Origin of the sequence: Nakamurella sp. UYEF19 (assembly GCF_040546275.1) — a bacterium.
In the GTDB taxonomy this organism is placed as follows: Bacteria; Actinomycetota; Actinomycetes; order Mycobacteriales; family Nakamurellaceae; genus Nakamurella.
On sequence record NZ_JBEPNO010000025.1, the window covers coordinates 1 to 57,103 of the forward strand.

Annotated in this window: 52 protein-coding genes and 2 pseudogenes (1 of these 54 cut by a window edge); 20 read left to right on the top strand and 34 right to left on the bottom strand. The window is 67.3% G+C overall.

All coding sequences use genetic code 11. From position 1 onward, the window contains the following. The coding region (locus ABIB25_RS23775; RefSeq protein ID WP_354531014.1) for a beta strand repeat-containing protein at positions 1-4,357 on the bottom strand (4,357 nt) is incomplete at its 3' end. A 679-nt stretch (positions 4,358-5,036) separates the two neighbouring features. Between ABIB25_RS23775 and ABIB25_RS23780 the strand changes: the two genes are divergently transcribed. The 3 genes and pseudogenes from ABIB25_RS23780 to ABIB25_RS23790 form a co-directional block, all read left to right on the top strand. Further along, positions 5,037-5,363 (top strand): alpha/beta hydrolase, encoded by a 327-nt coding sequence (locus ABIB25_RS23780; protein ID WP_354531015.1) that lies wholly within the window; start codon positions 5,037-5,039, stop codon positions 5,361-5,363. Positions 5,364-5,412: 49 nt separating this feature from the next. Next, positions 5,413-5,754, top strand: coding sequence for a TraR/DksA family transcriptional regulator (locus ABIB25_RS23785; protein WP_354531016.1), 342 nt, complete (start codon positions 5,413-5,415; stop codon positions 5,752-5,754). Between the two features lie 43 nt (positions 5,755-5,797). Then, positions 5,798-6,329 (top strand): annotated as a pseudogene (locus ABIB25_RS23790) (response regulator); the annotation flags it as partial. 34 nt (positions 6,330-6,363) lie between these two features. On the opposite strand, the gene ABIB25_RS23795 reads toward ABIB25_RS23790, so the two are convergent. Beyond that, complete coding sequence (locus tag ABIB25_RS23795; RefSeq protein ID WP_354531017.1) at positions 6,364-12,561, bottom strand: alpha-2-macroglobulin family protein; 6,198 nt, start codon at positions 12,559-12,561, stop codon at positions 6,364-6,366. A 524-nt stretch (positions 12,562-13,085) separates the two neighbouring features. Here ABIB25_RS23795 and ABIB25_RS23800 point away from each other — a divergent pair. Beyond that, positions 13,086-15,482, top strand: coding sequence for a right-handed parallel beta-helix repeat-containing protein (locus tag ABIB25_RS23800; protein ID WP_354531018.1), 2,397 nt, complete (start codon positions 13,086-13,088; stop codon positions 15,480-15,482). Between the two features lie 43 nt (positions 15,483-15,525). On the opposite strand, the gene ABIB25_RS23805 is transcribed toward ABIB25_RS23800, so the two are convergent. The 13 genes from ABIB25_RS23805 to ABIB25_RS23865 form a co-directional block, all read right to left on the bottom strand. After that, complete coding sequence (locus ABIB25_RS23805) at positions 15,526-16,800, bottom strand: FAD-dependent oxidoreductase (RefSeq protein WP_354531019.1); 1,275 nt, start codon at positions 16,798-16,800, stop codon at positions 15,526-15,528. A gap of 53 nt (positions 16,801-16,853) precedes the next feature. Beyond that, entirely contained in the window at positions 16,854-17,666 is an 813-nt protein-coding gene (locus ABIB25_RS23810) for an FAD binding domain-containing protein (RefSeq protein WP_354531020.1), read from the bottom strand. Beyond that, the gene (locus ABIB25_RS23815) at positions 17,663-18,121 is read right to left on the bottom strand and encodes a (2Fe-2S)-binding protein (protein ID WP_354531021.1); all 459 of its coding nucleotides are present in this window, start codon (positions 18,119-18,121) and stop codon (positions 17,663-17,665) included. Before ABIB25_RS23815 ends, ABIB25_RS23810 begins: the two co-directional genes overlap by 4 nt. Beyond that, complete coding sequence (locus tag ABIB25_RS23820; protein ID WP_354531022.1) at positions 18,118-20,418, bottom strand: xanthine dehydrogenase family protein molybdopterin-binding subunit; 2,301 nt, start codon at positions 20,416-20,418, stop codon at positions 18,118-18,120. The genes ABIB25_RS23815 and ABIB25_RS23820 overlap by 4 nt, the downstream gene beginning before the upstream one ends. A gap of 126 nt (positions 20,419-20,544) precedes the next feature. Further along, entirely contained in the window at positions 20,545-21,315 is a 771-nt protein-coding gene (locus ABIB25_RS23825; RefSeq protein WP_354531023.1) for an NAD(P)-dependent oxidoreductase, read from the bottom strand. Between the two features lie 218 nt (positions 21,316-21,533). Then, positions 21,534-21,926, bottom strand: coding sequence for an Rv0313 family protein (locus ABIB25_RS23830; RefSeq protein WP_502919894.1), 393 nt, complete (start codon positions 21,924-21,926; stop codon positions 21,534-21,536). Between the two features lie 210 nt (positions 21,927-22,136). Then, entirely contained in the window at positions 22,137-23,024 is an 888-nt protein-coding gene (locus ABIB25_RS23835; RefSeq protein ID WP_354531025.1) for a fumarylacetoacetate hydrolase family protein, read from the bottom strand. Positions 23,025-23,030: 6 nt separating this feature from the next. Further along, positions 23,031-23,441: a VOC family protein gene (locus ABIB25_RS23840; RefSeq protein WP_354531026.1), complete on the bottom strand. Its 411-nt coding sequence runs from the start codon at positions 23,439-23,441 to the stop codon at positions 23,031-23,033. Between the two features lie 10 nt (positions 23,442-23,451). Further along, complete coding sequence (locus ABIB25_RS23845) at positions 23,452-23,895, bottom strand: helix-turn-helix transcriptional regulator (RefSeq protein ID WP_354531027.1); 444 nt, start codon at positions 23,893-23,895, stop codon at positions 23,452-23,454. Between the two features lie 157 nt (positions 23,896-24,052). Further along, positions 24,053-24,454, bottom strand: a complete 402-nt coding sequence (locus ABIB25_RS23850) for a type II toxin-antitoxin system VapC family toxin (RefSeq protein ID WP_354531028.1) — start codon at positions 24,452-24,454, stop codon at positions 24,053-24,055. Beyond that, on the bottom strand, positions 24,451-24,615 hold the full coding sequence (locus ABIB25_RS23855; RefSeq protein ID WP_354531029.1) for a hypothetical protein: 165 nt from the start codon (positions 24,613-24,615) through the stop codon (positions 24,451-24,453). Before ABIB25_RS23855 ends, ABIB25_RS23850 begins: the two co-directional genes overlap by 4 nt. A gap of 33 nt (positions 24,616-24,648) precedes the next feature. Continuing rightward, the gene (locus ABIB25_RS23860; protein ID WP_354531030.1) at positions 24,649-27,030 is read right to left on the bottom strand and encodes an ATP-binding cassette domain-containing protein; all 2,382 of its coding nucleotides are present in this window, start codon (positions 27,028-27,030) and stop codon (positions 24,649-24,651) included. 117 nt (positions 27,031-27,147) lie between these two features. Continuing rightward, on the bottom strand, positions 27,148-27,501 hold the full coding sequence (locus ABIB25_RS23865) for a VOC family protein (protein WP_354531031.1): 354 nt from the start codon (positions 27,499-27,501) through the stop codon (positions 27,148-27,150). Positions 27,502-27,650: 149 nt separating this feature from the next. On the opposite strand from ABIB25_RS23865, the gene ABIB25_RS23870 reads away from it, so the two are divergent. Further along, positions 27,651-28,391 carry an alpha/beta hydrolase gene (locus ABIB25_RS23870; protein ID WP_354531032.1) on the top strand — a complete coding sequence of 247 codons (741 nt, stop codon included), beginning with the start codon at positions 27,651-27,653 and terminating at the stop codon, positions 28,389-28,391. A gap of 352 nt (positions 28,392-28,743) precedes the next feature. Here the strand turns inward: ABIB25_RS23870 and ABIB25_RS23875 are convergent, their stop codons facing one another. Both ABIB25_RS23875 and ABIB25_RS23880 read right to left on the bottom strand, forming a co-directional pair. After that, a complete protein-coding gene (locus ABIB25_RS23875) occupies positions 28,744-29,439 on the bottom strand; it encodes a hypothetical protein (RefSeq protein WP_354531033.1) in 696 nt (231 codons plus the stop codon). Positions 29,440-29,441: 2 nt separating this feature from the next. After that, a complete protein-coding gene (locus tag ABIB25_RS23880) occupies positions 29,442-30,701 on the bottom strand; it encodes a DUF222 domain-containing protein (protein ID WP_354531034.1) in 1,260 nt (419 codons plus the stop codon). A gap of 128 nt (positions 30,702-30,829) precedes the next feature. Between ABIB25_RS23880 and ABIB25_RS23885 the strand changes: the two genes are divergently transcribed. Beyond that, positions 30,830-31,270: a GNAT family N-acetyltransferase gene (locus ABIB25_RS23885; RefSeq protein ID WP_354531035.1), complete on the top strand. Its 441-nt coding sequence runs from the start codon at positions 30,830-30,832 to the stop codon at positions 31,268-31,270. Here the strand turns inward: ABIB25_RS23885 and ABIB25_RS23890 are convergent. Next, on the bottom strand, positions 31,255-31,680 hold the full coding sequence (locus ABIB25_RS23890) for a VOC family protein (RefSeq protein WP_354531036.1): 426 nt from the start codon (positions 31,678-31,680) through the stop codon (positions 31,255-31,257). The two genes, ABIB25_RS23885 and ABIB25_RS23890, sit on opposite strands and share 16 nt — an antisense overlap. 89 nt (positions 31,681-31,769) lie before the next feature. On the opposite strand from ABIB25_RS23890, the gene ABIB25_RS23895 reads away from it, so the two are divergent. Continuing rightward, positions 31,770-32,798, top strand: coding sequence for a helix-turn-helix transcriptional regulator (locus ABIB25_RS23895; RefSeq protein WP_354531103.1), 1,029 nt, complete (start codon positions 31,770-31,772; stop codon positions 32,796-32,798). Here the strand turns inward: ABIB25_RS23895 and ABIB25_RS23900 are convergent. Beyond that, positions 32,782-33,678, bottom strand: a complete 897-nt coding sequence (locus ABIB25_RS23900; protein ID WP_354531037.1) for a helix-turn-helix transcriptional regulator — start codon at positions 33,676-33,678, stop codon at positions 32,782-32,784. The two genes, ABIB25_RS23895 and ABIB25_RS23900, sit on opposite strands and share 17 nt — an antisense overlap. A 101-nt stretch (positions 33,679-33,779) precedes the next feature. Between ABIB25_RS23900 and ABIB25_RS23905 the strand changes: the two genes are divergently transcribed. Next, complete coding sequence (locus tag ABIB25_RS23905) at positions 33,780-34,472, top strand: SDR family NAD(P)-dependent oxidoreductase (RefSeq protein ID WP_354531038.1); 693 nt, start codon at positions 33,780-33,782, stop codon at positions 34,470-34,472. A 29-nt stretch (positions 34,473-34,501) separates the two neighbouring features. Here the strand turns inward: ABIB25_RS23905 and ABIB25_RS23910 are convergent, their stop codons facing one another. Together ABIB25_RS23910 and ABIB25_RS23915 are read right to left on the bottom strand one after the other, a co-directional pair. Further along, positions 34,502-35,305, bottom strand: coding sequence for a DinB family protein (locus ABIB25_RS23910; RefSeq protein ID WP_354531039.1), 804 nt, complete (start codon positions 35,303-35,305; stop codon positions 34,502-34,504). Between the two features lie 83 nt (positions 35,306-35,388). Next, positions 35,389-36,447, bottom strand: a complete 1,059-nt coding sequence (locus ABIB25_RS23915; RefSeq protein ID WP_354531104.1) for a magnesium and cobalt transport protein CorA — start codon at positions 36,445-36,447, stop codon at positions 35,389-35,391. A gap of 172 nt (positions 36,448-36,619) precedes the next feature. Between ABIB25_RS23915 and ABIB25_RS23920 the strand changes: the two genes are divergently transcribed. Further along, positions 36,620-37,357, top strand: a complete 738-nt coding sequence (locus tag ABIB25_RS23920; RefSeq protein WP_354531040.1) for a VC0807 family protein — start codon at positions 36,620-36,622, stop codon at positions 37,355-37,357. 102 nt (positions 37,358-37,459) lie between these two features. Here the strand turns inward: ABIB25_RS23920 and ABIB25_RS23925 are convergent. Then, positions 37,460-37,654 (bottom strand): annotated as a pseudogene (locus tag ABIB25_RS23925) (SRPBCC family protein); the annotation flags it as partial. An 87-nt stretch (positions 37,655-37,741) separates the two neighbouring features. Here ABIB25_RS23925 and ABIB25_RS23930 point away from each other — a divergent pair. Further along, positions 37,742-38,359 carry a hypothetical protein gene (locus ABIB25_RS23930; RefSeq protein ID WP_354531041.1) on the top strand — a complete coding sequence of 206 codons (618 nt, stop codon included), beginning with the start codon at positions 37,742-37,744 and terminating at the stop codon, positions 38,357-38,359. Between the two features lie 8 nt (positions 38,360-38,367). Here ABIB25_RS23930 and ABIB25_RS23935 read toward each other — a convergent pair whose 3' ends face one another. The 3 genes from ABIB25_RS23935 to ABIB25_RS23945 all read right to left on the bottom strand — a co-directional run bounded on the left by ABIB25_RS23935 (position 38,368) and on the right by ABIB25_RS23945 (position 41,146). Then, positions 38,368-39,237 (bottom strand): SDR family oxidoreductase, encoded by an 870-nt coding sequence (locus ABIB25_RS23935; protein ID WP_354531042.1) that lies wholly within the window; start codon positions 39,235-39,237, stop codon positions 38,368-38,370. A gap of 38 nt (positions 39,238-39,275) precedes the next feature. Next, positions 39,276-39,635: a hypothetical protein gene (locus tag ABIB25_RS23940; RefSeq protein ID WP_354531043.1), complete on the bottom strand. Its 360-nt coding sequence runs from the start codon at positions 39,633-39,635 to the stop codon at positions 39,276-39,278. Positions 39,636-39,790: 155 nt separating this feature from the next. After that, on the bottom strand, positions 39,791-41,146 hold the full coding sequence (locus ABIB25_RS23945; protein WP_354531044.1) for a DHA2 family efflux MFS transporter permease subunit: 1,356 nt from the start codon (positions 41,144-41,146) through the stop codon (positions 39,791-39,793). A gap of 110 nt (positions 41,147-41,256) precedes the next feature. Here ABIB25_RS23945 and ABIB25_RS23950 point away from each other — a divergent pair, with 110 nt between their 5' ends. From ABIB25_RS23950 to ABIB25_RS23975, 6 genes are all read left to right on the top strand, one after another. After that, positions 41,257-41,934 (top strand): TetR/AcrR family transcriptional regulator, encoded by a 678-nt coding sequence (locus ABIB25_RS23950; protein WP_354531045.1) that lies wholly within the window; start codon positions 41,257-41,259, stop codon positions 41,932-41,934. A 251-nt stretch (positions 41,935-42,185) separates the two neighbouring features. Further along, entirely contained in the window at positions 42,186-42,716 is a 531-nt protein-coding gene (locus tag ABIB25_RS23955) for an AMP-binding protein (RefSeq protein ID WP_354531046.1), read from the top strand. A 71-nt stretch (positions 42,717-42,787) separates the two neighbouring features. Then, positions 42,788-44,221, top strand: coding sequence for a rifampin monooxygenase (gene rox / locus ABIB25_RS23960; RefSeq protein WP_354531047.1), 1,434 nt, complete (start codon positions 42,788-42,790; stop codon positions 44,219-44,221). Between the two features lie 261 nt (positions 44,222-44,482). After that, positions 44,483-45,100 (top strand): P-loop nucleotide/nucleoside kinase family protein, encoded by a 618-nt coding sequence (locus ABIB25_RS23965; protein ID WP_354531048.1) that lies wholly within the window; start codon positions 44,483-44,485, stop codon positions 45,098-45,100. Between the two features lie 97 nt (positions 45,101-45,197). Beyond that, positions 45,198-45,737, top strand: a complete 540-nt coding sequence (locus ABIB25_RS23970) for a sigma-70 family RNA polymerase sigma factor (protein WP_354531049.1) — start codon at positions 45,198-45,200, stop codon at positions 45,735-45,737. Continuing rightward, positions 45,734-46,477 carry a hypothetical protein gene (locus tag ABIB25_RS23975; RefSeq protein ID WP_354531050.1) on the top strand — a complete coding sequence of 248 codons (744 nt, stop codon included), beginning with the start codon at positions 45,734-45,736 and terminating at the stop codon, positions 46,475-46,477. The genes ABIB25_RS23970 and ABIB25_RS23975 overlap by 4 nt, the downstream gene beginning before the upstream one ends. Here the strand turns inward: ABIB25_RS23975 and ABIB25_RS23980 are convergent. Continuing rightward, a complete protein-coding gene (locus tag ABIB25_RS23980) occupies positions 46,443-46,976 on the bottom strand; it encodes a hypothetical protein (RefSeq protein WP_354531051.1) in 534 nt (177 codons plus the stop codon). The two genes, ABIB25_RS23975 and ABIB25_RS23980, sit on opposite strands and share 35 nt — an antisense overlap. A gap of 47 nt (positions 46,977-47,023) precedes the next feature. Here ABIB25_RS23980 and ABIB25_RS23985 point away from each other — a divergent pair, with 47 nt between their 5' ends. After that, the gene (locus ABIB25_RS23985; protein ID WP_354531052.1) at positions 47,024-47,398 is read left to right on the top strand and encodes a LysE family translocator; all 375 of its coding nucleotides are present in this window, start codon (positions 47,024-47,026) and stop codon (positions 47,396-47,398) included. Positions 47,399-47,466: 68 nt separating this feature from the next. On the opposite strand, the gene ABIB25_RS23990 is transcribed toward ABIB25_RS23985, so the two are convergent. The 5 genes from ABIB25_RS23990 to ABIB25_RS24010 all read right to left on the bottom strand — a co-directional run bounded on the left by ABIB25_RS23990 (position 47,467) and on the right by ABIB25_RS24010 (position 52,618). Beyond that, a complete protein-coding gene (locus ABIB25_RS23990; RefSeq protein WP_354531053.1) occupies positions 47,467-49,875 on the bottom strand; it encodes a TOTE conflict system archaeo-eukaryotic primase domain-containing protein in 2,409 nt (802 codons plus the stop codon). Between the two features lie 64 nt (positions 49,876-49,939). Then, positions 49,940-50,338: an RES family NAD+ phosphorylase gene (locus tag ABIB25_RS23995; protein ID WP_354531054.1), complete on the bottom strand. Its 399-nt coding sequence runs from the start codon at positions 50,336-50,338 to the stop codon at positions 49,940-49,942. A gap of 3 nt (positions 50,339-50,341) precedes the next feature. Then, the gene (locus ABIB25_RS24000) at positions 50,342-50,890 is read right to left on the bottom strand and encodes a hypothetical protein (protein WP_354531055.1); all 549 of its coding nucleotides are present in this window, start codon (positions 50,888-50,890) and stop codon (positions 50,342-50,344) included. Between the two features lie 335 nt (positions 50,891-51,225). Then, entirely contained in the window at positions 51,226-51,804 is a 579-nt protein-coding gene (locus ABIB25_RS24005) for a dihydrofolate reductase family protein (RefSeq protein ID WP_354531056.1), read from the bottom strand. A 4-nt stretch (positions 51,805-51,808) separates the two neighbouring features. Then, on the bottom strand, positions 51,809-52,618 hold the full coding sequence (locus ABIB25_RS24010; RefSeq protein ID WP_354531057.1) for an MBL fold metallo-hydrolase: 810 nt from the start codon (positions 52,616-52,618) through the stop codon (positions 51,809-51,811). Positions 52,619-52,827: 209 nt separating this feature from the next. Between ABIB25_RS24010 and ABIB25_RS24015 the strand changes: the two genes are divergently transcribed. Next, positions 52,828-53,286, top strand: a complete 459-nt coding sequence (locus tag ABIB25_RS24015) for a MarR family winged helix-turn-helix transcriptional regulator (RefSeq protein ID WP_354531058.1) — start codon at positions 52,828-52,830, stop codon at positions 53,284-53,286. Positions 53,287-53,304: 18 nt separating this feature from the next. On the opposite strand, the gene ABIB25_RS24020 is transcribed toward ABIB25_RS24015, so the two are convergent. Together ABIB25_RS24020 and ABIB25_RS24025 are read right to left on the bottom strand one after the other, a co-directional pair. Further along, positions 53,305-53,874, bottom strand: coding sequence for a TOPRIM nucleotidyl transferase/hydrolase domain-containing protein (locus ABIB25_RS24020; protein WP_354531059.1), 570 nt, complete (start codon positions 53,872-53,874; stop codon positions 53,305-53,307). Between the two features lie 57 nt (positions 53,875-53,931). After that, positions 53,932-54,648, bottom strand: coding sequence for a TetR/AcrR family transcriptional regulator (locus ABIB25_RS24025; RefSeq protein ID WP_354531060.1), 717 nt, complete (start codon positions 54,646-54,648; stop codon positions 53,932-53,934). Positions 54,649-54,735: 87 nt separating this feature from the next. On the opposite strand from ABIB25_RS24025, the gene ABIB25_RS24030 reads away from it, so the two are divergent. Next, a complete protein-coding gene (locus ABIB25_RS24030; RefSeq protein ID WP_354531061.1) occupies positions 54,736-55,593 on the top strand; it encodes an NmrA family NAD(P)-binding protein in 858 nt (285 codons plus the stop codon). 15 nt (positions 55,594-55,608) lie between these two features. Here ABIB25_RS24030 and ABIB25_RS24035 read toward each other — a convergent pair whose 3' ends face one another. Continuing rightward, complete coding sequence (locus ABIB25_RS24035) at positions 55,609-56,187, bottom strand: TetR/AcrR family transcriptional regulator (protein ID WP_354531062.1); 579 nt, start codon at positions 56,185-56,187, stop codon at positions 55,609-55,611. 86 nt (positions 56,188-56,273) lie between these two features. On the opposite strand from ABIB25_RS24035, the gene ABIB25_RS24040 reads away from it, so the two are divergent. After that, positions 56,274-57,103, top strand: the 5' portion of a protein-coding gene (locus ABIB25_RS24040) for an SDR family oxidoreductase (protein WP_354531063.1). It continues 52 nt past the right edge of the window; only the first 830 of its 882 coding nucleotides appear in the window; the start codon lies at positions 56,274-56,276; its stop codon lies beyond the right edge, outside the window.

Below are 57,103 nucleotides of genomic sequence, written 5' to 3' on the forward strand. Positions count from 1 at the left end.
TGACCCGGACGTTGGTGCTGATCGGCGTGCCCGGTGCGGTGGTCCCGCTGTCCGGGTTCGCCACCACCGTGTTCGCCCCCACCGTGACGGAGACGGTCGCGGTCTTGCAGACCGGCGTCGGGGACGACGAGTCGCAGACCCGGTAGGTGTAGACGTCCGTCCCGGTGTAGCCGTTGGAGGGGGTGTACGTGATCACCCCGGTGGTGGTGTTGACGGCGGTGCTGCCGTGGGCCGGGGCGGCCGTCACGGTGACCGCAGCCGGGTTCAACGGAGCCCCGTTGGCCGAGACGGTGTCGTTGGCCAGCACGTTCGTCGGGACAGCGGCGTTCTGCGGGGTGGTCCCGGTGTCGTTCACCGCGGTGACGGTGTTCGGCACGGTGATGGTGACCGTGGCCGAAGCGCAGACCGGCATCGGGTTCGACGTGTCGCAGACCTTGTAGACGTAGGTGTCGACCCCGGAGAAGCCGATGGCGGGCGAGTAGGTGATGTTGCCCGTGGTCGGGTCGACGGCGGTGGTGCCGTGGCCCGGGGCGGTGGTCACGGTCGGGTTCGCCAGGGGCTGCCCGGTCGAGGTCGAGTCGTTCGCACGGACGTTGGTCGTCACCGGCGTGCCGGGAGCCGTGGTGTCCGTGTCGTTGGCGGCCGCGACGGTGTTGGCGCCGACCGTGATCGACACCGTGGCGGTGGAGCACAGTGGGGTCGGCGTGGACTTGTCGCAGACCTTGTAGGTGTAGGAATCGGTGCCGGTGTAACCGTTCGCCGGGGTGTAGGTCACCAGGCCGGTGGTGGTGTTGACCGCGGTGGTGCCGTGGGCCGGCCCGGTCTGCACGGCGACCGACGCCGGGTTCAGCGACGCGCCGCCGGACAGCACGGTGTCGTTCGCGAGCACATTGGTGGCGTTCGCGGTGTTCTGCGGGGTGGTGACCGCGTCGTTGACCGCCGTGACGGTGTTCGGCACGTTGATGGTCACCGTCGCGGTCGCGCACACCGGCGTCGGGTTGGAGGTGTCGCACACCCGGTACTGGTAGGTGTCGACCCCGGAGAAGCCGGCGGCCGGCGTGTAGGTGATGACGCCCGTGGTCCCGTTGACGACGGCGGTCCCGTGTCCCGGTGCGGTGGTCACCGTCGGGATGGCCAGGGGCTGACCGGTCGAGCTCGAGTCGTTGGCCCGGACGTCGGTCGTGACGGCGGTGGCGGGGGCCGTGGTGGAGTTGTCGTTCACGGCGGTGACGACGTTGGCGCCCACGGTGACCGTGACCGTTGCGGTGTTGCAGACCGCGGTCGGCGTCGAGAAGTCGCACACCCGGTAGACGTAGGAGTCCGACCCCGTGTACCCGTTCGCCGGGGTGTAGGTGACCCCGCCGGTGGTGCTGTTGACCGAGGTGGCGCCGTGGGCCGGAGCCGTCGTGATGGTCACCGACGCAGGGTTGAGCGGCGCGCCGTTGGCGGTGCGGGTGTCGTTGCCGAGCACGGCTGTGGTGACCGCGGTGTTCTGCGCGGTGCCGGCCGTGTCGTCGACCGCGTTGACCACGTCCGGGACGGCGATGGTGACCAGCGCGATGTCGCAGACGGCGGTCGGGGTGGAGTTGTCGCAGACCCGGTAGGAGTAGGGGTCGACGCCGGAGAAGTTGACGGCCGGCGTGTAGGTGATGGCTCCCGTGGTCGCGCTCACCGAGGTGGTGCCGTGTCCGGGCGGTGTGGTCACCGTGACGGTCGACGGGACGAGGGCGAAGCCGGCGCTCGTGGTGTCATTGGTCAGCACCGTGGTGACGATCGCGGTGGCCGGCGGCGTGGTGCCGCTGTCGTCGACGGCCGTCACCAGATCGATGGCCTGCGCCGCGGCGACCGCGCAGCCGGCCGGGGTGCCGGTGGCGGTGCAGGTCGACGGGGTCACCGGGGCGGTGCCGCCGGTCGGATCGATGGCGGCCTTGTTCTGGAGCGTGGTTCCAGCGGCGGACGCCTGCGGGGTGACGTTGACGGTGAAGGTCGAGGTGGCGCCGGAGGCGATGGAGCCGGTGAAGTTGCAGGTCACCAGCTGTCCTGCGGCGACGGTTCCGGTCGCGGAGCAGGTCCAGCCGGTGCCGGCCACCGAGTTGTACTGCAGACCGGCCGGCAGCTGGTCGGCCACTCGCGCAGTGGTGGCGGTGGTTCCGCCGTTGTTCGTGACGGCCAGGGTGTAGTTGGCGGCGGTGCCGACGGTGAGCTGGGCGGGGTTCGTCTTGGCCAACGCGAGGTTGATCGGGGTACCGGTGTTGGTCAACGTACAGACGATCGACGAGCCGGCCACGGGCGTCAGCGCCACTCCGCCGCCGAGCGCCGCCACGGTCGGCAGGCCGGGCTGGAAGCCGTTGCCGTCCACGCAGGTGACGGCGGAGTTGTAGTTCGCCGGGCTGGTTTCCGTCAGGTAGTAGGTCGTCCCCACGGTGCCCGCGAAGGTGCCGGTGGTGCCAGTCCCGGCGGTGACGGTCCCACCCGCACCGGTGGTGGTGGCGTTGGTGGTGGCGTTGACGACCGTTCCGGTCACCGATCCGGTCCGGATGGCGACGGTGAACTGGTCGGCGGCGACGGCACGCGGGCCGCCGAGGGCCTTGGTCAGCACCATGGTCGGTGGCTTCGGCGTGTTGGTGATGACACACGAGATCGCAGCGCCGGCCACCGGTGTGACGGCCAGCCCGGCCGCGGCCGAGTAGGCCTGGTTGGTGGGCAGGCCGGTCTGCACGCCGTTGGAGTCGGTGCAGGTGATGGTCCGGTTGTACTGGCCGAAGTTGGTGGTCCCGCTACCGCCTTCCGTCACCGTGTAGGCCGCACCGACGGTCGCCGTGTAGGCACCCGTGGTGCCGGTGCCCGCAGTGACGGTCGCGCCGGTGCCGGTCGAGGTGGAAGCGGCGGTGGAGCTGACCACCGTGCCGGCGACGCCGCCGGTGCGGACGGCCGCCACGAACTGGTCACCGGTGTTGGCCCGGTTGCCACCGAGGGCGGTGGTCACGGTGATGGTCGGTTTGGAGGTGTTGGTGAACGTGCAGGTGACGAACGGACCGGTGGCGCCGGTCGCTGGGTTGGGGAATACCAGACCGAAGGTCTGGCCCGTTCCAGAGACGATGACCCGGTTGCTCGACGCAGCGTCCAGACAGCTGTAGGTGGTGGTGTAGTCGGCAAGATTCCCGCTGGCCGCGGTCTCGGCGACGGTGTAGGTCGTGCCAGACACGCCGATCACCGCACCGGCCGTCGCGCCCTGCAGGCCGAGGGTGTTGCCCGAGGTGGTGTCGGTGTTGTTCGCCGCGACGCTGCCGCCGGTGATCGACAACCCGAACTGATCCGAGGCGTTGGCCCTGGTCACGATGTTCTTCTTCACCTGGAGGGTCGGGTTGAGCGAGCAGGCTCCGATGTCACCGGACACCGTCGTGGAGATGCTCTCGGCCTTCGGGCCGTTGATGACGGCGCCGGTGTTGGGATTCAACTCGGAGAGCGTGGTGATGAGGTTGGTGGTGTCGGCGTACTGCACGAACAGGTGCCCGAAATTGTCGAAGGCGATGCCGTTGTAGTTGACACCCGTTGCCACGGTGTAGTTCTGGAGGGTGGTGGCGGTCAGCGACGTGCCGTTGGTCGAGCCGGTCGATGGCAGTGGTCCCTTGACGATCGCGACGGCGGCGGACGGGCTGACCGACTCCACCAGGTAGAGGTTCCCGGCCTGGTCGAACGCCATGTCGCCGTTGCCCTGACCGGCGATCGGGAGCGGGATGGTCGCGATCACACCGGTGATCGCGGTGTTCGTGTTGGTGTTGAACCCGTACACGGTGGCCACGCCGCCGTTGAAGGTCGCGTAGTAGTAGATGCCGCTGAACGGGTCGACGGCACCGGCAACGAAGCTCTGCGCAGCGCCGGTGGTCACCGTGCCGGGGTAGGAGGTCCAGACCTGCGTCAGGGCGTTGTACCCGTGGACCGCGGTGCTGGTCGCGGTGGCGGTGGTGACCTGGTCGATGACGTAGGCGGCATCGCCGCCGCGGGTGATGCCGAAGGCGTTCGTCCGGCCACCGTTGGGGATCGTGGTCACCGGCGTGGTGGTGGCCGTGACCGGGGTGACACCGGCCAACGTGCCGGTGGTGATCGCGTTGATGGTGCCGGCCGTGGTGTTGTTCGCCGGATTGCCCTGCTGGGCGTTGTAGATCGTCCCGCCGTAGCAGTCGAAGGGGGCGCCCTGCCCGGGCGTTGCGGCCACCGCCACCGCTGGGTCGGCCACGGTGCTGACGGTCACCGAGGCCGCCACCAGCGCGATGACGGAGACGAGCGAGAGCGCCGCACGCTTCACGGTCCACGTCGGGCGGGGAATCCTGTGCTTCGCGCGACCAGCAGTACTCACACACGGCTCCATCAGGTTCGTCGGTCCGCAGCGACCGAGGTCAGAACATGCCGGAGAGTCACTTGACATCACGCTCCGCGAAGGATTCTCACATGCCCTTCCCACCTGGGACCGATCGCGGAAGACTGATTGCAGGGCCGGCAGGGGAACATTTCGTCACGTTCTGTCACCGGGCTCAGCCTGCAAACTATGCAAGGCATGGAAGCGCGAAAAGGCCAGGCACCGAACACTTCTCGTGCGTCGCTGGCCATCCTGAACAGCGCGGGACCTACGACCGTGGTCTGGGTACCGCGCGGCGCGGTAGACCGTCGGCGGTGACGTATGGATTGGTTTGTCCGATTGACGAGCTCTCTTTCGAGTGGTCGAGCCACCACCCGTTGGAGGTATTCCCCCTGGGTGGCCATCCGTCGCCGCTCCGGCGCCGAAGTGCATGGTTGGACGGACGCATCGGCCTTCTCCGGGAGGGGGTCCGGGCTGGTCGATCCACTTCAGGGGGTTTCCTCAGGAACCGTGTCTACATTGGCCAGATGGACCGTCAGTCCGGCACGTCGACCCGGCCCAGGATGGGTGGCAGGGGTGCGCCGTCCGGCTTCCTGGTTCCGAGGACGAAAAATACGACCTGCGCGATGGCATTGGTAACGGCAGGCCGCCCGTTCAGTCCCTCGAGGTCCGACCGGCGGTGGTCGCCGAGCCGCCGTCGAGCCCGGCCGCCGGACCCGTGTTGAACTGGCGCTGGGGCTTCTCCCAGGGCGCCTGGGTGCTGTCGCACCACCTGCTGATCCGACAACCCGAGGTAGCGTCCGCCTTCCTGTTCACCGGCGGCTACATCGGCGCGGAAACCCCGCTCCTGCCCACCTGTTCCGGCCTGTCGGACCTGCCCGTTCTCGTCCGCAGCATCGAGAACGACCCGTTCGTGCCACCGGAACGGGTCCGAGAAACGGCCCAGCTGCTGACGTCTCAGGGCGCCGAGGTGGACCTTGCCATCGACCGGGTGACGAGCACGTGATCACCGACGAGGCCTACGAGACCGCCGCCCGCATCCTCGCCGGGTTGACGTGAATCCGCCCGACCAGCGGGATCGCCTTCGACTGGCCCTGGACGGACTGCGCCAGGATCTACTGGCGATCGAAGTAGAACTGGTCGCCACCAGAGCGGTCCGCGCCAACGGCGGCGACGACGACGAACACGATCCCGACGGCATTCCGCTCAGTTCGGTGCTGCAACTTCTGGAGGGCCAGAAGATGCGTGCTGTCAACGATATTCGCGAAGCACAGGCCTCGTTGGTCGATCTCGCACACGGAACCTACGGCATCTGCCGGATCTGTTCCCAGCCCATACCGCCCGGGCGACTGGAGATCAGACCCACGACCAGCACCTGCGTGAACTGCGCCGGCTGACACCGGAACGACGGCAGACCGCCAGTGCACCGACCGGCCGACCGCCGCGGACGGCCACGAGGCAGTCGCCCTGGCCCGCGCCACCGACCCGGACCTGGTGCTGATGGACCTGCGGATGCCCGGCAGAGACGGCGTTGCCGCGATCCGCGATCCGCGATCTCCGCGCCCTCGACCGCGAGCACCCTCGCATCCTGGTCCTGACCACCTACGACACCGACCACGACATCTACGCGGCCATCGACGCGGGCGCCGACGGGTATCTCCTCAAGGCGACCTCGCGGGAGGAACTGGTCGATGCGGTGATGCGGGCGGCCGCCGGGCAGAGTGTGCTGACTCCGAGCGCCGCCCGCAGCCTGGTCGATCGCACCCGCGGCGACCAACTCACCGCACGCGAACTGCTGGTCCTGGCCGCGATGGCCAACGGCGGCACCAACCGTGACGTCGCGCGCGAACTCCTCGTGTCCGAGGCGACGGTCAAGACCCACCTACTTCGTCTCTACCCGAAACTCGGTGTGCGGGACCGTGCCGCCGCCGTCCGGGTCGCCTTCGAGCGGGGACTGCTCGGCTCGCCGTAGCCGAGGGGATCGCATGTGAAGTGCCTGGGGTGCATCAGCTTTCGATCACCACCCGGTCGGATCCGCCGCGGCCGAAGGTCTCCGGCGCGTAGACCTGCTCGGCGCGCGTCGGCGGGGCGACGAACGTGCCGTCGGTGGTGGCCGAGGCGAGGTAGCTGTACTGGTAGACGCCACCCTGCAGGTAGGTGGCGAACGCCTCGGCGCGGTCGTCCCGCAGGTTCTGGTGGTCGTACCAGGTGGAGTACCAGTTCTGCGACGCCGTGACGCCGGCCTTCGCAGCCGCCGCCGGGTCGAGATCCTTGGGGGTGGTCGCCAGGTCGGGGTTGAGGATCTGCAGCCCGGCGGGCAGCGGGTCGATCAGCGCCACGTGGGTCTGCGCGCTGCGGGACACCAACGCCAGCTGCACCCTGACCCTGGCGCCCGCCTTGATGTGCCAGGTGCCGGCGGTATCCCGGGTGACGTCAGCAGGATTGTCGGCACCCGTGTAGGTGCGGGAGACGACGAACCCCCGGTCCAGCGGCGCCAGCTGCAGGTTCGTCGGGGCGGTCTGCAGGCCGAGCCGGTAGTACAGCCGGCCGGTCCCGGCGTTGTTCAGGGTCACGTCGCTGTTGTCGGCGGCGACCAGGTCGGCGGTCGGGATCATCAGCGTGGCCCGTTCGGTGGTGTGACCGGAGAACGTGTGCTGGCCGGCGAATCGATCGCCCAGCCAGACACCGGCCACGAAGTCCGCGGACGTGGACTCGAAGGCGTCGTAGTAGTGCCGGAGCGCCAGCAGGATGAATGCGTTCTCCTGGACGTTGTCCCAGCGGCCACTTGTCTGCCCGGCCATCACACCGGCCACGACCTTGGGGATCAGATCGCTCTTCGGGTCGACCGTGATCAGTGCGTCCAGGATCAGGCCGTCGGTGCGCCGGTCCGACTGCAACGTCGTCCAGGCGTCGTCGGTGACCTTGTTCGTGAACGTCGCCGAACCGGCGTCGTCGACGGCGGCGTTGCCGATCAGCCGCACCAGGCTGGCGCGGCTGGTCCCGTCCGTCACCGGAAGCAGCCAGGCCACCGCATCCAGCGGCAGATTGGCTCCCCGCTCGGTGACAAGTGCCTGCGCGGCAGCGGAATCACGTTGGCCGCCCACCATCCGGACGTTCAGGGCATAGGCGCGCAGCGTGTCCCGGGTGGCCTGGCTGGCATCGGCCGGAATGTAGGCGCCGATGTTGCCCAGGTACTGCTGCGCCTTGGCCAGGGCATTCTTCGAGACCGCGAAGCCATTCTTTGCCGCCACCAAGAGTGCCTGGGTGGACTGGATGGAGTTGAACGGATCGGACTTGTCCCCCTGCTTCCAGTACGGAAATCCACCGTCGCTGTTCTGCAGGGCGCTGAGCTTCACGACATCGCCGACCACCAGGGCTCTCAGCCCGTCCGCGGACGGCAGACCCGGTGCGGAGAAGGCCTTCAGCACATCGGCCAGCGACCCGATCGCGATGATCTGGCCGGCCAGCCCGTCCGAGCTGTCGTAGTCGTAGTCGGCCAGATAGCCAACGGCATCCGTGAGTTGTTGCAGCGCAGTCGAAGACGTGCTGACCTGCAGGCCGCCGAACTGACCGACGACCCCCTTCGGGGCGGTCACCTTCTGCAGCAACGTGTCGCCGCCGTTGATGACGCCGTAGGAGGCGAAGGTCTCGGTGGTGGTCGGCGTGTAGACCGGGAGTTCGATGGTGGCCGAGTCCGCGGCGGTGCCGCTCACCGCGGCGATGCGGAACTTTGCCGTGCCCGCCTGGTCCGCGGAGACGGGGAAGCGGACCTCGATCCGGCCGTTGGCCGGCACCGTGACCTGCTGACCCGCGGGGCCGTCGATCTTCAGGTTCGCCGCCTGGATGACCACGTCCGTCGTCAGCGGCGCGCCGGTCTGGTTCTGCAGAAGCACCGGCAGTTCCAGCTTGTCGCCGAAGTTCAGGAAGGTCGGAGCTGACGGACGGACGGTCAGCGGCAGGGCCGCGGTGATCGTCGAGTCGGTCGAGCCGAACCGGTTGTCCCCCGCGACGGCGACCACCATCACCCGGTAGCGGGTCAGGCTGTCGGGCAACGGAACCTGGATCGTCGCGTGTCCGCCCGCGTCGGTGGTGGCCTTCGGCACGAACAGGGCCAACGCGTCGAAGTTCTTCCGCTCGGCGATGGGTGCTCCGGTGCTTGATTGGGCCGCCTCGCGGACGGCGCCGTTCGCACCCGCGGCACTGGCACTGGCAGTGGGAGTGGTCGAGTAGGCGTCGGTGCCCGGTGCGGAAGCGGGCATCGGCGCCCCCGACGCCATCGCGGCAGACGACGCCGCTGCTGAACCGGCGGACTTCAGCGGTGGTAACGGATCCGCGAGCATCACGGTTGACCGGCCGTAGAAGGCGTTGAGCATGCTGGGCAGTTCCGGGTAGAAGGCCTTGATCGGGTCGGGGAGCGTGTAACCACCCAGCGCCAGTACCGCCTCGTCGGCCACCACCACCTCGAACTCACTGCCCGCCATCGGCTTTCCGCTCTGGTCGGTCACGGTGACGTCCACCGTGGTGGTTCCGCCGGGAACGACGGTCCTCTGCCGGGGCACGGCGGTGACCTTCAGCGTCCGGGCCAGGGTGGAGACCGTCAGGCCTATCTCGCCGGTGGCGTACGCCGGGCGTGGGGTGCCCGCTGCCACGGTGCCGGTGGCCTGGGTGTTGGAGGCCGAACGTGGTGCCGTGCCGACGACCTCGATCGAGACCGTCACCCCCGGAATCTCGGCCTCGGTGATCGGGATGTTCACCACCGCCGAGCCGTTCGTGACGGCGAACCGCGTGGTGGAGACGATCCCGTTGTGCTGCAGCGTGATCAGGCCACTACCGGCCCGGATCGGTGACTGCACCAGCAGCTTCGCCGATTCGCCCGGCTGGTACTCCTTCTTGTCGGGCACCAGGGTCAGCTGCTGCTGCTGGACCGAGTTGTCCACCGAGCCGTCGGCGCCGGCCACCCAGCGGGTCAGCTGCGACCGGCTGGTCCGGCCCTTGTCGTCGACGACGGTGCCGGTGATCCGGTACGTCCCGGCGGCCGACGGGTGGAACGTGCAGGTGACCGGCCCGGCAGTCGAGGTGACCTGGCACGGCTGCTGATCGGACTCGGTGTCGACCGGGACCCCGTTCGCATAGGAGGTTGTCACCTTCGCGGCCTGCATCCGGATCGACCGACCCGGCGCGGCCTTGCCGTCGATGTCGGTGGCGATCGCCTGCACCACCAGGTCTTTGCCCTGCGTCACGAACGTCTCGTCGCTCGACAGCCCGACGTAGTAGTCGGCCGGGTGCACCAGGACGTCGGCGGTACCGGCGATGGCCTGCCGGTTCACGTCGGTGACGGTGGCCTGGGCGGTCAGCGTCACCGGCAGGCCGGCGAACTTGTCGCCCAGGTTGCCCACCTCGACCTGCAGGTAATTGCTGCCGCCGGCATCCGTCGTACCGGAGAACTTGTCGACCTTGACCGCGTCCGGATCGACCGGCTGGCAGCAGTTGCCACTTGGCATTCCCCCACGGCCGCTGCCGAACCCGCTGTCCGTCTGCCACCACGGCGTCCAGATGCCGAAGGTGAACTGCCCCCAACCGGGCGGCGCGTAGGTGGCGGCCGCCGTCCGAACCTGCCAGTCGACGGGGGCGGCGCCGAGCGGCCCACCGGCGTAGTAGGTGGCGTCGGCGGCCACCGTGAGGGCGTTCCCGATCACGGCGGGCACAGTTCCGTCGATGTGCGAATCGACCTGGAAAGCCGGGGTGCGGAATTCCGCAATCGTGAAGGGGAGGCTGTAGTCGTACGAATCGACGACCGAGGCTCCCGCGAGATGGAGTTGAATTCCGGCGCTCCCCAGGTTGGCCCCGGCGGGGATCTTCACCGTCAGGTCGAACCCACCCAGCCCGCTGACCTTCACGGTGCCGTGACCGATGCTCACGCCGTAGGCGTCCTGGACCGTATAGGAAACGGTGCCCTCCGGGATCGATTTCAAGGCCGCGGTGACGTTGGACTCCTGCCGACGCACCCAGCCCTTGACGGAGACGGTCTCGGTCGGGCGGTACGTCTGGCGATCGTCGTTGACGAACCACAGCAGGTGGTCCGTCGACGGCGAGGTGGTCCAGTTGTTGTTCCACATGGCGGACGGCAGCAGCGCCGACTGGGTGCCCCGCGTCGCGAGGAGCGCACCGGCTCCGCCGGCGGTGAGGGCCAGCGGAGCGATGCCATCCGTGCTCGTGGTGGCGGCCGACCGTGGGTCGATCCGGCCGTCGCTGCCCACCAGACCCACCGTGACACCCGACTGCGGTGAGCCGTCCCGCAGATCGGTCACCCAGGTCCGCAGCTGCGTGGCGTCGTTGAATGCGTCCAAGCCGAGAACGGTGGATTGGGCCCACGTCATGGTCGGTCGGTTCTGCCAGATGTTGTTGTTGTCGAACGATTCCTTGGACGTCGGTTCGATGAGAACAACGACATGGCTGGTCTTCTCGGGCGTAGGCATCACCTTCGAGAGGTCCAGTTTGGTGGAGACCAGCACATTCTTCGGGCCGTCGATGGTGACGACGCGGTCCACCAGGACGGGCCAGCCGGGGACGGTGAGCACGGCGCTCTGCTGGAAGTTCTGCTGGGCCGCCCGCACGTAGAACCCCTGATAGGTCGGCCAGTCCTGGGGGGACACCTCGAAGACCCGCTCGCGGAACTCATTGCGGTTCAGGGTGTTCACGGTGATCGACGGCGCGGAGACCATCGGGTCCAGAGTGGTGATCGGTTGGGTGAAGGGATCCAGGCGCGGTGTGGCCGGTCCGATGTGGACGGTGGCCACGGCGGGTGCGGCCAGCTTCTGGCCGTAGACGTCGGTCAGGGTCGTCGGTGCCGTCACGGTGTAGGTGGTGTCCGGCTGGGTGTTGCCCTGCACATAGATCTGCTGGCCGGTGGCGGTCACGGACGCACCACCGGGAATCGCGGGGCTGACCCGGATGGTCCTGGGATCGAACGACTTCGGATCGAGGCTGTTGTTGAAGGTGAGGGTCAGCGGGGTCGAGGGCTGGCAGTCGCCGTAGCCGCACTCGGACTTGACCAGCGTCAGGGCCGCGTAGGTCCGTCCGCTGTACGTGGCCGGTGCGGTGGTGGTGCGGGGGCCTTCGGCGGATGGGGTGCCTGCCGCGAAGGTGACGGTCACGGCCGCGTCGACCGGCAGGGCGCGCACTGGCCGGAAGGCGACCACCCGGCCGACCGGCGCGGCGCTGATGGTCCCGAATGCTGTTGTGTCGGCGGCGATCTCGGCGACCGTCGCCACCCGGACCGGCCAGACCGTTCCGCCCGCGGACAGCGTGACCTTGCCGAGTACGGCCTTCGGGTCGACCCGCTGATCGAAGACGGCCACGAACATCGGATTCAACGCCAGGCTGTTGCCGGTCGGCGCAAAACTCCGCACGGTCGGGGCTGGGGTGCTGAACGAGAAGGACTCAGTGGCAGCGAGTTTCGCACCGCCGGCGGCCCGGGTGGCGGCGGGCACGGTGACCGTGAAGTCGGTGGCCATCGGGAGCCGGTCCAGATCCGTGGCGCTGCTCCTGCCGGCTGCGAAACGCAGGGTGCTGGTGCCGATCCACTGCCAGCTCCCGGCCACCTTCGGCGTGATGGTCGCCGGCACCTGGGCTGCCGCAAGTTGCCCGACGGTGGTGACCGCAACCATCGGCTGATCGAAGGTGATGCTGATGAAGGGAGCGATGGATACGGAACCCTGGGGTTGCATCCGCAACACGTGCAGCGGGCCGGTCGGCGTCGGGTCGGGCTTGGTGCCACTCCCGGTGGCCGGGAATCCGAGCGGGACGGTCTTGCCGGCCTGCGGGGTCTTGATGCTCTGCGTCGGCCACTTGAACGATCGGGCAAGCACGCTGTCGCCGGTCCAGGCCGGTAGCCGATCGAGGATGGCCGTGATCCGGGGGGTGCCCAGCGGACGCCCGTTCACCACGGCGACCGGGACCGCAGGCTCCTGTGCACGCCCGGCACTGAGCCGAAGGCCGGCCGGCTGCGCCACCACCCCGGGCTGCTTGCCCGGGGTGCTGTTGGACGGAATCGGTGTCGAGGTCGGGCCGCTGCTCACCGGCCCTGAGGCCGTCGGGTTGGAACCGGTTCCGTCACCGGCAAGGGGGCGCGGTGCTGTGGAACTGCCGCCATTGGCGATCCACGCTCCGGACGCCAAGACCACCAAGGCCAACAGGGCAGCCACGAGGGCACCCCGCCGACCACGCAGTTTCCCGCGCAGTCGTCCGCGAAAGAGCTGTGTCCGCCCAGGCTGGGTCATGTCGAACCTCCCACGACTGCCCCGCGCAGGACACCGTCGCACCACCATGACGAGAATCGACCATCGGTTGGTTGCACGGGCTTGGTTCCTGCGTCTGGTGGTCACGTCGAGCCCTCCGGTGCCAGAGCGTTCGCCACGGCGCCGTCCGGCCGAGATGCGCCCGCCGGTGATGGGGCGTACGGTGTAAGGGCCTCAACATCCGGGTGACCGGATCCCGCGAAGCTTCAGGCAATCCGCGCGATCCGGCGCCACCCAGCGCGATTCGAGACATAGCACCGGCAAATTTCAATGACGTCGGAGGGCTCGACCACCAGTAGGGCGCTATCTGCCCCCGCCATGTGTGGTCTGCGGTCAGGCCGTCGCCAGAGGGGCGAACAGTTCATCAATTAGACCGTCACGGTTGGGGTGCTCGACGAACGCGCGTTCGATGAACAACTACCGGAGGTCCTATGAACGCGCACGCATCCTTCCGTCGTACTACCGGAGCCATGATCGTGGTCGGCGCTCTTGGCGCCGGGCTGCTGCTCGCCCCGAGCCAGGCCATGGCCGCGGGCCTGCCCGCCGTGGCCACGGTCGTCGGCATCGCCGGACCCAGGTGCGCAGCCCCGGCCTTTGCGACGATCGGCGCTGCGGTCGCGGCGGCATCGGACGGGGACACCATCTACGTCTGCCCGGGTATCTACCCGGAATCGCTGCATATCGACAAGAACCTGGTGCTGCTCGGCGCCCAGTTCGGCACCCCGGCGACTTCGGGGCGCACGGACGCGAGCAAGGAGACGATCATCGAACCACCCACTGGAGACCTGGTCTCCTACTCGGGAGCTGCGACCACTGGCACCCTGGACGGATTCACCATGATCGGACAGGGCGACAACTACGGCATCGGCGTCACCGACGCCCTACTCACCGCCGCCACCTGGAACAACAACATCATCTCCGATACATTGTCGGCGATGAAGTTTTCTGTATCCCGGTCCGCGTCGGTGACCGGAAACCGTTTTACCGGCAACGACTCCGCCAATAATCAGGCCGCTGTCTTCCTCACGAATCGCTCGTCCAAGGATGTGGCGATCGACGGCAATGCCTTCGCGAGAAACGGCGCCGCGGTCAACACGCCGGGTAGCCCGACGAACAGCGAGTTCACCACCGGTCTGAAAGTCACCCACAACACCAGCGTCGACGACGGCAACTTCATCGTCCTGACGAACAGCAGTGGCACCCTGGTGGATAGCAACACCGTGACCTCCTCGCTGCTTGCCGGTGCCGCCGGGTCGGCCCTCTTCATCACCGGCAACAACGCCGACACGATGATCTCGAACAACACCATCACCGGGGGGCCGGCCACCGGAATTTCCCTCAACAACCAATTCTCGTCCAACCTGCCCTCGTCCGGGACGAGCATCACCGGCAATACCATCGCCGGCCGAACCAATGGAATCCGCGTTTCATCCGCGATGGGGGCGGGACCAACGGTGACGGCCACGACCATCTCGACGAACACGGTCATCGGGTCGACGGTCAACAGCATCAACCTGCAAGGCGGCACCGGAACCACCGTCGTGGACAACAGCTTTACCGGTACGTCCGCCACGGCCACCACCGCTGACTGCGTCGACGCCACGACCGGTGCCGGCACCGTAGGCACGGCGAACACCTGGACCAACAACATCGGCAACAGCAGCCTCCCGGGCTACCTCTGCACCGCGGCCGGCTCCTTCAGATCGGTCACCCCGGCCCGGGTGCTCGACACCAGGTCCAACCTGGGCGCCATGGGGCCGGTGGCGCCGACCAGCGCCATCAACCTGAATGTGCTCGGCAAGGTCGGCATCCCGGCCGGCGGTGTGTCCGCCGTGGTGCTCAATCTGACGGTGACCGAAGCGACCAACGGCGGGAACATCACCGCCTACCCGGCCGGAACGACGCGGCCCGACGCCTCGAACGTCAATTTCGTCGTCGGCCAGATCATCCCCAACCAGGTCGTCGTCAAGGTGGGCAGCAAGGGAGAGGTTTCGCTGTACAACAACAGTGGCGGCACGGTCCAACTCGTCGCGGATGTCGCCGGCTACTACGTCGGCGGAGTCCCGGTGGTGCCGGGGGCCTTCAATTCCCTCCCGGCTGCCCGCATTCTCGACACCCGGGTCAACGTGGGAGCGAACGGTCCGGTCGGCGCCCTCGGCACCATCGCCGTCCCGGTACTCGGCCGCGGAGGTGTGCCCTCCTCCGGTGTCTCGGCCATAGCGTTGAACCTCACCGTGGCCATGCCGGCCAAGGGTGGGTACCTGACGATGTATCCGGACGGCACCAGCCGGCCGAACGCGTCGAACCTGAATTTCACACCGGGTCAGCCGGGTATCGCGAATCTGACCGTGGTCAAGGCCGGGACCCACGGTCAGGTGAAGATCTACAACGGCTCCACCGGCCCGGCCTCGGTCATCGCAGACGTCGTCGGCTACTACCTCGCCGGAACGCCGACCGCGCCGGGCACGTTCGTGGCACTCTCCCCGTCCAGGGTGTTGGACACCAGGCCCGGCAGCGGCGGGGCCGGAGCGGTCGCGAGGCTGGCCACGATCCCGGTCCAGATCGCCGGTGCAGGCGGGGTTTCCGATAAGGCATCGGCGGTCACGCTCATTGCGACCGTGGTCAGCCCCACCAAGTCGGGCAACATCACGGCCTACGCGAACGGAACGACCCCGTCTCCGGTGTCGAACCTGAACTTCGTCGCGGGCCTGACCATCGCCAACCTGGTGACGGTTCCCATCGGTGCCGACGGCAGGGTTGCCCTGTTCAACCAGAGCCTGGGCACCGTCCATCTGATCGCTGACGTCTCGGGCTACTTCCTGGCCTGACGCCCCTGACCGGTGCTGGCACCTGGAGGTTGTCCGACAACCTTCAGGTGCAAGAAGTGCGTGGGTTGTCCCACGTTGGGTCGAGGATGTGGGCGGCGATGGTTTCGGGCCGGAACCCCCGTCCCACCAGGCGTCCGAGGAGGGGTCGGGTCAGGCGGGCGACGAGCGGGGCCGCCCGGGACAGGATGGCCGGGTTCGGCAGGTGTCCCCCGTCCCCGGGTCGGCCGACGAACCGGTTGACGACGCGCTGGACGGCCTGCATCCTGCGGGTCGGCGGATAGCGCCGGCGCTGGATCGCGGCGAGGTGATTCTCCGTCAGGACCCCATCCCGTAAGGGCCGGGCCAGCAGGTTGGCGGTAGCGACCGCATCCTGGATCGCATAGTTGATGCCGATACCGAAGGCCGGGGACATCGCGTGGGCGGCGTCTCCGATGGCGAGAAAGCCTGGCAGGTACCACTTCTGGAGACGATCGATCTGGACGGACAGCAGCTGGAGCTCGTCCCACCCCTGGAGACCGGCCAGCGGCTCGACCAGGAACGGCACGATCTGGGCGATGGTGTTCCGGAAGGCGGCAAGGCCCCGGGCCCGGAACTGATCCCACGAACCTTTCTCGATCAGCAGGGCCACCTGGTAGTAGCCCGACCGGGGAACGGTGATGACCACCCCGTCGGTCGAGAGGTACGCGATGGTCGGCGGCGGGTCGACCGGCGGCCGGTCCAGCCGGAACCAGAGCACGTCGATGGGGACGCCGTAGCGCTTGACCTCCAGGCCGGAGGCCTCGCGCAGCACCGAGGCGCGGCCGTCGGCTGCGACCGTCAGGTCAGCCCGGATGGTGACCTGGTCGCCGTCGCCGGACGTGCCGTTGGCGGACCTGGCGGTCACCCCGACCACGCGCCCGCCCTCGCGGACCAGCCCGGTGACGGCGGTGTTCATCATCAAGGTGAACGAGGGTTCCTGCGCAGCAGCGTCTTTCAGCAGATTCAACAGGTCCCACTGTGGCATGAACCGCAGCCGGCCGTGTCCGCCCTGCAGCGCGCCGAAGTCGACGGCGGTGATCCGGACACCATGGATCACCGAGTCCAGGGTGCGGACCGCGGTGTGCTCGATGGCCTCGAAGGCCTCCGTCAGGGCGAGCTGCTCGAGCAGGTCCATCGTGGTGGGGTGGATGGTGTCGCCTCGGAAATCGCGCAGGAAGTCGCTGTGCTTCTCCAACACCGTGACGGCGACCCCGGCTCGTGCCAGCAACAGGCCCAACATCAGCCCTGCCGGCCCGCCGCCCGCGATGCAGACCGAGGTGCGGCGGTCAGAAGCGCTCATCTGCCCACTATGACCGAAAATTTGGCGGACGTACCTTGACCTCCCAGCCTCGGCTACCCCCGGGCCTGCTCGAGCGCCCGCCCGACGAGAATCCGGGCCAGATGCCGGCGGTATTCGGCGTCGGCATGCATGTCGTCGGCCGGTTCCATCCCTTCGGGTGCGAGCGCAGCCGCTTCCCTGGCGGAGGCACCCGCTGCGAGTGCCGTCTCGGCCGCGAGGGCACGCAGCGGCCGACCGCCCATGTTGGCCAGCACGATCCGGCCGCCGAGCGTGGCGGCGGCCACGATGGCCCAGTCGTTGGCCCGGCGGGTGAACTTCTCGTAGCCCCAACCGATTCCGGCCCGACGGGGAATGCGGATCTCCACCAGGATCTCGTCCTCCCGCAACGCGGTCTCGAAGGGGCTCGAGAAGAAGTCGTCCGCTGCGATCTCGCGTCGACCCTGCTCGCCCTGCGCCACCATGACTGCGGAGCAGGCCACCACGGCCATCGGGAGGTCGGCAGCGGGGTCGGCATGGACGAGCGACCCGCCGAGGGTGCCGAGGTGACGGACCTGCGGATCACCGACCTGGGAGGCACTGTGGGCCAGCAGCGGGGCATCGGACCGGCTGAGATCGGCGGTGGAGACCATGTCGTGGGTGGTCAGCGCGCCGATCGCCAGCATGTCCCCGTCGCGGCGGATGTACCGCAATTCCTCGAGACCACCGAGATCGATGAGGAATTCGGGCCGGGCCAGCCGCAGCTTCATCATCGGCAGTAGAGAGTGCCCACCCGCCAACAGCTTTGCGTCATCTCCGTGGCGTCGTAGCATGTCGAGGGCCTCGTCGACGGAACCGGCACGCAGATATTCGAAGGTCGCGGTGATCATGACTGCTGCGCCACCGACAGGACCGCACGCACGATGTTGTGGTAACCGGTGCAGCGACAGTAATTGCCCTCCAACGCCGATCGCACCTCCGCCTCGGTGGGTGACGGATTGTCCTTCAGCAGTCCGATCGAGGCCATCACCATCCCAGGGGTGCAGAACCCGCACTGCAGACCGTGTTCGGCTCGGAAGGCGGCCTGCATCGGATGCAGCTCGCCGGCGGTCGCCAGTGACTCGACCGTGGTCACCTCGTGACCATCAGCCTGGGCGGCCAGCACCGTACAGGATTTCACCGACCGGCCGTCCAACAGCACTGTGCAGGCACCGCACGAGCTGGAGTCGCAGCCGATGTTGGCCGCCCGCAATTCGCAGACCTCACGCAGGTAGTGGATGAGCAGCAGCCGCGACTCGACCTCGTCGGTCCGTTCCTCGCCGTTGACGTTGATCGTGACCTTCATGAAATTGCTCCGTCCGCGGCCGCATCGCTGATGGCCCGCCAGATGCGGCGGGAGGTGGTCGGCATGTCGACGTGCCGGACGCCGAGGTGGGCGACGGCGTCGATGACGGCGTTCTGCACGGCCGGAGTGGCCCCGATGGTGCCGGCCTCCCCGATCCCTTTCGCGCCGAGAGAGTTGTAGCTGGTGGGAGTCTCCATGGTGACCAGCTCGAACATCGGCATCTCGGCGGCGGACGGGAACGGGTAGTCCGCGAAAGTGGCGGTCAGGGGGTTCCCGTCGTCGTCGTAGACCATCTCCTCGTACAACGTCTGGGCGACGCCCTGCGCAATGCCGCCGTGACGCTGCCCGTCGGCCAGCAAGGGGTTGAGGATGACGCCGGCGTCGTCGACGGCTATCAACCGCAGGAGATCGGCTTTTCCGGTTTCCACGTCCACCTCCACGACCGCGACGTGAGCACCGAACGGGAAGGTCGGACCGGCTGCGGAGAACACGCTGCGGATGAACAGCCGCTTCTTTCCGGCCAGATCTGCAAGGGACACAACTGCTTCCGGTGCGCCCCGCACCATGATGGAGGCGCGGGCCCGGTCGAGTTCCAGATCGGCCCTGTCCACCTCGAGGATCTCCGACGCCCGGTCCATCGCGAGCTCGACGAGCTCCTGGGACGCCTGCCGGACGGCTGCCCCGCCCTGCTGCAGACTGCGGGAACCGCCGGTGCCACCGCCCTCCGGGATCAGATCGGTGTCCCCGTGCATGACGGTGATCTTGTCGATGGCGATGCCGAGTTCGTCGCTCGCCAGCATCGCCCAGGCCGTTCCGTGCCCCTGGCCGTGCGGCGAGGTGCCGGTCAGGATGGTGGCGGTGCCATCGGCGTGCACCTCGACCTGGGCGTTCTCGTGGGGCGCCCCGGCTTCGAGGCCGGCGCCGGTGATCTCGACGTAGCAGGCCAGACCGATTCCCAGTTGCCGGATGTCGTGCTGGTCCCGCCGCCGGAGTTGCTCGATGCGCAGGGCGCGGTAGTCCGCAGCCTCCAGAGCCAGCTCCAGGGCCGCGCCGTAGTCGCCGGAGTCGTACAGGGCCCCCTGACCGTTCTGATGCGGGTTGTCGAAGGGCGCCAACAGGTTCAGTCGCCGGACCTCCGCCGGGTCCATCCCGATCTCGGCGGCGAACAGGTCCATCGCCCGCTCGATCGCCGCGGTGGCCTCCGGCCGTCCGGCACCCCGGTAGGCGCCCACCGGGGTGGTCGTGGTGACGACCGAGCGGGCCGCCGACTCGACCTTGGCGATGTCGTAGGTTCCCGGGGCCATCAGTCTCGTCAGCGATGGCAGCAGCGAACCGATCGCCGGGTACGCCCCGCAGTCCTGGAGGATCTCCAGCCGATACGCGCTGACCCTGCCCTGCCGGCTCCCACCGATCGTCACCGTCTGCACCTGGGCCCGTCCGTGCGTCATGGCCAGCAGGTTGTCGTACCGGTTCTCCGTCCACCGGGCCGGGCGGCCCAGCGCACGCGCGACGAACGCCACTGCCGCGTGCTCGGCGTCGGCGCCGAACTTGGCTCCGAAGGCACCGCCCACGTCCGGCGTCACCACCCGGATCAGCTCCGGCGGGACGTCGAGCATGGTGGCGAAGTCGGCCTTCGCCCCCTGGGCGCCCTGGTTCGGGATCCAGCTGGTCAGCCGTCCATCGGCTCCCCAGACTGCCGCTGCCGCACGGGTTTCCATCGGCGCTGGCGCTATCCGCTGATTCACGATCTCCCGGGTGACGACCACTTCGCAGTCGTCGAAGAGGTGCTCGTCCCTGGAGGGTGGCTCGAAGGTGCAGGCGATGTTCGTGCCCGCGTCCGGGAAGAGCAGGACGCCGCCCGCGGCGGCGACCCGCGGATCCACGACCGCCGGCAGTGGCTCGTACTCGACCTCGACGAGTTCGGCGGCATCCTCGCCCTGGTACAGCTCGGTGGTCACCACCGCGACCACCGCCTCGCCGACGAAACGCACGGTGTCCCTGGCCAGGATCGGGCGGCTCATCCCGAGCGGGACGGTCGGCCACATCGGTGCACGATCAGGCAGACCGAGGTCCGCGCCGGTGAACGCCGCGACGAATCCCGGCGACTGCGACGCCGCCGTGCAGTCGATGGAGACGATGCGGGCGTGGGCGACGTGCGACCGGACGAAGGTCACCCAGACCGCCCCGGTCAGCGACTCGTCGACGACGTCGTCGGTGTAGACCGCACCTCGGGTCAGGAACAGTGGGTCCTCGGTCCGGAGTACCCGCGTGCCCAGAATGCTGCCGGGTGACGTCATCGCCGCTCCTTCACCTGAGATTGCCCGACCGGTGATTCGCTCGACTGACCAAGTCTGCGATGAGTGTAGATCCGCGTGGGACGCCCGGCACGGTCAGTCGACGCCCGGTCCACCGTCGCTGTCACTTCATGATGCCGGTCGGCCGAACCGGCCGAACACCTCGGCGGCGGCTTCGCCGAAACCGGCCGGCTGATCCGCAGCTGCGAACGTGCGGCCCACCTCGGCCAACTCGTGCGACCAACGCCAGCCGCGTTCGACCGGAGTGCCTTTCGCGCGGTCGCTCCGCTCGGTGAGTCCGGGTTGGCTGAGGAACCACTCTGCCAGCAGATCCTGTTCCACCCCCAGCTCGACAGCCGCTCCCCGGATCGCGAGCATCAGTGCCTGCGATCCCTTCGACCACGCTGCGTAGGTCATCTTCAGCGCGGAAGCCGCGGTCGGACCCGCAGCCAGCTGGTGGATCTCGAATCGATCGTTGTGCAGGAGGAGGGCCACCTCGTCCGCCGGACCCGACAGGTACAGCCGGGTGGTTCCGGCCAGATCCGGCGGTGGCCCGATGACGGCCGCGTCCACGAGGATCGCCGGCGTCAGCCGTTCGCCGATGTGTCGGACGGTGGCCGGACTGACTGCGTTGGCCTCGACGAACGTACCCCGGTAGCCCGCGAACTGCTCGGCAACCTCCGCTGCCGCATGCGGTGGGCAGAGGCTGACCACGAGGTCGCATTGCCGGGCGAGCTGGTCGATGGTTCCGACGTCACGCAGGCCTGCGGACGCCGCCGCCGCCGCGGTGGCATCGCTGCGCCCGTCAGAGGCCCATGCGGCGTCGTGCCCGGCGTCGACCAGAGCGCGACCAACAGCCGCCCCCATGGATCCTGGATGAACGATCCCGATCACGGTCATCGCTGACTCCTCGTCAGGTGAAGCCGCCTCTCGCCTCTGACCTCACAGCAGTGCGGGACTGAGTCCCTCGGCATCGGTTCCGGCCTGGCTGGGCAGCTCGAATGCCGCCGCGACCAGCGGTGTGCGGGGCGAATCTCACGGGGCGGAGCTGGGCATCCGACATGCGGAGAACCTTACGATCCGGCAGAAACGCACACCCTGGCCGTACCGGTTCCGGGTCAGTCGGTGGACGCCTCCTCGGGACCGTCGAGCACGCTGGCCGGGATCCCGTACGGGAGGAAGCGCACCTTGCGGGTGGCGTCTGTGTTGTGCTTGTTGGCGCGCAGTGCGTCGAGCTCGGACGCGTAGACCTGCTCGATCTGGGCGCCGCCGTCCCCGTCCACCGCATAGATCACCCAGACACCGTCACCGGTCGCACCCGTCGTCTCGGGCTCGGGAACAGTGCGCGAACGACGGCCGGTGTCGCCCCCGGGCCCCGACCAACCCGAACGTTGCCCCGCCCCGCCGAACAGGCCGAACTGGCCGAGCGCGCCCCGCAGCTGCTCGCCCGCAGCGCGGACGACACGATCAAGATCCTCCGGATCGAATCCGAATTCATTGTTGGCCATCACGGTCCTCCTAGCGATACACGCACCGCGTCTGCGGCTCCCTCCAGTGTGCGCTCGAACCGGTGACGGCCGGAGCTAGCCTGCCGAGCTCTCGATCCTGCCGTCGACCCGACGCGGCAGACCCCAGGGGTTGCCGTCCCGTCATGCGCTGGGCAGCAGAGGATTCGGTACGGATCGGTGTCCGCAGAGCGAACCAACCGTCGACGAAGGCCGTCAAGGAGCCGACCGGGTCGGATCGGTGGTCAACCAGGCGAATTCCCTGCTCGTCGCCGGCACGACGGGGTTGGACAGCACGCCGAGCGAGTCGATCTCGACCACGGCGGTGTCACCGGTCGCCATGGTGAAGCTCAGCTCGGGGACCAGCCCGGTCCCGGTGGAAAGGATGACACCGTCAGGGAAGTCGATATGACTTCGGAGGAATCCGACCAACTCGTCGGGGCTGCGGTTCAGCATCTCGGTGCTGGTCGTCCCGGACCACACGGCGACCCCGTCGCGCTCGACCCGCGCGGTGATATCCAATGCCTGCAGGTCGGCGATCTCCCAGATCGGTCTGATCGACGGCCCGAGCGCGCACGAGCCGGAGTACACCTTGGCCTGGGGCAGGTACAGCGGATTCTCGCCCTCGATGGACCGGGAGGAGACGTCGTCGCAGATGGTGGCGCCGACGATCTCCCCAGCACTGTTGACGACGACCGCGAGTTCCGCTTCCGGGACGCTGATCTCGGAGTCGGGTCGGACGCCGACCGGCTCACCGTCTCCGACCACCCGCCACGGGACGCTTTTGAAGAACAGCTCGGGACGGTCGGCCCCGTAGACGCGGGCGTAGACGTCGGCGACCACACTCTCCTCCTGCCGGGCCAGGCTCGAGCGGCGATAGGTGACGCCACCCGCCCAGACCTCGGTGTACCCGTCGATCGGCGGCAGCAGACGAACCGTACCGGCCTCGGCCGGCCCGCCGGCTTCGACCACCGTGCGAAATTCGTCGAGCCTGAGCCGAAGTAGCTCAGCGATCGTCCCGACCGGCAGTCGGCTGACGGAACGGTCGGCAGACCGGACCCCCACCCGTGCCTGCGCGTCGGCGACGTATCTGATGATCTCCATCGAGTGTCAGCGCCGTTCCTGGATCCGGATCAGGTTGCCCGCAGGATCACGCACGGCGCAGTCGCGGACGCCGTAGGGCTGCTCGATCGGCTCCTGGACGATTTCGGCACCGCTGGCCTGGATGGCGTCGAAGGTGCTGTCCAGGTCGGCGGTGGCCAGGAGGACGCGGGCGTAGGTGCCCTTGGCCATCATCTCCAGGACGGTCCGGCTTTCGTCGTCGGTCAGGCCGGGGTCGGCGTTCGGCGGGTACAGCACGATGGATGTGCTGGGCTGGTCGACGGGACCGACTGTCAGCCAACGCATCCCGCCGTACCCGACGTCGAGACGGAGTCCGAAGCCCAGGATGTCGCGGTAGAAGGCCAGCGCGGCCTCGGGGTCGTCCTGAGGGAGAAAGCTGGAATGAATGGTGATGTTCATAGCGGTGAGGCTAGTGGCCGCTCGGGGCCGCCGCTTCTCGATTCCTGATCGGTCGGGTGACCTGCTTGGCCACGCACGCCGGCATCTCCGGTGTCGCGCCGGCCGTCTGTCGCCGATAGACGCTGGGCGGTATGCCGACCAGCTCGGTGAACCTGGTGCTGAAGGTGCCCAGTGACGAGCATCCGACCGCGAAACACACGTCGGTCACGCTCATGTCGCCGCGGCGCAGCAGCGCCATCGCCCGTTCGATCCGCCGCGTCATCAGGTAGCTGTACGGGGATTCGCCGTAGGCGAGCCGGAACTCGCGGCTCAGATGCCCGGCCGACAGATACACACCGCGGGCCAGTGCCTCGACGTCCAGCGGCTGGGCGTACTCCCGATCCATCCGGTCCCGGACCCGCCGCAGCTGCGCGAGGTCGCGCAGATGCTGGGCTCGGTCCGGGCTGTTGGTCACGTGCCCGATCGTCCCACAGAAGACCTCACCCAGCCTCGGACCAGTGCGAATCTGTGGCATGGCTCCGACCGATCTCATCTGGCTGAAGCACATGGGACCACTCTCTTTTCATTTCGCCGGGGACCGTTCGAGGGCATGAGCCCGTGGGCGTGCCGTCTTACGCCGGCCGGATCACCGGGAGCCCGGCCATCGTCGCGGCTGCTACCAGGCGGCTGTCGTAGGCCACGAATGCCCACAGGGAAGAACCGACCCGGCGAGCGGTGGCGAGATGGATCGAATCCAGGCTGCGCAGCGACGCCGGCTCCATCGTTCCCGCGTCGGCGAGGAGCTCGGGCGTCATCGTGATGTGGGCCAGACTGCTCAGCACCTGCTCCGCCACACCCGCTGCCGCAGCACCATGGCTTCGGGCCGCGCGTCTCAGCTCGACGCCTGCCAGCGTCGATGTGGTCAGAACGGAATCGGCGCCGGCTCCACGCAGCCACCCCCGGAGCGCGGCGGTTTCGGCCTCGTTGACGACCAACTTGACCAGGGCCGAGGTGTCGAAATAGGCGACCGTCACCGGTCGTCATCACGATCGGCCGTCAGCAGTTCGGTCAACGTGGGAGCGCCATCGGACGGTACCGGTTCGACATCGTGCAGTCGGCTCGTCGCCGGCATGACCGCGCCGGTGGCCACGAGCTGCTCCCAATCCGTGCCGACCACCGGGACCAGCGACGCCACCGGCTGGCCGGCCCCATCGACACACCATCACCATCAACCACTGACGTACGCCGCGAGGTGCTCGCCGGTGAGCGTGGATCGACCAGCGACGAGATCAGCGGGAGTGCCCTGGAAGACGACCTTGCCGCCGTCGTGACCAGCACCGGGACCGAGGTCGATGATCCAGTCCGCATGCGCCATCACGGCCTGGTGGTGCTCGATGACGATCACCGACTTGCCGGAATCGACGAGTCGATCCAGCAGTCCGAGCAGGTTCTCGACGTCGGCGAGGTGCAGCCCGGTGGTCGGCTCGTCGAGGATGTAGACGCCGCCCTTCTCGGACATCCGGGTGGCGAGCTTGATCCGCTGGCGCTCACCGCCGGACAACGTCGTGAGGGGCTGACCGATCCTGAGGTAGCCGAGCCCGACGTCCGCGAGGCGCTCCAGAATGGCATGGGCAACAGGCGTTTTCGCATTCCCGGAGCCGAAGAACGCCTCGGCCTCGGCCACCGACATCCCGAGAACCTCGCTGATGTCCTTCCCACCGAACTTGTAGTCCAGTACCACGGCCATGAACCGCTTCCCGTCGCATACCTCGCACACCGTGGCGACGCCGGCCATCATGGCCAGATCGGTGTAGATGACACCGGCGCCGTTGCAGTTGGGGCAGGCACCCTCGGAGTTCGGACTGAACAGCGCAGGCTTGACGTTATTGGCCTTGGCAAAAGCTTTTCGAATCGGCTCGAGCAGGCCGGTGTAGGTCGCCGGGTTGCTGCGCCGCGAGCCCTTGATCGCGCCCTGATCGACGGAGACCACGCCGTCCCGGCCGGATACCGAGCCATGGATGAGTGAACTCTTGCCCGACCCGGCGACACCGGTCAGCACCACCAGCACACCGAGCGGGATGTCCACGTCCACCTTCTTCAGGTTGTGCGTGCTCGCTGCCCGGACCTCCAGTGCCCCAGTCGGTTTCCGGATCGACGTCTTCAGCGATGCCCGATCGTCCAGGTGCCGCCCGGTCAGGGTGTCGCTGGCTCGCAGCCCATCGAGACTGCCCTCGAACACCACCTCCCCACCGGCACTCCCGGCGCCGGGACCGAGATCGATGACGTGGTCGGCGATCGCAATCGCTTCGGGCTTGTGCTCGACGACCAACACCGTGTTGCCCTTGTCGCGCAGCTGCAGCAGGAGCTTGTTCATCCGTTGGATGTCGTGGGGGTGCAATCCGATGGTCGGCTCGTCGAAGACATAGGTGACGTCGGTCAGGGAGGAGCCGAGGTGCCGGATCATCTTGATGCGCTGCGACTCCCCGCCGGACAGCGTGCCCGAGGGTCGGTCGAGAGACAGGTAGCCCAAGCCGATCTCGACGAACGAGTCGAGGCTGTGCCGCAGTGCCGCGAGCAGCGGCGCCACGGACGCTTCGCTGACCTTGGCCAACCAGACTGCGAGATCGCTGATCTGCATTGCGCACGCGTCGGCGATGCTGATCTTGTTGATCTTCGACGACCGGGCCGCCTCGGACAGTCGGGTCCCGGCGCACTCCGGACACGTCGTGAAGGTCACCGCCCGCTCTACGAAGGCTCGGATGTGCGGCTGCAACGTGTCGACATCCTTGGAGAGCATGGACTTCTGGATCTTGGGGATCAGCCCCTCGTAGGTCAGGTTGATGCCCTCGACCTTGATCTTCATCGGCTCCTTGTAGAGCAGATCGGCCATTTCCCGCTTGGTGTACTTCTTGATCGGCTTGCCCGGATCGAAAAGGTCGGAGCCAATGAAGATCCGGCCGAACCAGCCATCCATGCTGAATCCGGGAATGGAGAACGGACCTTCGTTCAAGGACTTGCTGTCGTCGTACAGTGCGGTCAGGTCTATGTCCGTGACGGAACCGCGGCCCTCGCAGCGCGGACACTGGCCACCGGTGATCGAGAAGCTGCGCCGTTCCTTCACGGTCTGTCCGTGGCGCTCGATCGAGACAGCGCCGGCTCCGCTGATGGACGCGACGTTGAACGAGAACGCCTGTGGTGAGCCGATGTACGGCTTTCCGAGTCGACTGAAGAGGATGCGCAGCATCGCGTTGGCATCGGTGGCGGTGCCGACCGTCGAGCGGGTGTTCGCGCCCATCCGCTCCTGGTCGATGATGATCGCCGTCGTCAGGCCGTCGAGGACGTCGACGTCCGGCCGCGCCTGCGTGGGCATGAAGCCCTGGACGAACGCGCTGTAGGTCTCGTTGATCATCCGCTGCGACTCCGCGGCAATGGTCCCGAAGACGAGAGAGCTCTTGCCAGAACCGGAAACCCCGGTGAACACGGTCAGCCGGCGCTTGGGGATCTCGACACTGACGTCTTTCAGGTTGTTCACCCGTGCGCCGGTCACTCGGATCAGGTCGTGGCTGTCGGCAGCATGCGGTTCGATCGTGCTCGTCCGGCCTGTGCTCACTCTGTCTTTTTCTCCATCAGAAGGCTCGTCGGGTCTTCTCTCGAACAGGGGCGACTCTATCGGGGGCCTCGGGGCAGGCGCTTCTCGATTCCTGACCGGTCGGCGGCTCTTCGGCACTCAGTCCCGATGGTTGACGATGTTGATGACGTTGCCGTCCGGAGCCCGGACGAAGAACCGGCGTACGCCCCACTGCTCGGTGGTGAGGGGGTGGACGATCTCGTAACCCAGTTCCATGGCTTCCGCGTAGGCGCCGTCGATGTCGTCGGTATGGACCGAGATGACCGAGTTCTCCGGCGCATTCGCGTCGCTGGTGACGAGTTGGACCGCGGCCGGCGTCTGCGGAGAGGCGTAGCGGGCCACCCATCCCATGTTGAATTCCTCGGTGCCCAGCCCGAGGTAGTCGGTGTAGAAGCTCTTGGCCGTCTCGATGTCGGCCACCCGAAGGTTGGCCATGATGCTCGTGCTGTGCATGGGGTACTCCTGCCTGCAAACGGATGCGCCCGATGATCGACCTGTCGTGACGGTCTGTCCACTCGATCCACTCGATCCACTCGATCCACTCGCGGCAGTCGGTCACCGTCCCCGCGCGCAAGCTGAAGCGGCGGAATAGGGTCGGAGCCATGTCGACGACGCCGTTGCCTCTGAGCCCCGAGCCCTTTTCGGACGTCGAACGGGCCCGCTGGCGCTCCGGGCGGCTGTCCGCCTACCCGCAGCCGGGCCGTTCTGAGGACGCGGAGGGCATCGAGCAGAGGCTGCCCGACGAGCCCGACCTGCCGATCGACCCGGACGAACCGGTGCTCTTCGTGCCGGACCACCTGTCCGCCGGACCGGTACCGCTCGTGGTGTTGTTCCACGGTGCCACTTCCCGACCGTCGGAGGTGCTGCCGACCTTCGAGGAACATGCCCAGCGCGAGGGGTTCCTGGTCCTGGCGCCGAAGTCGATCGACTACACGTGGGACGTCATCGTGAACGGCGGTTTCGGTCCCGACGTCGCCGCACTCGACAGTGCGCTGTCCGAGGTCTTCTCGGCGTTCGACATCGATCCCGACCGCATTGCCATTGCCGGCATCTCCGACGGGGCCTCGTATGCCCTGTCGCTGGGTCTGGCCAACGCGAATCTGTTCAAGCGGGTGTTCGCCTTCTCCCCGGGCTACTTCGCTCAGGGCTACCGCGAAGGCCACCCCAAGATCTTCATCTCGCATGGTCGGGAAGATCCCGTCCTTCCGATCGAGAAGACAAGCTGGCGAATCGTTTCCGTGCTCAAGACGGCCGGCTATGAAGTCGATTTCCGTGAGTTCACCGGCGGACACGAGGCCCCTGCCGATCTGGTCGATGTGACGGTCGACCTGCTGACGGCGTAGGCGACGCCGGCTGGATCCTCTGCGTATGGATCGCACACTGCGAGCGGGTCGGCAACATCCGGCAGTTCCGCTCAGAACGGTGGTTCGTCGGGGTCGGGGTATTGGCGGGCTTTGTCGGCTGCCAGTTGTAGGCCGTAGGCGATGGGGTCGAAGCGTCTGAGGGTGTTGTTGTTCTGGGTGCGGAACCGTTCGTAGGAGCCGGCGGCGGCGATGTCTTCTTCGATGCGGGCGTTGAACTCTTCCTGCGTCTCCTGGTCGTCTTCGTCGTCTTCGTCGGCGGGCCGGGGGTCTGTGTCCGTGCCGAGGCGGTGGATGAAGGTGGTGCGGTGGTCGAGTTTGATCCGTTGCGCCTTCAGCAGGCGGGTGTTCTCGGCTCGGCGGCGTGGCGGCGTGCGATGAGGATTTTGGTTTGTTCGGCGTGACTTTGGGCGGTGCTGCCGCCGTCGAGGATGACCGGGGACGGGCGCGCGCAGGGGCAGCAGTCGTGGTCGTCGGTGTCGGCGTCGCTGCCGACAGTCGTTTCCTGCGGGCTGTTTTCGTCGGCGGGATCTGGTCGTTCGTGGTCGGGGATGGCGAATTCTTTGGGGTGGTCGACGTAGTGGTGGCCGGTGGGGCTGGTCCACAGCATGGTCAGGCCGTCGTCGGGGCTGCGGGTGGCGGTCCAGTCGGTGAACGTTTTCAGGAAGTGGTGGTGTCGGGATAGCGGGTCGAGACTTTTCGCATCCGTCTGACCGCCGCGTTCGGGATGCTCGTGGTCGAAGGATTCTCGGTGGTCCAGGTCGCACAGTGGTCCGGGGATCCGGCAGGACGGGAAGCGGCAGGTCCCGGCGGCGGTGAGCACCTGGTCGGTCACTGTCTGGGTGGGGATGTATGTCGGAACAGGCGCGGTGGAACCCACCGCCATCGCCTGCCCCTGCTCGTTGACGACGATCACCGCGAGGGTTCGGATGGACGTTTTCATCGCGAGGGCGAGGTGGGCGGGCAGGAATCCGTGTCCGGTGAGTTCGGCGGGGTCCTGGTTGAACTCGGTGAACGCCGCGAGGCTCATGGTCAGGTTGAAGTGCGCACCCCGGCCGTGGTGCTTGGTGATCTTCGACAGTTTCCGGCCCGGTCGCGCGGTGATCGGCTGCGTGGTGATCGGCTGCGGCGCAACAGGAACAGGAACGGCTGGCTCGGCGGCCGGGGACGGTGCTGGCTGAGTCGCGGCGGGCACCGCCACCTCGACGGACGCCGCGGCCTCATCGTTTTCCTGAGCCGGGTTCGCCGCTCCGGGCTGAGCTGTCGGGTCCTGGTTCTGCTCGGTGCCGGCGGGGGTCTCGTCGAGGTCGGTGGTGTGGGGGTGTCGGTTTCGGGGGAGGTGGCCTGGTCGTCCGATTCGGTGGAATCCTCCGGGGTGCAGGTGTCGCGGAGGTCGACGAACCCGTTGGCCAGGATCTGCAGGCACATGTCGACCAGGGCGTCGGCGCGGCACGCGGCGATGCCCCGTTCGTCCATCCCGACGGTGGCTTTGGCGATCCGGTCCAAAAGGTCGAACACGGCGACGGCGACTTCGGCGGTCAGGTGCGCCCGGATCATCCCCATCCCGTCGACGCTGGGGGTGTGGTCGACGAACCGGTCCTTGCGGGCCTTGTCCGCCCGTTTCTTCGACGCGGTGGGGTCGGCCAGGATGACGCGCAAATCGATCATCGGCCGCAGCAGCCCCGGGGTGCGGGTTTCGGCCAGCGGCAGCATCTTCGCCTCCACCGCGGTCCGCAACTCCGGGTCGAGGTTGGCGGTGCGTTCGGCGATCATCCGGGCCCGGGGTAGGTCGATCCGGCCGGCCTTCAACGCCGCGAGGGTCGCCGGCAACTCCTGCACCAACTCCACCGCGGCGGACACCCGCCGGGATGCGCCCAGCGGCGATTGGTGCAGGGCGGCGCTGACCTCCGCGGCGGCCATGTCCTGGGCCCGTTCGGCGATCAGCACGCTCATCGCTTCCGGGTCGACCAGCCCGCCGGGGCGGTTCGCCAGGCCGGTGTGGTCGATCAAACCGGCGATCAGCTTCGTCATGGATCCGCACCGTCCGGGTGTGGCGAACTCCGCGACCGCGGCGATCTGCACGGCCTGCAGGTGGGAGATCAGCCGGTTCGCCGCGACGATCAGATCCGGCAGCTCGGACGGCGACAACGCTGCCGGGACAGCGGAGGTCACCCACCCGAAGGTGTCCGCGACCGGCACGGCAGCGGGGGCAGCAGCCGGTTCCGGCGTCGGCGCAGCGGCCGGTCCGGAAGGTGCGGCAGCACTGTCGGGGTCGACCGGTACCGTCGCCATATCAGCACCCCCTTTTGAGCCTCGTCGAACCGCTCAATCACTGGACTATTGTTCGATTATATTCATTCGGAGTGCTGACACACAATGGTTTTGCTCTCAGCAGATTACCTGCATCCGAAGGATGTGAGTTGCGCCCCGGAAGCCCCGAACTCGCCGCATTCGCCCACGACAGCCGGGCCTGGGTGAGCACCGACGAGGCGGACCTGCCGGTCGCCTACCTGCTGGTTGAGATCGTCGATGGTGACGCACATATCGAGCAGGTTTCGGTGCACCCGGAACACGCCCACCGCCGCATCGGCCAGTCCCTGATCGAAGTCGCCGCGGACTGGGCAGCGCGTCAGGCCTTGGCCGCGCTGACCCTCACCACCTACGCCGAGGTGCCATGGAACGCCCCCTACTACGAGCGTCTCGGTTTTCGAATCCTGCACGACGCCGACCTGGGTGGTGGCCTCCGTTACGCGAGACGACTGGAGGCAGCCCGCGGCCTTGACCGGTGGCCGCGGGTCGCCATGCGGCTGGACATCGGGTCGGACAGCCTTCAAGCCGCCAACAGTCAGGAGCCGCTGTAGTCCACTGCGACGTCGACAACCCAAGTGATGCCGAACTTGTCGGTGAGCATGCCGTAGGCGGGCGCCCACTGGGCCGGCCCGAGCGGCTGGGCGATGGTCGCTCCGTCGGACAACTTCGACCAGATCGCGGTGACTTCCTCCACCGTCTGGCCACGCAGTGACTCGTAGAACGGATCGACGCCCTTGTCCCAGCCTCGGCTGGCCGGAACGTCATAGGCCATGACGGCAAACCCGTTGTCGGACACGACCTGCCCCCACATCACCAGGTTCGCCTCGTCCGGATGCTGGACGTTGTGCATGTCCTGGTAGGTCAGGATCGTCAGGTCACCGTCGAAGACGGAACGGTAGAACTCGAGCGCCGCGCGGGCGTCTCCCTTGAAGTTGATGTGGGTGACGGCTTGCAGGGTCATTGTTGGCTCCTCGCCTCTGGTTGGGATGCAAGAAGCGTCGCAGGGGTAGAGGACAGCAAGTGTCCTCTACTTCGGGCATCATGGAATTCGTGCCGAAAACTTCAGCCCGGTTGCTGTCGCTGCTCTCGTTGCTCCAGGCCCGACGGGACTGGCCAGGGCCGCTACTGGCCGAACGCCTGGACATCAGTGCCCGGACGGTGCGCCGCGATGTCGACCGCCTGCGCGAACTCGGCTACTCGATCACCGCGTCCAAGGGACCCGAAGGTGGCTACCGCCTCGATTCCGGTGCCCAGCTGCCACCGCTGCTGTTCGACGACGAGCAGGCCGTCGCACTCGCCGTCGCGCTCCGGATCGCCACTACCTCGGGGGCGGGTATCGCCGAGGCCGCCTTGCGCGCGCTGAACACCGTGCGGCAGGTCATGCCCGCTCGGCTACGCGCTCGGATCGACACCCTGCAGGTCACCGCCGTGAACCCGCCCCCGAGCGGGCCGGATCCACAGGTCGACAGCGGCCTGCTCATGACGCTGGGCGCCGCCGTCCACGGCCGCGAGGTCCTCCGCTTCGACTATGCCTCGGAAGACCCGCCGGGATCGAACGATCAGCCGAGGGCAGATCAGCCGACAGCGCACCGGGTGGAGCCCCATCACCTCGTCACCTGGGGTGATCGTTGGTACCTCGTCGCCTGGGATCTGGATCGCACTGACTGGCGCACGTTTCGCGCCGACCGGATATCGCCGCGCACGCTGACCGGGCCGCGCTTCACCCCGCGTGAACTGCCTGGCGGCGACGACGTCAGCGCCTTCGTGACCAAGAGGTTTCGAGGTTCGGAAAGCGCGACCGGGCCGGGAGGCTGGTCGTGCCAGGGCGAAGTGATCCTCGACCTCCCGGCCGTCGCGATCCGGCCGTACACGCGGGAGGGAATCGTCGAGGCAGTCGGGCCGGATCGATGTCGGCTCAGCCTCGGGGCCTGGTCCTGGACCGCGTTGGCCGCCACGATCGGCCGATTCGACGCCGACATCGAAGTAGTCGGCCCGCCCGAACTCGCCGCAGCATTCGGGCGGCTGGCCCGCCGCTACGCCGACACGGCTTCCCGGGCCGGGATCAGCGATCGACCGTGAACGCGGTGACGGCGGAGACCCGCAGGAAGTCGAGTTTCGCAGCAGCCTCTGATCCGGATGCCGCGGTGTAGGCGACGATGCGCAGGTCGGTGCCGGCCACGGTGAATACATCGCAGTCCAGTTCCACGTCACCGACGACGTTGCTGTGCAACACTTTCCGTTCCGATTGATGCTCCCCGACGGCGCCCCTGTCCCAGAGCTCGCGGAACCGCACACTCGTGCCCAGCAGTTCCCCAACCAGGGCGCGTACCCCACGGTCACCGGGGTATCGGCCCTGCACGCGCCTCAGGTCGGCGACCAGTGACGCCTCGAACGAATCGACCCCGACCGAGCGGCTGACGATGCAGCTCCCGGTGCTTTCGCCGAGGCCGGTCCCGTTGAAGTGCGACCGCACCAGGTTCGGCCGGGCGGTGTAGGGATGGATCGGCTCGCCCAGCAGGGCGGCCCACAGGGGACTCCACGTCAGGAGATCCCACGACGCAGTGAAGACGGCCAGTGGTGTCTCTCCGAGACGGGCGACCAGGCGCTGGACACCGGGCGGGATGTGCGACGGCACCTCTTTGGCCGACGGTGGAAGGAGTCCGGCCACGATGAAGAGATGGTCACGCTCGCCGTCGGTGAGTTGCAGTGCCCGGGCCAGCGCCGACCCGACCTGCGGGGACGGCCGTCGAGCGCGGCCCTGTTCGAGCCGGACGACGTAGTCGACGCTCAACCCGGCGAGCGAGGCGAGTTCCTCACGTCGGAGCCCGGGCGCCCGCCGTGAATCGCCGGCAGGCAAACCGACGTCGACCGGCGAGAGGCGATCCCGCCACGAGCGCAGCAGCGCACCGAGTTCACCGTGATTACCGAGTTCACCGTGATTGCTGGCGGATTCCTGCATCTGCCCAGTCTGCCAGCAGCGCCAGCATCCTGGGTGGTACTGCCGATCCACATGCTGAGCCGGGCCTGGATGGCCGACCGATCCAGATGCAGACTCGAAGCATGACAACAACACTGATCACCGGAGCCAACAAGGGCCTCGGCTACGAAACCGCCCGTCGACTTCTCGAGGCCGGGCACACCGTGTGGATGGGCGCGCGGGACGCAACCCGCGGGCAGGAGGCTGCCGGCGTTCTCGGCGGCCGATTCGTGCAGATCGACGTGACGAGCGACGAATCAGTCGCCGCGGCCGCCGAGACAATCCGGGCTGCAGGCGGTCTCGACGTCCTGATCAACAACGCGGGCATCCCCGGGCCGTTCGGCCCGCCGGCAGAACTCAGTGCGGCCGACGCTCTCGCCGTGTACGACACGAACATCGTGAGCATCGTCCGAATGACGACCGCCTTCGTTCCTGTTCTCCGTGACTCGAGCGCTCCGACCATCGTCAACGTGACCAGCGGACTGGGATCCTTTGGCGCGGTGCACGACACCGACCGGATCGAGTCGACAATCGTTGCTCCGCTGTACACCTCGTCGAAATCCGCCGTCACGATGCTCACCGTCCAGTACGCGAAGGCGTTCCCCGAGATGCGGATCAACGCGGCCGACCCCGGTTACACCGCAACAGATTTCAACGGGAACAGCGGAACGCAGACGGTGCAGGAAGGCACTGACGCGGTCTTCGAGCTGGCCACGCGTGGCGGTGAAGGTCCGACCGGTACGTTCATCGACCGCTCCGGCGTCGCACCTTTCTGAAGCCCTGATCGTCCGCAGCAGCGCCATTCTCACCCCCGGGCGACCAGGTTCGTGGCGACCAGGGGCGAGCCGGCCTCGATCAGCGCCAGATCGCGCTGGGCAAAGCGGAGGTGCTCGCACTCCTCGTTGAGGATCACCCACAGGCAGCGAATCGCGCGGAACCGTTGCCCGTTCTCCCAGAACGGTCCCTCCCCTTCGACTTCCAGCTCCTCCGGGCTCACCTCGGCCAGGAATCGACGTACCTTTTCTACGCGGTCCGCGCGCAGATCGAGGACCGCGTCGTAGGGGGGTCTCGCGTCCACGTCGATACCGATCTCGCCCGGCAGTCGGCCGCTGAATTCGGTGAGTTCGGTGAACGGCATTCCCCACGGGTGGAAGGGCTTGTCTTCGCCCTTGACCGCCCCCAGCCACGCGTCGGTAGCGAAGACCAGGTGCCGCAACGTCTCCGCAAACGACCATTCCTGCGCCACCGAGACGTCTGGGGTGCCGGCGGGCATGGCAGCCACCTTCTCGTAGAGGGCTGACCAACTCTTCCCCAGCGCGACCCAGCCCGCCTGAAGTCCGGCCGCATCAGACGAGCGGCGCAAGGCCCTTGCTGGTTCCCGTCGGGTGAGTTCCGCTTCGATCAATGGAGCGACCTCCACGCCGTTGATCAACAGACCGTCGATCTCGCAGCCGTCGATGGAGGCACCCGACAGGCTCAGATCCCGCATGACGACACCGGACAAATCACACATGCGGAACCGCGCGTCGTTGAGTTGGGTCTTGCGGAAGCGCGCTCCTGTCAGGTCCGCGCCGTCGAACTCGTTGCCCTGCACATCATTTTCGGTCACGCGCGTCTCCCCATCGTTCGGCCTGGAACCACACGATAGGACGGGATGCGGACGTTCTGCGGCCGGAACCGCGAAATCTCTCCCTACAACCTGTTGCGGCGCTTGAAGACGCGGTAGAGAACCACCGACGAGAGCACCATGAGAACCAGTGCGAGTGGGTAGCCGACCACCCAGTGGAGCTCCGGCATGTGGTCGAAGTTCATCCCGTAGACCGCCGCCACCAGCGACGGCGCGAAGAAGATCGCAGCCCAACTGGAGATCTTCTTGACCTCCTCGCTCTGCTCGAGACTGGCCTCGGAGATCTTCCGGACCTCCTCGTTCTGGGCAAGGCTCGCCTCCGTCAGGTTGCGCATCTCGTCGTTCTGCCGCTGGCCGACGAGGGTGCCGTTCACCGTCAGGGCGTTCTGCAGGAGCAGCCGGAAGCCGTCGACCTTCTCGGTGATCCGGACGGTGTGGTCCTGGACGTCGCGCAGTCGGCGGCGCAGCTCCTCGGCGACCTTGTACTTGTCGAAGCCGCGGCTCAGGCCGTCCAACATGCCCTCGAGCGGCTGGGTGGCCCGTTGCATCTCGATGACCTCGCGGAACAGCTCGTAGATCCGGCGGGAGACGGCCGGATCGCCGTCGAACAGCTGGTTCTCGACCTGGTCGATGTCGACCTGCAGTCGGGCCACGACCGGGGCGTACTCGTCGACGACCTGGTCGAAGATGGTGTACAGCACCGCTTCCGGACCTTGGGCCAGCAGGTCGGGGTTTCGTTCGAGACGACCTCGCACATTCCCCAGGTCGGGGGGCTCGGCGTGCCGGACAGTCACCACGAAGTTGGCTCCGGTGAAGACGTGCAGCTCGCCGAACTCCACCCGTCCGGTCTCCTCGACGTACCGGGCGGGCCGCAGGACGGTGAACAGGACGTCGCCGTACCGCTCGGACTTCGGCCGTTGATGGGCGGCCACCGTGTCGTCGACGGCGAGGTGGTGCAGGTTGAACTCCCGTGCCACCGACTTGATCTCGGCCTCATCGGGCCGGTAGAGGCCGATCCACGCCAGGCCGTCGCACTTCTGCAGCAGGTCGTACGTCTCGTCCAGGCTGTGCGCAACAGGTCCACGCCGGCCGCCGACGTAGATCGAGTTGTTGATGACAGTCAACCGCACGTCCCCTGCTCGTCGACGTACCCCCTGGACTACCCAGGATAACGACCGCCGACGTGGTCCAGACCCCAACGACGAACCCGGTCAGATCAGGGAGCGTGCAGATCTACGGCCCGATCCATGAGAAATGTCATGGGTGCGACGATGCGCCGATTGCCATGATCGACCGATGAACGACGCAAGCATGATCCAGCCGACGCTGGCGGCACAACAGGAGATCGAGCACGGAATGGCGGCCCACCCGGCGCGCAAGGGGCTGCTGTTCAACCTGGCCGTCACGGTGTTGGAGGTCGGAGGGGCCATCCTGGTGTTCCACATCGTGAAAGCCAACGGCGGCGGTGATGTCGGCGCGTACCTCGCCGGCAGTCTCGCTCCGATCCTCGGCGCGCTGGTGATCTGGATCAGGGCCCGCAAGTTCAGCGGCGCCTCCGCGGCGATCTTCGCGTTCGCTGTGCTGTCGGCGTTGGTGGCCATCGTCGGGTCGACCGAACCGAAAGTGCTGCTGTACAAAGACTGTGGGGTGACCGCGGCGATCGGGCTGATCTTCGGCCTCTCCTGCATCTTCGCGCCACGGCCGGTCCTCTTCTACTTCGCCCAGCGGTACGGGACCGACGGAACCCGCGACGGGATGGCAGTTTTCGACAAGATGTGGGTCGCCTACGACGGCTTCCGTCGCTCCCTGTACCAGATCTCGGCCCTCTGGGCCGTGGTGTTCCTGGTCCAGGCCGGCGTCACCGCTGCCATCATCGCAGCGACGCCGTTCAGCACTGGATACAACTACGACCAGATCCTGCCGATCGTCGCCTTCGTGCTCGCCGGCGGAATGACCGTGGTGCTTTCCGCCAAGGCGAAGAGGGCCGGCGCGGCGCGGGCCATTGCGGCGCGGGAACGTAGCCTGCAGCAGTAGCTGTCACCCGGACCAGGATGCCGAGGGTGGCCCGTAGACCGGCCTCCGGGATGATCGGGAAGTTCACCCGCTCCCGGTACCGGTCCAGGATCTGGCTCCAGTCGGTACCTCAGCGAGGGATTCACGATCCATGCGCACCAGAGAGGTATCGCCGACCTTCTTGACGGGTAGGCCCTCGGCGCTCTGCAACATCCCCGAGCTGTCGATCGCGACGTGACCCTGCGGGTCGCACAGCGCCGAGAACAGCTGCGTGGCCGGTGCATCGATCTGGCGCTGCACCTCGAAACGTTCGGTCATCGGTGGTGATCCTTTACCCGCGATCGGTGGCAACCGGCGGACAGACTCCCACCGTCGAGGCTAGCGTGGGCCACCGGAGGTGTGAACGTGGCCGAACTCTCGGACCAGCAGGTGAAGATCGAGAAACTGATCGGTTCCGCCGAGGAATTGCGCTGGACGGTGTCCCGGCTGCAACTGCAACTCCAACAGACCCGCGCGGTGATGGTCGGCGCCGCGACCTGGGTCTTCGGCCTGTTCCTGGCGGCGTCGGTCTTCACCCCGATCATCAAGCTGCGTCCCTACGATGACGATGATCCCGAGTCGTACAGCATTGTGCGCGTCATCGGTGCGGGATTGGGGGCCAAGACCAGGTCCGGTGAGTCCGACCCCGACGGGTCGTTCTACGGCATCACCTTCCTGGTCCTGCTCCTGGTGGTCCTGGTTTCGCTCCACCGGCTCCAGGCGATCGGCGGGCGAAAGGCAACCAAGAGCACCTTCACGTCGCTGACGGCCGCCGTCCTGCTGTTCGGGACCGCCGGCGCCTGGTTGACATTGCTCCTCGACGTGAAGCGCTCGTGGTGGCAGCTCGAGCCGGGGATCTTCCTGCTGACCATCGGTGCGTTGGGGTTCGCCGTGCTGGCGCTGTGGTCCAGGGCCAGGCCATGGTGGATCGTTCCGGCCGGCGAACCTCTGGCGGGCAGATCGTTCCGGGACCTGTCCCGGTAGGACAGGTCTCACCCGGTCCGGAAGCTGTCAGCGTGGTCGCGGGCGAACTGCGCAAAATCCCGAGGCTGCGCGCCGGTGACGTCGTGAACGGCGGCGGACACGAGCGCCGCCTCGCCCCGGCTGTAGTGCGCGTAGTCCTCCAGCGTGCCGCCGATCTGCCACGGCGGGAGGATTCCCTCCAGCGCCGCCCCGAACTGCTCCGGCGGGGCATCGGCGAAGGTGATGGTGCGGCCCAACGCCACGCCGAGCGCCTCGGCGATCTGCTGGTGGGTGATCGCTGCCGGCCCGGTGAGCGTATACGTGGCGCGATGGTGTCCGTCCTGCGTGAGGACCGCCGCAGCGACCTCGGCGATGTCGCGGACGTCGATGGCACTGACCGCTGCGGTGCCGATCGGGGCGAAGAACGTGTTCTGCTGAGCGATGAGTCCGGCAAAGGCCAGGAACCCCTGGAAGAACAGGTTCGGCCGGAGAAACGTGTAGTCGATACCGATCTCCCGGATGTGCTGTTCCACCGCCGCGTGATAACGAAGGAACCGCACCGGCGAGTCCGGTTCGGCACCGAGCTGGGACAGCACGACCAGTTGCTCCACGCCGGATTCGGCGGCCAGATCGGCGAACCGCACCTGCTGCTCCTGCGCCTGCTCGGAGGAGGACGTCACCAGGTAGGCGCTGCCGACCCCGGTCAACGCTGAAGCCAGCGACCGCCGGTCGTCGAAATCGGCCACGACGGTTTCCACACCGTCCGGGAAACGGCCGGCTGCAGGGGGTTTGCGGACCAGCGCGCGGACCGTGACACCCTTGGCGGCGAGGCTCCGCACCAGGGCGGAACCGGTACTCCCGGTAGCGCCGGTGATCAGAATGGTGTTCTTGCTGTTCATCGTGTTGCTCCTTGTCGGGCGGGAAATGGGAGGGTAGATCAGTTCTTGCGGAGGTGGATCCGGATCATGACGGCGGCGGCGGCCATGCTGATCAGCACCACGAAGATCGGGTTCATGTCACGGGAAAGGCTTCTCGCGCCGTCCGGCCGGATCAGCCAGATGGCCAACGGTGTGGCGTAGACGATTCCGAGCGCGATGGCCCACTGGCGAAGGGCTCGGAGGCGTGCGTCGCGCAGCGTCCCGACCAGCACGAGCATCACCGGGATGACGGCGAGCATCGCGAACTGGCCGATCACCATGACCGGGATTGACCAGAGGGAGATCAGGAAGTAGCGCGGGTAGCGCCTTCTTGCGGAGACGGGTGCGTCGACGGGGGCGGGGGCGGATGAGGTGGCCATGGGTGGATCTCCGTTCGGGTTGGTGTGATGACTTCGGGGGCGGATCTTGACGTCACGGGTTGATCAGTGCCGGCGCCCAACGGCTGTCACCGTCACGAGCGCGGCGACGCCGGCGGCGACCGCGGCGGCGAGAAAGGCCCAGGAGTAGCCGGCATTCACCGCGAACAGCGCGGTCTGGGAGGACGCGGCCGCGTCGTGCGGGAATTGGCCAGGGTGGCAAGTGCCGCCAGTCCAACGGCGCCGCCGATCTGCTGGGTGGTATTCACCAGACCCCCGGCGACACCGGCGTCCCGGGCGGGCACACCGGACACGGCGATGCTGGTGATCGGGACGAACGCCGTGCCCAGGCCGATCCCGACGAGCAGCGACGGGCCGAGGATGTCGACGAGGAAACTACCGTCGACCGGTGCCAGCCCGAACCAGCAAAGTCCGGCGGCGAGTCCCAGGAGGCCCGCGGTCAGCACCGCACGGTCGGAGAACCGGGCGATCAACGGTCCAGCGAACCCTGCCGCGAGGATGAGTGCGAGCGCGAGCGGCAACTGGGAGAGACCGGCAGTGATCGGTCCGTACCCGAGCACGAACTGCTCGTACAGGGACAGGAAGTAGAACAGGCCCAGCATGGCGATGCCGGTGAGGAACATGACCGCGTTGCCGGCGGCGACGGTCCGTATTGTCAGCAGGTGCAGCGGGATCAGCGGGTGAGTGCCGGTGGCCTGGAGTCGGACGAAGACGCCCAGCAGTACGATGCCGGCGGCGAGCAGTCCGAGGGTGACCGGTGAGGTCCAGCCCCAGGCGGTGGCCTCGGACAGGCCGACGACCATCGCAACGAGACCGCCGGTGACGGTCGTCGCACCGAGCAGGTCGAAGTCGGCCATCGTCAGGCGGGCGGTGCGTTCTGCCCGGCTCTCCGGGACCACCCGTCGGGTCAGTGCGATGACGGCGATGCCGATGGGCACGTTGATCAGGAACACCGACCGCCAACCCAGGCTGCCGGTGAGCAGACCACCGAACAGGACGCCGGCTGCGGCGCCGCCGGCGGCGACCGCGCCCCAGATGCTCAACGCTGTGGTGCGCTCCTCTCCTTCGCGAAAGGTGCTTGTCACCAATGACAATGCTGCGGGGGCCAGCATCGCCGCGCCGATGCCCTGCAGGGCCCGCGCGGTGATCAGGAAGGCGCCGTCAGGGGCGACACCGGCGGCCAGCGAGGCCAGGGAGAACAACCCGATGCCGGCGGTGAAGACCAGTCGGCGCCCGAGCAGGTCGGCCAGCCGTCCGCCCAGCGGTAGGAGCGCCCCGAAGGCGACGACGTAGGCGGTGATGATCCAGGCCAGGTGGGTGGCGGCCAGCTGAAGGCCGTTCCCGATGTCCGGCAGCGCGATGTTCACGATCGAGGCATCGAGCACCACAATGAACTCCGCGGTGGCCAGCAGGGCAAGTGCCTTCCAGCGGCGGCCGTCCGACTGCGGGGTCGGGCTTCCGCCCGTCGCGGCGATGGTTGCGGTGATGGTCATGTCTATTCCTTCGGGCGGCGGTCGGCTGGTTAGTGGTTATCGCGTTGTTATAGCTTCTAACTTAGCACCATGCCGTAGCATCGTGTCAAGGGTCAATCGAGAGGTCACGGATGAGCGAGCAGACGTTGAGTCGACGGGAGCTGTACCGGGAGCAGACACGCGCCGAGATCATGATGATCGGATTGCGCCAGATCGCCGACGGCGGAGCGGAAGCGTTGTCGCTCAACGCCATCGCGAAGGAAATGGCCGTCTCCGGGGCCGCGCTCTACCGATACTTCGCCAGTCGGGACGAACTCCTCGCTGCACTGGTCGTGCAGAGCTACGAGGATCTCGCCCGGACCTTGGAGGCTTCCGCTGCCAAGCGCCACAAACTCGGTCCGGCGCGCGTCCACGCCGTCGCAGCCGCCTATCGTGCCTGGGCCTTGGCCGAGCCGCATCGCTACCGACTGGTCTTCTCCACCCGGCTCGACCCTGGCCGGCTTGCCTCCGACGAGATAGTGCTGGCCTCGCAGCGCAGCATGAACGTGTTCCTCCAGGCGCTCGGCAGCCTGCCGCCCCATTCCGACGCCACCGGGCGAGGCGTCAGCCCGGCGCTGGCCGCCCAACTCGAGGCCTGGCACCAGCGCTCTTCCGAACCGGCCCTCTCACCGGCGACCCTGCGCCTTGGCGTGACCTGCTGGACCCGGCTGCACGGCATCATGAGCCTTGAACTCGACGGCCATCTGCATGCCACGAACATCGACCCGGCTCTGCTCTACGCCGCCGAGGTCGAGGACCTCATCGGCTGAGTCGCCGACCCCCTTCGGCGGGCTCAGCGGAAGAAGGTGTAGCCGGATTCGACTGCGCATCAGATCGCCACTTCGTATTTTTCCGGCAGAGACTGCCTCCTGACCCGTGACGAGGTCACTGACCCGCGAATAGCCACTCCCGCTTGCCTTTTCGGCTCCGGCATCGCCGCCAATGGCGAGGTATCAGACCTTGATCACGGTGCTCTCGATGTTCCGTAGAACCCCCGTTGGTCACCTGGAAGCAGGTCGTCGTGAATGCAGTGCACCTGATCGTCCAGGAATGGTGTCGTCAACAGCCGGACGCTTGCGCGGTCCGCGACGCCTCCACCCATCGGGAACTGACTTTTCGTCAGCTGTGGCAGCTCTCGGGCTCGGTCGCCCATCAACTCGAGGCCCGCGGCGTGCGGCGCGGAGACGTCATCGGTCTCGCTGTGCCCCGATCGGTCGACCTGGTCGTCGGGATGCTCGGCATCCTGCGGGCCGGCGCGGCCTACCTGGCGCTCGACGCCCAAGCGCCCGTCGACCGGATTGCCATCATGCTGGCGGAGGCCGGGGTCAAAGTCGTGCTGGAGGCGCCGGGGGATTCCACGCCGGATCCGCTCCCAGGTTGGTCGCTCCCACAAGACATCCACCGATTGGCCGTCCCCAGAACACCGTTCTCAGCGGGCGTCAACTGGTGGTTCGGGAAATGGAGGCGGCAAGGGCACTTTCGTGTGCCGCCGCCTCCAAGTTATAGCGCAGAGGGGGGCTTGTGGCAAGGCCCCGGTCGTGCTGCACCATAGGCGTCCAAGGTCGGCTGCCTGCGGGAATACGGGGACGGCTGACCGGAAGTGCAGTGTTGAAGGGGGATCTCTTGATCGACGTGATCATTGCCGGCGCTGGACCGACCGGCTTGATGCTGGCCGCCGAATTGCGGCTGCAGGGCGTGCACACCGTCATAGTGGAGAAGGAGGCCGAACCGGCCACGTACGTGCGCGCGCTCGGCCTGCATGTCCGCAGCATCGAGGTGATGGATCAGCGCGGGCTGCTGGAGCGGTTCCTCGCGCACGGCAAGCAGTATGCGAGCGGCGGCTTCTTCGCCGGGATCACCACGGCGTGGCCCGAGCATCTGGACACCGCCCATCCGTACATCCTCGGCATTCCCCAGCCCACCACCGAGCGTCTGCTGACGGAGCACGCCGTCGAGCTGGGCGCCGAGATCCACCGCGGCTGCGAACTTGTCGGATTGACCCAGGACGAGCACGGCGTGACGGTCCAGTTGGCCGGGGGTGATCAGCTGCGCTCGCGCTACCTCGTCGGCTGCGACGGCGGCCGGAGCACGGTGCGCAAACTGCTTGGCGTCGGCTTCCCCGGCGAACCAACGAGGGTCGAAACCCTGCTGGGCGAGATGGGGTTGACGGAAGATCCCGAGACGATTGCCGCCGTCGGCGAGGAGGTCCGCAAGACCCAACGACGGTTCGGCGCGATGCCGCTGGGCGAGGGGATGTACCGGGTGCTCGTCCCCGCTGCCGGCGTGGCCGCGGACCGGGCGGAGCCACCGACCCTCGACGAGTTCAAGGAGCAACTGCAGGCCGCCTCGGGCACCGACTTCGGTGCCCACTCACCACGCTGGCTCTCGCGTTTCGGCGACGCCACCCGCCTCGCCGAGCAGTACCGGACGGGCCGGGTACTGCTGGCCGGCGATGCCGCGCACATCCACCCGCCGACCGGTGGACAAGGCCTCAACCTGGGCGTCCAGGACGCGTTCAACCTTGGATGGAAACTGGCGGCCGAGGTCAACCGCTGGGCGCCGCCGGGACTGCTCGACAGCTATCACTCCGAACGCCACCCGGTGGCCGCCGACGTCCTGGAACACACCCGGGCTCAGATGGAGCTGCTGTCCTCCGAGCCGGGCGCCCGGTCAGTACGGCGCCTACTCACCGAACTGATGGACTTCGACGACGTGAACCGGTACCTGATCGAGAAGATCACCGCGATCGGCATCCGCTACGACTTCGGGGAGAGCCACGAGCTGCTCGGCCGCCGCCTCCGCGACGTGAAGCTGAGAGGCGGCCGCCTCTACGAGCTGATGCACGCCGGGCGCGGACTTCTGCTCGACCAGACCGGCCGCCTCTTCGTCACGGGCTGGGCGGACCGCGTGGACCACGTGGTCGACATCATCGATGACACCGAGGAACTGGACGTGCCGGCCGTCCTGCTCCGCCCCGATGGGCACATCGCATGGGTTGGCGACGATCAGCAGGACCTGCTCCGCCACCTGCCGACCTGGTTCGGCGAAACCGACTGACCTCCGACCATGCGCACGCGGGTCCCGGCGGGGACGGGATGGGCTGTTGCGCTGGTCAGGCGACCTCGCGAACTCAGCGCTGACAGCCATCGATCGGTATAATTCAGGGCATGAATGCATGTGCATCCGTGACTCGTCCCCGCTGTTTCGCTGACGGCGCTGGGACAGTCTGCAGGTAAGTTCTTCGTTTCGGTGCCGCTGGCTTCCCGCCGGGCGGCCGTTTCGCGTTGCCTGGCCCCTGCCAATTCCTCAGGAGCCCGCATGTATTTGCATCTGCACCACGAACCGACCAATCCACGCGTCGCACCCGCAGTCGTCTATTTGATCGTCGGACTTCCCGGAGCAGGAAAGACAACTCGCGCAAAGGAAATCGAACTCAGCGCGCCCGCCTTGCGACTGACGCCCGACGAGTGGCAGATCGCGCTGTTCCGCGGTCGGAATCCTCCAGATCAGCGTGATCTCGTGGAGGGCAAGCTGGTCGAGCTCGGCATGCGAGCCGCTGAGCTGGGCAACGACGTCGTCCTCGACTTCGGACTGTGGGGCAAGGACGAACGATCAGCCCTGCGCTGGATCGCCGGCACTGTCGGTTCGCGGAGCCAGGTCGTCTACCTACCCATCGACCACGGGGAGCAGCGGAGGCGCGTCAGGAATCGATTCGCCACCACGCCTGATCAGACGTTCCACATGAGCGACGCCGAACTCGTGAAGTGGCGAGCTCAATTCCAGGCGCCGGACGCCGAAGAACTTCAGGGCTCGCAGATTCCACCAGTCCCTCCGGAGTACGCAACCTGGTCGCACTGGGCCTCGGAGCGCTGGCCATCGTTGCCGGACCGCTACGGGCCGCCCACCGGCGGCTTGCGACAGTCACCCCAGCCCTGACCAAAATAGGAAGTGAGGTTCTGGGCCGTCGGGCGTCTACTCAGTGTCAGAGCAGATGGGTGGCACAGCAGGCCGCGCGACATGGGCAGGAGCCGGTATGAACTTGGCCAGACCTCCGGTGCAGCCGCCCGAGTCAGTGAGGGCAGATCCCACGGCAGAACACGTGATGGACGGGTTGTACCGGGATCACTACGCCTCGCTGGTCCGGATCGCCGCGTTGATGACCGACAGTCGGCAGCTGGCCGAGGAGATCGTGCAGGACGCCTTCACCGAGCTGCTGGTTCGTCAGCAGACGGTCGAGCCGGGCAAAACCCTGGCGTATCTGCGGAAGTCGGTAGCCAATCGGTCGAAATCCGCGCTCCGACGTCGCCGCACCGTGCGCAACCATCGGCCCGAGGAACCCGTTGCGGTCGCAGCCGCCGAGACTGTGGTCCTGCGTGCGGTCGGCTTCGACCTGCTGCTGGCCGGCATCGGTCGATTGCCGATCCGGCAGCGCCAGGTCCTGGTGCTTCGTTACTACAGCGGCGCATCCATCGCCGAAACGGCTGCGGCGCTGGGTATCAGCCACGCCGCCGTCACCACATCCACCCACCGGGCGTTGCAAGCGCTCGCCCCTCTGAAAGATGACCTGCGATGAGCAACGAGTTGTTGATCCGAAGAGTGCAGCAAGCTCTGTCCGCGGCCGCCGACGGTATGGACGTCACAGTCCCACTGTCGGCCCCCGACGTGCCGAACCCGCAAGCGCCCGCGCGTCCTCGGTCCCGAAACAACCGATGGCTGCTACCGGCTGCTGCGGCGGCAGCCGTCGCAGCCGTACTGGCCGCCGGAGTGCTGGCCTGGCATCACCACGAGACCACCATCAGTGCAACACAAGTGACGGTCAGTGGAAATGTTGCCGATGTCGGCGGGGTGCGTTTTCCTGTCCCGGTCGGATGGCAAACCAAGGTCACCAGCTCGGACTCCGCAGCCGTCCATGTTTGCGTTGCTACCCAGCCCTCGGCACCTTGCGACGGTGTGCAGTGGGACATTGCGGTACCCGGCTGGTCCGGAAGCATCAACATCCTCCACCAGCCGCCGTTCTTCGATCAATGCAGCGACGGTTCCAGCAAGAACATCCTCACGGACGACCACAACCCCATCGACGTCGCCGGCCGCGCAGGAGTCCACGAGTGGGCGTACTGCGGCAGCACACCCGCTGCGGTCAGCCACCTGTGGCAGCTGGATGACGGGTCCCTGCAGGTCTACTCACCGCCCGGCCGCTACGTAGCGGAGATCACCTCTATGGTGGCCGGGCTCGATCTGACCCAGTGGGCCCATCCCGCGGGGCCTCAGGTCTATTTCTTCACCAGCGCCTCCGCTGCGCCGCCGACCAGCTGAGGAGTCGACCAAGAGCACGCGGAATGCCGGCCAGTGCCTCAGCGAGCACGGATCCAATACCGACGGCACGGGGTTTTCCTGCGGCGCAACGGTTGTGCTGAATCCGGGTCGACGACCCAACTGAAGGCCAGCTTCCCGTGACCGTCGGGGTGTCTACACCCTCTCCCCGCCGTCGAGCGTCCAGCCACTCGGCGTCGTTCCAGACCACCGGCGTTGCGCCGACCGGCGGAATGACGAGGTCCGGGTCGTTGGACTGCACAAGACACATCATGCGATGGCCGATCAAGGCGCCGCTCCGGCACTGTTTCGCGACGATGTCCAAGATCCTATGAGCGAAAGCGGCGTCACGGCGAACAAAGGCGTCGTAGTTTCTCAGGGTCAGCCAGCCCAGGGTCTCGACGAACAGATCCTTGCTCCAAAACATCGTGACAAAGGTGTTTTCCACGAGGCGGAAGGCACGATCGCCGCTGAGCGAATCGTTCAGGTCGAAGGCTGCCACCACGTCACCGTATCCGTCTGCAACCCAACCGGTCCGGCTTCCGGCGTATGCCGCCGGCTTCAGAAACCTGTTCGGGCACCGACCGATTAGGTCTGCCTGTTGGTGGTGACCCTCTATTCCGCACCGGCCTCGTCACGAACATGCTCAACCCCAAAGCCGCGGTAGTGCACCTCGCGCTGATCCCACAATTCGTCGAGCCGACGCAGGGACGCACCGTCCAGCAGGGGTTCACCCTCGGTCTGATCCAGCTCACCGTCAGCATGGTGGTGAACGCGCTCATCGTCCTGGAAGCCGGCTCGATCGCCCGCGTCATCGCCACCAGACCGACCTGGGCGAAGTGGCGACGACACGTCAACGGCGCCATGCTGGGAACGGTTGCCCTGCTCCTGGCCCGCGAAGTGCCGCAACGGGCACGGCTGTAACCGCCGCCACGATGAGACTCTTCACTGTGCAGGGGTTATCCGGCCATGTTGTTCGAGCCAGGGCGCATTCACCGAGTAACACGGCGAGGGTCGACAAACCCGAGGCTGGTGTAGCCGGCGGCCCTTTTGGCCAGGGACGAGGCCAGGACGCCGGTGTTGTAGTCGTGGTAGTCGTGAACCTCGGCCGACCTCTTGCCTGGGTAGGGCCGAAGGACACGGCCGACGTACTGCACCAGCCGCCCTTTGGACGCGATCGGCGCAGCCAGGAAGAGAGTGTCGAGGGCCGGGCAGTCAAAACCTTCCCCGATGTACGGGCCCGTTCCGACCAACAGCAGCGGCGGACCGTTCGGACTCGGAACCAGATCGTTGATCACACCTTTCCTGGCGCGAGCGCCGATTCCACCCACCAGGACAGCGGGTTTCAGGCCTCCGGCCTGGAGTGCGTCGACGATGCGCCCAACGTGATCCTTCCACTGGGTCAGGACCACGCAGTGCCTTCCCCGGGTCAGGGCGTCGAGCACGTCGGCGACGATCTGTCGCGTGCGGTGGTCATCCGCCACCAGACTGCGGTAGATCGCGGCCATCCCACCGGGATCCGATGGGCTCGCCGGCCCCTCGTAGGAGAATTCGGTCTGATGGACGTGCAGGACAGGTTCAGGGACTTCGGCCCGTGCTGTGGCGGCGGGCAGCACACCGTGGGTAGGTGCGGCGATGGTATGCCGCACAGGCCCGAGTTGCAGGGCGATCAACTCGTCCAGTTGGTCGCGTCGATACGGCGTCGCCGTCAATCCGAGCCAGCGTCGTGCCGGAATCTGTTGCACAGCTTGCTGAAAGGCAACCGCGGGTACGTGATGGCATTCGTCGACGACCACGAACCCGTACGGCGCGGTCAGTTCCAGGATGTCTTCTGCGCGGGACAAGGATTGGAGCGTCATGATGTCGAGCAATCCAGTCGTCTTCGCTCGCCCGGCTCCACGTTGGCCGGGATTGACGTCCAGGAGTTGGCTGATCCGTACCCGCCATTGGTCGGCCAACGCCTTGCGGTCGACCAGGACCAGGGTGGAAACGCGGTGCTGTGCGATCGCGGCGCAGGCGATGACGGTCTTCCCCGCTCCTGGAGGGGCCACCAGAATCCCCAATTCGTGGGCGACGATCTCATCCAACGCCCTCTTCTGTTCGGGCTCAAGGACGGCGTGAAAGGTCAACGGATAGGGCACTCCGGCCGTTCTTCGGTCGGTGATGTCAAGTCGACTTCCCGCTTGAGAGACTAGGTTCTCCAGTCGGCCAGCGAGGCCACGCGGCAGCACCAGGTCACCTGAGGATGTCTCGTCATAGCTGCGGATGAACCGTGGTGTGTCCCAGGTCGAGGCCCGCCGACGTTGTCGTTCGTAGAAGACCGGGTTCGGCATCGACGCCGCGTGCTTGAGGGTGGCCAACAGGTCCGGCGGTAGATCTCGGGCGACAACGGTGACCATGCTGTCCAGGTGAGCGTGCACCGCCGCGGGCAATGGGATCCGGATGCTGGTCGAGGTGGACGGCCGAACCTTGTCAACGGCTGAACCGACTCTGACGTCACCAAACTGACGTGCCAACCGCGCCACCTCGCGCGGGGACATGCGAACCACACTGGACAGGTAGGCCCATTGATCCTGGTGGGGTTCCAAGGTCGCCATGTCGAGGAAGACGGTGGCGCCCCGTTTTCGGCAGCGACCTTGGAGGGGTGCGGCGATCAGGTTACCGACGCCCCCTGCCGGCAAGACATCTTGGGAGGGAAATAGCCGGTCGTAACTGGTCAACTCCATCCGGCCCCTCAGCGCAATGGCCTCCCGTAACAAGCCGGCACCGACCTGCCTCGCCAGCGCCGCGGGGACAGCCGTCGTGAAGAACAGCCATACATGTGCGCCTAAACCGGAACGAGACACCTCCAGCGCAGCAGGGGCCCCCACAGCGCGGGCCGCCTTCAAATATGCCAACGCATCCAATACAGCAGACGCCCCATCGAAATCTGCTGCCAACCAACAGGTTCGGTCACCATCGAGCATCGGATACAGACCGACATCGATCTCCCCCGAGAGATGAGCGGTCATCACCTCGTCCGTCAATGGAAGGTACTGGCGCCGGTCGGGCGGTTCCCCTCTGCGCCAGCGTCCCCGGATCGCCGGCATCCAACCCGACTTTCCGCTCTGCCTGTTTTCCCACCGCACAGCATGGACGTCCGGTCGCGCCGCAAACAACGTGCGGAAGAACGCGACCTTTGCGGCCGCGGACGACCGGACATCGACACCACCCGGCAACCCATCGAAGATCCCGGTCTGCGCGGGGCCCGGAGGCTGCGCCTGCACGGAACTGAGTCGTAACAACGTCAGGAGCCGCTGGTTCTCCACCCGGAGGTCCGCAACGAGAGTCCGCAACTCGCCCAGTTCCGCATCCAGTCCGCCGCCATCGCTCTCGGACGCTGGACCCGTAGGAGAGGACACTGGTTCATTCTTCAACACGGGGAGAATCGGCGGGGCACCGTGTTCCGGTTGAGCGAACACCCAGTTAGTCCGTTGGGGTCAGTCCAGGACGGCGTTGTGCAGCAACGCGACCCGCCGAAGGCGCGCGAGAACGGTTGGCTCGGTCAGCGACGACGAGGCGGTCACCTCTAGACACTCTGTTCCAGGACGCTGCCTGGACTCGTCGGGGCCGCCCGTCCAAAGGCAGGTCACGAGAGACTCGCTCCGCCATCGCACCCTCGAGATCGCCGGCGAAGTACAGGTAGGAGTAGTCACCATCGATACTGTCGAATCGACCGCCGGCGAGCTCCGTCTCTTGCCTGATCGGGTTCATCTGGTCCGCGGTGAAGCCCACCCCATGGATGCGCCGAACGGGTGTCCCTATCGGCACGATCTCCAGCTGAACTTCGCCCGGAGGTGTCTCCGGAGGCGGGATGTCGGGCACCGATCAGTCCTGGGAGATTGCCGCAGCGACCAGTGCGGCCAGACGAGCAGTGTCACCATCGATGGCGAGGTCAGCCGGCCTCCGACCGCCCCGTAGGCGTCCGTGCGGTGACAGCCACCAGCTTGCGACGCCCCATGGGTCGCCTGCCGCGTTCAACGCCTGATTTGCCGTGCTGACCCCCTCTCGCAATGCAGCGCGAGTTGGGTCGAACTGGAACACCGGGTAAAGCACCCGGCCGTCCACGTCCAATCCCAGCAGGTCGCCCTTCTTTCGCAGACGACTTGCCTTGTCCCGAGTGTTCTTGCCTGCGGAGGCCAGCAAGTCGCCCACTTCGACCGCGTTGAAAGTCCCCTCCGAGAGGACCGTCCGACGGACACCGGCCTCTATCGCCACCCGGCTCACCAGGTCACGCGCCCGCTGGCTCAACGCCACTGTCTTGTCGGAGTAGGTCACCTGGGCGCCGGCCGCCAGCGAGAGCAGCACTTCGACGTCGGGCGCCGCCTGACGGTAGGTGGGGCTGCGACGCAACAGCCCGACGACGAGAGCAAACACTGACTCGTCCGGTACTGCCGCGGTCGTTCGTGCCGCGACGGCGTCGGTATCGCTGCTTGCACCCAGAAGCGCCTGCCTCGGGGCGGACGTCGTGAGGCTCGCAGCAGCTCGCGTGCCGTTCGGCTCGGGTTCATCCCAAGTGAGTGAGCCGCCGAACATCTCGACGAGCTCGGCAGTACTCAGTCTGGCCACGGCTCCACCCACATCTCATCCGACAATGTCGACAGTACCCCTATGTCGGCTGTGTCGAAGTCTACCGGCTGGTTCTGGCCACTGAAAGTCCTGATCAGGCGAAACTCCAATACACCCAGCAACGCCGGGACCGGCGAGCGGCATCAGCTCAACGATTCGCCTGCGGGCAAGACGGCATAACGCAGGAAGACGGTGCCGGCAGCGAAGCGGTGCTGATCGAGCAGTTCGAGCTGCAGGCGGACGCCGAGCGGAAAGGCAGGCTTGCCGCCGCCGACCGCGGTGGGAGTGAGGAAGAGCTGACACTCGTCGACGAGTCCGGCGGCCAGCGCCTGGCCGCCGAGGTCAGCTCCGCCGATCGAGAGGTCGCTCGTCGCCGATTGTTTGAGCTGCCGGACGTCCGCCGGGTCGAAGCTGCGCTCGAGGCGCGTGCGGACTGTGGTCGGCTCCGAAAGGGTTCGCGAGTAGACGATCTTGTCCGCGGCCTGCCACAGCTGAGCGAAATCACGCTCCGGCTCGCTCGGGCCGGCGTCGACGTCCGGGGATTCCCAGTACGTCATCGTCTCGTACATGCGCCGCCCGTACAGGTACGTCCCGACCGGCCGTTCGAGGTCGGTGAGGAAGGCGAGCACCTCGTCATCGGGCGCCGACCAGTCGAACGCGCCGATCGTGTCTTCGACGTAGCCGTCTAGCGAAGCGATCGCCGAGTAGATCAACCTGGCCACTGGTTCACCCTCTCTGCGTGAGATTCTCGACTTGCCTCGCGTGCAGGCCGGGCAGCCAATCCCCGTAGGCAGCCGAGGCACCGCACCGCGGATCGGCGAGGCCTTCGCCGTCGCGCAGGGCGCTGACGTAGGCGCGATCCTGGTTGATCCGTGCCTGCAGCTGATCAGCTCCGCCGACGGAACCGTGGCCCGGGACGAGGACATGGACGTCGCCGGCCACGCCCTCGAGCAGTCCCAACGCCGCGAGGTAGTCCTCGATCGGATCGGCGTCGCCGTTCGAGTCGAGCATCGGGATCAGGACATCGGAGAGCATGTCGCCGGCGACAAGAACTCGGCGATCCTCGATCACCAGCGCCGCATGGCCCGGCGCATGAGCCCGGTGCTCGACAATCCGTACTCGAGGTCCATCCCACGGAATCAACGTGGTGTCGGCGGGCAACCCTGCGATCTCACCCAGCAGGTCCATCGGCACCCGCTCGACGATGTCCGGTGGAATCATCTGCGCGACACGGGCCTTCGCGGCCGCGTCCGGCAGCCGGTCCCGGACGACGGCTGCGCAGCGCGCCGTGCCATACCGGGGCGCCGCACCGAACCTGGAGTGCCAGAGCAGGTGGTCCCAATGCGGATGCGTCGAGAAGCCTGCCACCACGGTCTGGCCCAACCTGGCCAGATCATCTGCGAGACAGATCATTTCATCGCCCAAGACCCCCGGGTCCACGAGCAACACGCCGGCGGCACCCTGGACGACGACGGCGTTGCTCTGCATGAACTCGCTCTGGTAGGTCAACACACCGTCCGCAACCTGCCTCAGCACGGGTGGCTCCTTCCGCTTGTGGTTTGCAACCAGTTCCTGGGAAGGATAAGACTGCCGGTACTTTGCAACCACTTTTTGCAGGCACATCGTCGTTCTCCTTCGGTGGTCCTCTTTTCGACAGCTATAGATCAGCACGAAGTGACTTAGCTACAAGTGACTTGCGCCTAAGCTAGCCTGGTGGAGCAACGGCGACGGTAGAGAGGATCGGGATGGATCTGCGACAGGTTTTCGACGACCTGGTGCGGTTCGAGACGGTGCTGTGGGCCGAGGTGGACCGTCGGCTGCGGGCGGAATGTGGACTGACCCTTGGCAACCTGAACGTGATGATGGTGATCGACTCGACCCCGCTGTGCCGGGTCTACGACGTGGCGGCCGCGCTGGCCATCACGGTCGGCGGTACCAGCCAGGCCATCGATCGCCTCCAGGCTTCCGGCTGGTGCGAACGACGACCCAACCCGGAAGACCGGCGCTCCTCCATCCTCGAACTGACCGACGCCGGCGACGCCCTGCTGGCAGCCGCCGGGCCGGTGTTCGACTCCGGACTCGAGCGGTTCCTCAGCGCCCCGCTGTCGGCGACCGGGCTGCGGGACCTTGCTGCTGCGCTGGGGAAGGTTCGCCGGGCGGCCGTCTCGGATCACCCAGGCGCCGGTGAGCCCGTCGCCGGCTGAACTGCTTCGACGAACTGCCTACTTCGGGTCGGCCAGCGCATCCGCCAGCACGGCGGCCAACGGCGGTGGCATCGCGCTGTCGGCGAGCGCTTCGACGAGCAGGCGTCCGTAGCGGAACTTGCGGAGGGACCCGGCTCCGAAGAAGCGGTGCAATTGGCCCGAGGGTGCCCGACCGCGGTGCGCCGGCTGATGTTGCAGGGTCCGGAACGAGCCGAGGTCGCGCTCGGCTTCGAGGACCGTCAACACGCGATCAACGCCGAGCGCGCGGATCAGCTCGTCCTCCAAGTCGCGATCGCACCGGTGAAAGCCGAGCGCTGCCAGACCCTCTCGGCCCGGATCGGGAGTGAATCCACCCAGCTCGAGGCCGCGGCGGACGAACCGCTCCTCGGCTGCGTCGTACAGGCCCGTCAGGCGGAGCCGTTCGCCGTGCGGGCCGAGCTCCCGGATGTGGCGCGCGACGTTCGTGATCCCGTTCATCGACACGACGGTGGCACCGTTGTCGTTCAGGTCGATACCTCGGGAGGCGCCGAGCGCCAACACGGCCTCGCGGTCGCTCTTCCCCTCGACGAGCACCGCCACCCGAGCCATCTCCGCAGTCAACCTCAAGAGCGGAGACGCTCGCGACTGATATCGGTCGGTGGTCGTTCAGTCCGCGCTGATCACCCGGTCGAGCCAGTCGGCGAGAAGCCGCCGTTCGGATTCGCTCAGCACGTCGAGTCCAGGTGCGATCGCTCGGAAGGCGATAGTGGCGGCCATCGATCCGCCTGCTGCGTGTTTCGATGGGTTCGTCAGGATCTGGCCGAGCACCGCCTCGTACATCGCAGCCGGCAGACCCGTGTCGCGTTGGTCAGGCGGCGTGGCCAGCAGGGTCTGGATGGTGCCGATACCGGCCGCCTGGATGAGGTCGACGGCGCGGGGCTCGCTGACCCGGAGCCGACCGGCTACCGCAACCCGATGCACCCGCGCCTCGAGCACCTGCTTCCCCGAACGGATGGCCGGCGACTGCATCACTCGGCCCGGATCGCTCAGGAGACGGAACAGGGCGGGATTGTCGACGCCGAAATCGATCTGCGTCTCCCATCCGACCCGCAGATCCTCCAAAGGATCGAGATCTGCTGCTGAGGCGGCCTTCACGATCTCGGATTTGGCAGCCACGAAGGCGGCCATCACGTGTTCGGCGACGGCCTCCATCAGGCCGTCCTTGTCGCCGAACAGGCGGTAGATCGTCGGTGCCTGCACGCCGGCGCCTTGGGCCACTCCGCGCGTGGTGACCGCTGCCGGCCCGTCTTGTTGGAGCAACCGCACCGCGACATCAACGATCCGCAGACGTGTGTCGGCCCTGCTGCTGGTCGGCTCGATCATGTTGTCAACGGTAACGCACCCTTGCTATCGTCAGGTTTCCAGTGATAAGGTTTAGACGATTCCATCGCTACTATCGAAGGACTGGCCATGATCGTCATCACCGGAGCAACCGGCGCCCTCAACGGCGCAACAGTCGACCACCTGCTGGAACGGGTGCCGGCGAGCGACATCGCCGTGGTCGCACGTAATATCGCCAAGGCGCAGCGATTTGCCGACTGCGGCGTGGCCGTCAGGCGCGGTGACTACGCCGACCCGAGTTCCCTGCCGGCCGCCTTCGAGGGGGCCGACCAACTACTGCTGGTGTCTTCCAGCGATCCCGCTGCCGACGCAGTGAGCCTGCACCGCAACGCAATCGACGCTGCCATCACCGCAGGCGTGGGCCGCATTCTCTACACCAGCCACCAGGGCGCCGCACTGGACACTCCGTTCGGTCCGGGCCGCGACCACGCCGCCACCGAGCAGCTGCTGGCCGAGTCCGGCATCCCGTGGACCTCGCTGCGCAACGGCTTCTACGCGCACAGCCTGAACTGGTTCACCTCTTCCTGGCGCCAGACGGGCGTGATCACGGTCCCCGCTGACGGACCGGTGTCGTGGACCGCCCGTGAGGACGCCGCGGAGGCAGCGGCCGTCATCCTCGCCTCCAACGGCGCCTACGACGGCCTCACCACCCTCACCGCCGGAGCCGCGCCGACGTTCGCCGACATCGCCGCGATTGCCTCCGAATTGTCCGGCGAGACAGTCGGTCTCGTCGTCATGGAGTCGGAGGATTGGGTCGCCGCTCAGGTCGCCACCGGCCAGAAGGAGTTCATGGTGAGATTCCTGCTCGGCATGTACGAGGCCGCCGACCAGGGCTTCTTCGCCGGGGTCGACCCGCTTCTCGCCACCCTTCTCGGCCGGGAACCACGCACGGCGCGTGACGTGCTCGCCCAGCCGGCGGCGCACTGAGGTTGGAGCTGCGCCTCAGCCGAGCGAGATGCTTGCTGCGCGAAGCTCTTCCAGCGCAGACAGCGTGTACGGCGCGAGGTGGTCGTCCTCGTCACGGTCGCCCTCGGCCCACTCGGCGTAGCCGCGCTTGAACGCCATGACGCCGAGTTCACCCGCGAGATGCGCGGTTGCGTCGGCTACACCGCGCGCGATCAATGCAGCGGTCATTGCCACCGCGAGGCCGACGCTCTTGAGCGCGTCACGTTCCTGGAGTTCGGTGCTGGCGGCGATGGCTGCTTTGATGCGAGGCCCCAGTTCGCGGTTCTCCGGGCCCATCGCACCCGATGCGCGCTCGAGGCCGGCCGCGACCGCCTCGAGCGGGCTCGCGTTGGCGGGGGCCTCGGTGATCCCTTCGGCCAGCAGCTGGCCGAGCGTCTCCTGTCCGGCCACGAGAAGCTCGCGCTTGTCGGCGAAGTGGCGGAAGAAGGTGCTCTTGGTGACCCCGGCGCGCTCGGCGATCTGCGCGACCGTCGTGTCGTCGTACCCCTGCTCGGTGAACAGGTCGACGGCGACGAAGACGAGCCGCTCGCGTGCTCCGGGTTCCCACCTTGCCATGGGTCCATCCTAGGTGATGGGACTTCTGTCCCGTGACTCTGGTACGGTGATGGGACAAGAGTCCCATCACTTCCTAGGAGAAACCCATGCGTGTCTTCATCACCGGTGGCACCGGCCTGATCGGCTCCGCCGTGGTCGCCGAGCTACTCGACAACGGCCACACCGTCCTTGCCCTCACTCGCTCCGATGCGTCTGCCCGGGCCGTCGAAGCCGTTGGCGCCAAGTCCATTCGAGGCGGCCTTGCCGATCTGGACGTGCTGCGCACCGGCGCCGCACAGTCGGACGGCGTCATCCACCTGGCGTTCGGCAACGACTTCAGCAGCGCCGACGCCGTGGCCACGTCGGTGGCGGAGGAGACGGCCGCACTCATGACCCTGGGTGAGACGCTCATCGGCACCGACCGCCCGTTGGTCACCGTGTCGGGTACGCCCTGGGTTGCGGGGCGCCTCTCGACCGAGGAAGACCCGCTTCCGTTGGACGGGCCGGTCGGCGGCCGCGGCGGCACGGTGAACGCGATGATCGGCCTGTCCTCGCAGGGAGTCCGCAGCTCCGCCATCCGCATGCCGCGGACAGTCCACAACAAGGGCGCCGGTGGATTCGCCGGCCTGCTGACCCAGATGGCGCGCCGGGCCGGGGTGTCGGGCTACCCGGGCGACGGCGCCCAGCGCTGGCCGGCCGTGCACGCGCTCGATGCCGCAGTCCTGTTCCGCCTGGCCCTGGAGTCGGCGCCGGCCGGCACCTCCTGGCACGCCGTCGATGACGAGGGTGACGCGGTGCGCGACATCGCCGCTGTCATCGGCCGGCGGCTGGGACTGGCGGTCGAGTCGCTCCCGGAGGCGAACTTCGGCCCGCTCGGCGCGATCTTCGCGATGGACCAGCCGTCGTCCAGTACCCGCACCCGCGAAGCCCTCGGCTG

What these genes read in the sequence shown, in the direction of transcription:
- ABIB25_RS23900 (WP_354531037.1), bottom strand. Translation starts at nt 33,678, where the DNA reads ATGCAGGAATCCGCCAGCAATCACGGTGAACTCGGTAATCACGGTGAA.
- ABIB25_RS23975 (WP_354531050.1), top strand. Translation starts at nt 45,734, where the DNA reads ATGAGCAACGAGTTGTTGATCCGAAGAGTGCAGCAAGCTCTGTCCGCG.
- ABIB25_RS23985 (WP_354531052.1), top strand. Translation starts at nt 47,024, where the DNA reads ATGCCGCCGGCTTCAGAAACCTGTTCGGGCACCGACCGATTAGGTCTG.
- ABIB25_RS23965 (WP_354531048.1), top strand. Translation starts at nt 44,483, where the DNA reads ATGTATTTGCATCTGCACCACGAACCGACCAATCCACGCGTCGCACCC.
- ABIB25_RS23820 (WP_354531022.1), bottom strand. Translation starts at nt 20,418, where the DNA reads ATGACGTCACCCGGCAGCATTCTGGGCACGCGGGTACTCCGGACCGAG.
- ABIB25_RS24035 (WP_354531062.1), bottom strand. Translation starts at nt 56,187, where the DNA reads ATGGCAAGGTGGGAACCCGGAGCACGCGAGCGGCTCGTCTTCGTCGCC.
- ABIB25_RS23870 (WP_354531032.1), top strand. Translation starts at nt 27,651, where the DNA reads ATGTCGACGACGCCGTTGCCTCTGAGCCCCGAGCCCTTTTCGGACGTC.
- ABIB25_RS23840 (WP_354531026.1), bottom strand. Translation starts at nt 23,441, where the DNA reads ATGAACATCACCATTCATTCCAGCTTTCTCCCTCAGGACGACCCCGAG.
- ABIB25_RS23920 (WP_354531040.1), top strand. Translation starts at nt 36,620, where the DNA reads ATGAACGACGCAAGCATGATCCAGCCGACGCTGGCGGCACAACAGGAG.
- ABIB25_RS23810 (WP_354531020.1), bottom strand. Translation starts at nt 17,666, where the DNA reads ATGATCACCGCGACCTTCGAATATCTGCGTGCCGGTTCCGTCGACGAG.
- ABIB25_RS23825 (WP_354531023.1), bottom strand. Translation starts at nt 21,315, where the DNA reads ATGACCGTGATCGGGATCGTTCATCCAGGATCCATGGGGGCGGCTGTT.
- ABIB25_RS23935 (WP_354531042.1), bottom strand. Translation starts at nt 39,237, where the DNA reads ATGAACAGCAAGAACACCATTCTGATCACCGGCGCTACCGGGAGTACC.
- ABIB25_RS23950 (WP_354531045.1), top strand. Translation starts at nt 41,257, where the DNA reads ATGAGCGAGCAGACGTTGAGTCGACGGGAGCTGTACCGGGAGCAGACA.
- ABIB25_RS24030 (WP_354531061.1), top strand. Translation starts at nt 54,736, where the DNA reads ATGATCGTCATCACCGGAGCAACCGGCGCCCTCAACGGCGCAACAGTC.
- ABIB25_RS24025 (WP_354531060.1), bottom strand. Translation starts at nt 54,648, where the DNA reads ATGATCGAGCCGACCAGCAGCAGGGCCGACACACGTCTGCGGATCGTT.
- ABIB25_RS23800 (WP_354531018.1), top strand. Translation starts at nt 13,086, where the DNA reads ATGAACGCGCACGCATCCTTCCGTCGTACTACCGGAGCCATGATCGTG.
- ABIB25_RS23875 (WP_354531033.1), bottom strand. Translation starts at nt 29,439, where the DNA reads ATGAGCCTCGCGGCGTTCACCGAGTTCAACCAGGACCCCGCCGAACTC.
- ABIB25_RS24020 (WP_354531059.1), bottom strand. Translation starts at nt 53,874, where the DNA reads ATGGCTCGGGTGGCGGTGCTCGTCGAGGGGAAGAGCGACCGCGAGGCC.
- ABIB25_RS23880 (WP_354531034.1), bottom strand. Translation starts at nt 30,701, where the DNA reads ATGGCGACGGTACCGGTCGACCCCGACAGTGCTGCCGCACCTTCCGGA.
- ABIB25_RS23805 (WP_354531019.1), bottom strand. Translation starts at nt 16,800, where the DNA reads ATGAGCGCTTCTGACCGCCGCACCTCGGTCTGCATCGCGGGCGGCGGG.
- ABIB25_RS23890 (WP_354531036.1), bottom strand. Translation starts at nt 31,680, where the DNA reads ATGACCCTGCAAGCCGTCACCCACATCAACTTCAAGGGAGACGCCCGC.
- ABIB25_RS23815 (WP_354531021.1), bottom strand. Translation starts at nt 18,121, where the DNA reads ATGAAGGTCACGATCAACGTCAACGGCGAGGAACGGACCGACGAGGTC.
- ABIB25_RS23835 (WP_354531025.1), bottom strand. Translation starts at nt 23,024, where the DNA reads ATGGAGATCATCAGATACGTCGCCGACGCGCAGGCACGGGTGGGGGTC.
- ABIB25_RS24015 (WP_354531058.1), top strand. Translation starts at nt 52,828, where the DNA reads ATGGATCTGCGACAGGTTTTCGACGACCTGGTGCGGTTCGAGACGGTG.
- ABIB25_RS23940 (WP_354531043.1), bottom strand. Translation starts at nt 39,635, where the DNA reads ATGGCCACCTCATCCGCCCCCGCCCCCGTCGACGCACCCGTCTCCGCA.
- ABIB25_RS23945 (WP_354531044.1), bottom strand. Translation starts at nt 41,146, where the DNA reads ATGACCATCACCGCAACCATCGCCGCGACGGGCGGAAGCCCGACCCCG.
- ABIB25_RS23905 (WP_354531038.1), top strand. Translation starts at nt 33,780, where the DNA reads ATGACAACAACACTGATCACCGGAGCCAACAAGGGCCTCGGCTACGAA.
- ABIB25_RS23970 (WP_354531049.1), top strand. Translation starts at nt 45,198, where the DNA reads ATGAACTTGGCCAGACCTCCGGTGCAGCCGCCCGAGTCAGTGAGGGCA.
- ABIB25_RS23865 (WP_354531031.1), bottom strand. Translation starts at nt 27,501, where the DNA reads ATGCACAGCACGAGCATCATGGCCAACCTTCGGGTGGCCGACATCGAG.